The 57671-nt window shown below is 64.5% G+C and carries 43 protein-coding genes (1 of these 43 running past the window's edge); 18 read left to right on the top strand and 25 right to left on the bottom strand.

From position 1 onward, the window contains the following. On the top strand, positions 1–783 hold the 3' portion of the coding sequence (locus Q0996_RS00890) for an ABC transporter permease (protein ID WP_299615039.1). 381 nt of this gene lie to the left of the window's left edge; only the last 783 of its 1164 coding nucleotides appear in the window; its start codon lies off the left edge, out of view; its stop codon occupies positions 781–783. A 60-nt stretch (positions 784–843) separates the two neighbouring features. Continuing rightward, entirely contained in the window at positions 844–1845 is a 1002-nt protein-coding gene (locus tag Q0996_RS00885) for an ABC transporter substrate-binding protein (protein ID WP_299615037.1), read from the top strand. Between the two features lie 176 nt (positions 1846–2021). Here the strand turns inward: Q0996_RS00885 and Q0996_RS00880 are convergent, their stop codons facing one another. The 8 genes from Q0996_RS00880 to hydA all read right to left on the bottom strand — a co-directional run bounded on the left by Q0996_RS00880 (position 2022) and on the right by hydA (position 11443). Further along, on the bottom strand, positions 2022–3257 hold the full coding sequence (locus Q0996_RS00880) for an aminotransferase class V-fold PLP-dependent enzyme (RefSeq protein ID WP_299615035.1): 1236 nt from the start codon (positions 3255–3257) through the stop codon (positions 2022–2024). A gap of 2 nt (positions 3258–3259) precedes the next feature. After that, positions 3260–3934 carry a hypothetical protein gene (locus Q0996_RS00875; RefSeq protein WP_299615033.1) on the bottom strand — a complete coding sequence of 225 codons (675 nt, stop codon included), beginning with the start codon at positions 3932–3934 and terminating at the stop codon, positions 3260–3262. Between the two features lie 8 nt (positions 3935–3942). After that, on the bottom strand, positions 3943–5214 hold the full coding sequence (locus Q0996_RS00870) for an amidohydrolase family protein (RefSeq protein WP_299615031.1): 1272 nt from the start codon (positions 5212–5214) through the stop codon (positions 3943–3945). Positions 5215–5232: 18 nt separating this feature from the next. Further along, on the bottom strand, positions 5233–6174 hold the full coding sequence (locus Q0996_RS00865) for an ABC transporter permease (protein WP_299615029.1): 942 nt from the start codon (positions 6172–6174) through the stop codon (positions 5233–5235). 3 nt (positions 6175–6177) lie between these two features. Then, positions 6178–7227, bottom strand: coding sequence for an ABC transporter permease (locus tag Q0996_RS00860; RefSeq protein WP_299615027.1), 1050 nt, complete (start codon positions 7225–7227; stop codon positions 6178–6180). After that, positions 7217–8788, bottom strand: coding sequence for an ABC transporter ATP-binding protein (locus Q0996_RS00855; RefSeq protein ID WP_299615025.1), 1572 nt, complete (start codon positions 8786–8788; stop codon positions 7217–7219). Before Q0996_RS00855 ends, Q0996_RS00860 begins: the two co-directional genes overlap by 11 nt. 99 nt (positions 8789–8887) lie before the next feature. Further along, positions 8888–9907: a BMP family protein gene (locus tag Q0996_RS00850; protein WP_299615023.1), complete on the bottom strand. Its 1020-nt coding sequence runs from the start codon at positions 9905–9907 to the stop codon at positions 8888–8890. 93 nt (positions 9908–10000) lie between these two features. Further along, complete coding sequence (gene hydA / locus Q0996_RS00845) at positions 10001–11443, bottom strand: dihydropyrimidinase (RefSeq protein ID WP_299615021.1); 1443 nt, start codon at positions 11441–11443, stop codon at positions 10001–10003. A 363-nt stretch (positions 11444–11806) separates the two neighbouring features. Between hydA and Q0996_RS00840 the strand changes: the two genes are divergently transcribed. The 3 genes from Q0996_RS00840 to Q0996_RS00830 all read left to right on the top strand — a co-directional run bounded on the left by Q0996_RS00840 (position 11807) and on the right by Q0996_RS00830 (position 15206). Continuing rightward, a complete protein-coding gene (locus Q0996_RS00840) occupies positions 11807–12670 on the top strand; it encodes a nitrilase-related carbon-nitrogen hydrolase (RefSeq protein WP_299615019.1) in 864 nt (287 codons plus the stop codon). A 63-nt stretch (positions 12671–12733) separates the two neighbouring features. Beyond that, the gene (locus tag Q0996_RS00835; RefSeq protein WP_299615017.1) at positions 12734–13156 is read left to right on the top strand and encodes a DUF4399 domain-containing protein; all 423 of its coding nucleotides are present in this window, start codon (positions 12734–12736) and stop codon (positions 13154–13156) included. 253 nt (positions 13157–13409) lie between these two features. Beyond that, a complete protein-coding gene (locus Q0996_RS00830) occupies positions 13410–15206 on the top strand; it encodes a radical SAM protein (protein WP_299615015.1) in 1797 nt (598 codons plus the stop codon). 54 nt (positions 15207–15260) lie between these two features. Here Q0996_RS00830 and Q0996_RS00825 read toward each other — a convergent pair whose 3' ends face one another. The 10 genes from Q0996_RS00825 to Q0996_RS00780 form a co-directional block, all read right to left on the bottom strand. Beyond that, complete coding sequence (locus tag Q0996_RS00825) at positions 15261–18326, bottom strand: VanZ family protein (RefSeq protein WP_299615013.1); 3066 nt, start codon at positions 18324–18326, stop codon at positions 15261–15263. 348 nt (positions 18327–18674) lie between these two features. Next, positions 18675–19973, bottom strand: coding sequence for an FGGY-family carbohydrate kinase (locus tag Q0996_RS00820; RefSeq protein WP_322096618.1), 1299 nt, complete (start codon positions 19971–19973; stop codon positions 18675–18677). After that, positions 19974–20435, bottom strand: coding sequence for an RpiB/LacA/LacB family sugar-phosphate isomerase (locus tag Q0996_RS00815; RefSeq protein ID WP_299615011.1), 462 nt, complete (start codon positions 20433–20435; stop codon positions 19974–19976). Between the two features lie 23 nt (positions 20436–20458). Beyond that, positions 20459–21517 (bottom strand): glycerol-3-phosphate dehydrogenase, encoded by a 1059-nt coding sequence (locus Q0996_RS00810; RefSeq protein WP_299615008.1) that lies wholly within the window; start codon positions 21515–21517, stop codon positions 20459–20461. Then, entirely contained in the window at positions 21517–22584 is a 1068-nt protein-coding gene (locus Q0996_RS00805; RefSeq protein WP_299615005.1) for an ABC transporter ATP-binding protein, read from the bottom strand. The genes Q0996_RS00810 and Q0996_RS00805 overlap by 1 nt, the downstream gene beginning before the upstream one ends. 28 nt (positions 22585–22612) lie before the next feature. Next, the gene (locus tag Q0996_RS00800; RefSeq protein WP_299615003.1) at positions 22613–23944 is read right to left on the bottom strand and encodes an iron-containing alcohol dehydrogenase; all 1332 of its coding nucleotides are present in this window, start codon (positions 23942–23944) and stop codon (positions 22613–22615) included. Beyond that, entirely contained in the window at positions 23941–25473 is a 1533-nt protein-coding gene (locus Q0996_RS00795; RefSeq protein WP_299615001.1) for an FGGY-family carbohydrate kinase, read from the bottom strand. Before Q0996_RS00795 ends, Q0996_RS00800 begins: the two co-directional genes overlap by 4 nt. A gap of 83 nt (positions 25474–25556) precedes the next feature. Beyond that, a complete protein-coding gene (locus Q0996_RS00790; protein WP_299614999.1) occupies positions 25557–27044 on the bottom strand; it encodes an ABC transporter substrate-binding protein in 1488 nt (495 codons plus the stop codon). A gap of 99 nt (positions 27045–27143) precedes the next feature. Next, complete coding sequence (locus tag Q0996_RS00785) at positions 27144–28019, bottom strand: carbohydrate ABC transporter permease (protein WP_299614997.1); 876 nt, start codon at positions 28017–28019, stop codon at positions 27144–27146. A gap of 3 nt (positions 28020–28022) precedes the next feature. Then, positions 28023–28916: a carbohydrate ABC transporter permease gene (locus tag Q0996_RS00780; RefSeq protein ID WP_299614995.1), complete on the bottom strand. Its 894-nt coding sequence runs from the start codon at positions 28914–28916 to the stop codon at positions 28023–28025. A 256-nt stretch (positions 28917–29172) separates the two neighbouring features. Here Q0996_RS00780 and Q0996_RS00775 point away from each other — a divergent pair, with 256 nt between their 5' ends. From Q0996_RS00775 to Q0996_RS00760, 5 genes are all read left to right on the top strand, one after another. Next, on the top strand, positions 29173–30159 hold the full coding sequence (locus Q0996_RS00775; RefSeq protein ID WP_299614993.1) for a sugar-binding transcriptional regulator: 987 nt from the start codon (positions 29173–29175) through the stop codon (positions 30157–30159). 119 nt (positions 30160–30278) lie between these two features. Beyond that, positions 30279–31079 carry a hypothetical protein gene (locus Q0996_RS00770; protein ID WP_299614991.1) on the top strand — a complete coding sequence of 267 codons (801 nt, stop codon included), beginning with the start codon at positions 30279–30281 and terminating at the stop codon, positions 31077–31079. Positions 31080–31091: 12 nt separating this feature from the next. Next, positions 31092–31268, top strand: a complete 177-nt coding sequence (locus Q0996_RS25520) for a suppressor of fused domain protein (protein ID WP_367575657.1) — start codon at positions 31092–31094, stop codon at positions 31266–31268. A gap of 108 nt (positions 31269–31376) precedes the next feature. Next, positions 31377–32939 (top strand): polyphosphate:AMP phosphotransferase, encoded by a 1563-nt coding sequence (gene pap, locus Q0996_RS00765; RefSeq protein WP_299614989.1) that lies wholly within the window; start codon positions 31377–31379, stop codon positions 32937–32939. A gap of 141 nt (positions 32940–33080) precedes the next feature. After that, entirely contained in the window at positions 33081–37700 is a 4620-nt protein-coding gene (locus Q0996_RS00760) for a hypothetical protein (RefSeq protein WP_299614987.1), read from the top strand. Between the two features lie 20 nt (positions 37701–37720). Here the strand turns inward: Q0996_RS00760 and Q0996_RS00755 are convergent, their stop codons facing one another. The 4 genes from Q0996_RS00755 to Q0996_RS00740 form a co-directional block, all read right to left on the bottom strand. After that, positions 37721–38338, bottom strand: coding sequence for a hypothetical protein (locus Q0996_RS00755; protein WP_299614985.1), 618 nt, complete (start codon positions 38336–38338; stop codon positions 37721–37723). A 304-nt stretch (positions 38339–38642) separates the two neighbouring features. Beyond that, the gene (locus tag Q0996_RS00750; RefSeq protein WP_299614983.1) at positions 38643–39851 is read right to left on the bottom strand and encodes a HAMP domain-containing sensor histidine kinase; all 1209 of its coding nucleotides are present in this window, start codon (positions 39849–39851) and stop codon (positions 38643–38645) included. Between the two features lie 17 nt (positions 39852–39868). After that, a complete protein-coding gene (locus Q0996_RS00745; RefSeq protein WP_299614981.1) occupies positions 39869–40333 on the bottom strand; it encodes a response regulator in 465 nt (154 codons plus the stop codon). Then, positions 40330–42429, bottom strand: coding sequence for an ATP-binding protein (locus Q0996_RS00740; protein ID WP_299614978.1), 2100 nt, complete (start codon positions 42427–42429; stop codon positions 40330–40332). Before Q0996_RS00740 ends, Q0996_RS00745 begins: the two co-directional genes overlap by 4 nt. A gap of 373 nt (positions 42430–42802) precedes the next feature. On the opposite strand from Q0996_RS00740, the gene Q0996_RS00735 reads away from it, so the two are divergent. The 4 genes from Q0996_RS00735 to Q0996_RS00720 all read left to right on the top strand — a co-directional run bounded on the left by Q0996_RS00735 (position 42803) and on the right by Q0996_RS00720 (position 48524). Beyond that, complete coding sequence (locus Q0996_RS00735; protein ID WP_299614976.1) at positions 42803–43903, top strand: hypothetical protein; 1101 nt, start codon at positions 42803–42805, stop codon at positions 43901–43903. Between the two features lie 81 nt (positions 43904–43984). Continuing rightward, positions 43985–46330 (top strand): MFS transporter, encoded by a 2346-nt coding sequence (locus Q0996_RS00730; protein ID WP_299614975.1) that lies wholly within the window; start codon positions 43985–43987, stop codon positions 46328–46330. Between the two features lie 2 nt (positions 46331–46332). After that, complete coding sequence (locus Q0996_RS00725; protein WP_299614973.1) at positions 46333–47514, top strand: ABC transporter substrate-binding protein; 1182 nt, start codon at positions 46333–46335, stop codon at positions 47512–47514. A 206-nt stretch (positions 47515–47720) separates the two neighbouring features. After that, complete coding sequence (locus tag Q0996_RS00720; RefSeq protein WP_299614971.1) at positions 47721–48524, top strand: glycoside hydrolase family 16 protein; 804 nt, start codon at positions 47721–47723, stop codon at positions 48522–48524. Positions 48525–48564: 40 nt separating this feature from the next. Here Q0996_RS00720 and Q0996_RS00715 read toward each other — a convergent pair whose 3' ends face one another. The 3 genes from Q0996_RS00715 to Q0996_RS00705 all read right to left on the bottom strand — a co-directional run bounded on the left by Q0996_RS00715 (position 48565) and on the right by Q0996_RS00705 (position 52451). Beyond that, positions 48565–48990 (bottom strand): response regulator, encoded by a 426-nt coding sequence (locus Q0996_RS00715; RefSeq protein WP_299614969.1) that lies wholly within the window; start codon positions 48988–48990, stop codon positions 48565–48567. Beyond that, positions 48987–50486, bottom strand: a complete 1500-nt coding sequence (locus Q0996_RS00710) for a PAS domain S-box protein (RefSeq protein WP_299614967.1) — start codon at positions 50484–50486, stop codon at positions 48987–48989. The genes Q0996_RS00715 and Q0996_RS00710 overlap by 4 nt, the downstream gene beginning before the upstream one ends. Before the next feature lie 114 nt (positions 50487–50600). Next, entirely contained in the window at positions 50601–52451 is a 1851-nt protein-coding gene (locus Q0996_RS00705) for an acyltransferase family protein (protein ID WP_299614964.1), read from the bottom strand. Between the two features lie 199 nt (positions 52452–52650). On the opposite strand from Q0996_RS00705, the gene Q0996_RS00700 reads away from it, so the two are divergent. The 4 genes from Q0996_RS00700 to Q0996_RS00685 all read left to right on the top strand — a co-directional run bounded on the left by Q0996_RS00700 (position 52651) and on the right by Q0996_RS00685 (position 57458). Further along, positions 52651–53451 carry an SdiA-regulated domain-containing protein gene (locus Q0996_RS00700; protein ID WP_299614962.1) on the top strand — a complete coding sequence of 267 codons (801 nt, stop codon included), beginning with the start codon at positions 52651–52653 and terminating at the stop codon, positions 53449–53451. A 165-nt stretch (positions 53452–53616) separates the two neighbouring features. After that, on the top strand, positions 53617–54837 hold the full coding sequence (gene zigA / locus Q0996_RS00695; protein WP_299614960.1) for a zinc metallochaperone GTPase ZigA: 1221 nt from the start codon (positions 53617–53619) through the stop codon (positions 54835–54837). Next, a complete protein-coding gene (locus Q0996_RS00690) occupies positions 54834–55535 on the top strand; it encodes a DUF1826 domain-containing protein (RefSeq protein WP_299614958.1) in 702 nt (233 codons plus the stop codon). Before zigA ends, Q0996_RS00690 begins: the two co-directional genes overlap by 4 nt. A gap of 204 nt (positions 55536–55739) precedes the next feature. After that, positions 55740–57458, top strand: coding sequence for an adenylate/guanylate cyclase domain-containing protein (locus tag Q0996_RS00685; protein WP_299614956.1), 1719 nt, complete (start codon positions 55740–55742; stop codon positions 57456–57458). The last annotated feature ends 213 nt before the right edge of the window (positions 57459–57671 follow it).

Genomic DNA, 57671 nt, shown 5'->3' with positions numbered 1-57671 from the left:
GAGGCGGCCGGCCGTCGGAACAGCAAGGGCATCGTGGCCCTGCTGGTCCCGGGCCTGTTCGGCGCCTGGCTGATCTATCTCTGGCAGGTGGGCGTCACCGGTTTCGGCGTGCCTTCGGTGCTGCTGCCCTCGCCGGGGCGGATTGCCGCGGTTTTCATGGCCTCCACCGACACCCTGCAGGCCGATTTCTACCAGACTTTCATCAAGTCGGTGCTCTCCGGCTTTCTCTTCGGCTGCGGCAGCGGTTTCCTGGTGGCGATCCTGGTGGACCGGGTGCCTTTCCTGCAGCGCGGCCTGCTGCCATTGGGCAACTTCGTCTCGGCTCTCCCCATCGTCGGCGTCGCGCCCATCATGGTCATGTGGTTCGGCTTCGACTGGCAGTCCAAGGCCGCCGTGGTGGTGGTGATGACCTTTTTCCCCATGCTGGTGAACACCATCACCGGCCTCCACGCGACCCAGGCGATGGAGCGCGACCTCATGCGCTCCTACGGCGCCAGCTATCTGCAGACCCTGGTGCGGGTGCGCCTGCCCAACGCGCTGCCCTTCATTTTCAACGCCCTGAAGATCAACTCCACCCTTGCGCTGATCGGCGCAATCGTGGCCGAATTCTTCGGTACCCCCATTGTGGGCATGGGTTTTCGCATCTCGACGGAGATCGGCCGCATGAACGTGGAGATGGTCTGGGCGACCATCGCCGTGGCCGCCGTCTCGGGCTCGCTGTTCTACGGCCTTCTGGCCTTGGCGGAGCGGGCGACCACCTTCTGGCATCCCTCCTACCGCTGAGGGACGGGACGCCGACAACAAGCTGATAACAAACAGGGTTCAATGAAGAGGAGAGGCAAGATGAAGAAACTAATTTCCCTGGCGGCAGGCGCGGGGCTGCTGCTGACGGCGGGGGCCGCCGGCGCCGCCGACAAGGTGACCCTCCAGTTGAAGTGGGTGACCCAGGCGCAGTTCGCCGGCTATTTCGTCGCCCAGGAAAAGGGCTACTACGAAGACGCGGGACTGGACGTCACCATCAAGCCCGGCGGGCCGGACATCGCCCCGCCGCAGGTGATCGCCGGCGGCGGCGCCGACGTGATCATCGACTGGATGCCCTCGGCCCTCGCGTCGCGCGAGAAGGGCGTGCCCCTGGTCAACATCGCCCAGGTCTTCAAGAAGTCCGGCATGATGCTGACCTGCCGCAAGGACAGCGGCATCAAGACGCCGGCGGACTTCAAGGGCCGCACCCTCGGCGTCTGGTTCTTCGGCAACGAGTATCCCTTCCTCTCCTGGATGGCCAAACTCGGCCTGCCCACCGAGGGCGGCGACAACGGCGTCACGGTGCTGAAGCAGGGCTTCAACGTCGATCCCATCCTGCAGAAGCAGGCGGACTGTGTTTCGACCATGACCTACAACGAGTACTGGCAGATCATCGACGCCGGGCTCACCGCCGACGACCTCATCGTCTACAAGTACGAGGACCAGGGCGTCGCCACTTTGGAGGACGGGCTCTACGTGCTGGAGGCGAACCTCAAGGACCCGGCTTTCGTCGACAAGATGGCCCGCTTCGTCGCCGCCTCCCTGAAGGGCTGGGACTACGCCAAGAACAACATCAACGAGGCCGCTGACATTGTCCTCGAAAACGACGAGACCGGCGCCCAGACCGAAAAGCACCAGCGGCGCATGATGGGCGAGATCGCCAAGCTGCTGGAGGGCTCCGCCAAGGGCCTCGGCTATCTGGAGCCGGCCGACTACGAGCGCACCGTCGACACCCTGCTCGCCAACGCCTCGACCCCGGTGATCACCAAGAAGCCGGAAGGCGCCTGGACCCACGCGGTCTGGGAGAAAGCCAACGGCATGTAGTCGTTGATCCCAAAGTTCTGGGGCAGGTTGGGGGGAGCGCTTCGGCGCTCCCTCTTTTTTGTGGCCGCCATTCATCCTTCGAGACGGGCCTGCGGCCCTCCTCAGGATGAGGTCATAGCCTCTGTCCTCATGCTGAGGACGTCGCGGAGCGGCCGTCTCGAAGCATGGACGCGCGCTTAAAGCGCCCGATCCAGCGCCACGATCAGCCGCTCGATGTCTTCCGGGCTGGTGTAGTGAACGAAGGAGAGGCGCAGCACGCCGGGGTTCGGCGCGACGCCCATGGCCTCCACCAGACGGTAGGCGTAGAAGTTGCTGACGCAGGCGGCGATCTGTTGTTCGCGCAGGCGCGCCACCACCGCGTCCGCCGGCTTGTTCTTGGGATGGATCGCCACCGTGGGTGCCCGGACCGCCGGGTCGCTGGGTCCCAGGATGCGGATGTCGTTGCGCTGGCGCAGATGATCCAGCAACGGGGCCAGAAGGGCCTTTTCCTGGTCCTCCATCAGGGCATGCACGCGGCGGCCGCGCTCCGCCGGCTCGACCGTGCCATCGCCACTGAAGTGGTGGTCATGGAGGGCGTCGAAGTAGTCGGCGATCCCGGCGGAAGCGGCGATCTGGGCGTGGTCCGGGCCAGCCGGCGTCAGCTTCTTCTTGATCCGATCGGCGTTGAAGAAATGCGCCTGGTTCTCCAGGCGCTCGGCCAGGTCGCGCTTCACGGTCATCAAGCCCTGGTGCGGCCCGTAGGTCTTGTAGAGCGAGAAAAGATAAATGTCGGCGCCCAGCGCCGCCACGTCGGGAAATCCATGGGGCGCATAGGAAACGCCGTCCACGGCGACCACGGCGCCGGCGGCATGGGCCTTCGCGGCGATCTCCGCCACCGGGTTTATATGGCCGACGATATTCGAGCAGTGAGGAAAGGCGACGATGCGGGTCTTCTCGCTGAGAAGCGCATCCAGGTCGGCGGGGTCGAGCTGACCGCTCTCCGGGTCCACCTGCCATTCCCGCACCTCCACGCCGAATTCGGCGAGGCGCCGCCAGGCGCCGGAGTTGGCCTCGTGGTCCTGGTTGGTGACGACGATCTCGTCGCCGGCTTTGAGACCGGGACGAAAGGCCTGAGCCAGGACGTAGGTGTTCATGGTGGTGGAAGGACCGAAGTGCAGCTCGTCCTCGGCAACGTTCAGATAGCGGGCCAGGCGGGTCCGCGTCTCGTCCATCTCCGCACCGCCGCGCTCCGAAGCCGGGAAGGGGCCATAGGGCTGCACCTTAGTCTCCCGGTAGAATCGGGTCAGCCGGTCGATGACCGGCGCGCAGGCATAGGACCCGCCGGCATTCTCGAAAAAGGCCCAGTCCTTCAAGGAAGGCTCGGAGAAAGCGGGAAACTGGGAACGGACGAAGGAGAGGTCGAGGGTAGGCATGGCTAATGGTAGCTCTTACGTTGTTCTGAGAAGTAGGCGTCGAATCGCTCCGGAAAGTCTGTCAGTGGCCGGCTCTCTGAGAAGTATTCGTTGTCGTTGGACCCAACTTCAATGAAGCCTACCCGCGTCTCGACATCGAACTCCCCGAGAAAGTGATCGAGAAACAGATAGGCGATCTGTTGGAAGGCGGTCTTTTCGGCATCGTTGTATCCTTCGATGAACAACAACAGGCCTACCAGATCGCCATCCTTGAACATGGCATAGCGGATCTGTTCGGTACTGATCTCCCGGTCATCCAATCGCAGGGCCATAGCAAAGGCGCGCCGGGGGCGGAACTTCACCCAGATCCAGCGCGGCAACGACGGGGCTTCGGCTGCGAGAGCCTCGACCGCGGGGAAGGAGTCCTTGATGCCACCGGCACTGATGACGAACTCGCGCCGGCCATCCTCGAGCACGGGGCTGAACTCGAAGGTCAGGTTCGGGTCCACCGCCGTCATTTGGCGGCTCAGTTCATCGAATATTGCTTCTTGAGCCTGCTCAAAAGAGAACAGGCGTTCCTCGTTCTTTTGGAACCACTTCCAGAAGCGCATCTCTTTGGATGGTCCGAACATGTCCCCCGCCGGGCTTGGGAATGGCAGGCTCACAATCAGGATTGCAAGCAAAGCGCCACGAAGCATGACAGCTCTTACCGCTTCATGAAATCGATGGCTGCGTTGCCCAGGACCTTGAGCTGGGCCTGTCCCGGCGGGGTTTCGGCGACGACGCGGCCGCGGCGGATGACGGCAAGGCGGACGGGGCGCAGGCGCAGGGCCTCCAGCACGTCGCCGGCCTGGAGGATCACCATGTCGGCGTGGCAGCCGGGGGTCAGGCCGTAGCCCTCCAGCCCCAGGGTCCGGGCGCCGTTGGCGGTGACGGCGGCAAAGCAATGCTTCTGCTCCTCAACCCCGGTCATCAGGCCGACGTGAAGGCCCATGTGGGCCACCTCGATCATGTCGTGGCTACCGAGCGGGTACCAGGGGTCCATGACGCAGTCGTGGCCGAAGGAAACGTTGATGCCCTGGGCCAGCAGTTCCTTCACCCGGGTCATGCCGCGGCGCTTGGGGTAGCTATCGTGGCGGCCCTGGATGGTGATGTTGATGAGGGGATTGGCCACCGCGTTCACCCCTGCCTCGGTCATCAGCGGCATCAGCTTGGAGACGTAGTAGTTGTCCATGGAGTGCATGGAGGTGAGGTGGGAGCCGGCGACCCGCCCCTGTAAGCCAAGCCGCTGGGTCTCGTGGGAGAGGCTTTCGATGTGGCGGGAGTTGGGGTCGTCGGTCTCGTCGCAGTGCATGTCCACCATCAGCCCGCGCTCGGCTGCCACCTCGCAGAGCAGGCGCACGGACTCGGCGCCCTCGGCCATGGTGCGCTCGAAGTGGGGGATGCCGCCGACGATGTCGACGCCCTTGTCGAGGGCGCGGGTCAGGTTCTCTTTGGCGCGGGGGTAACGCAGATAGCCGTCCTGGGGAAAGGCAACGAGTTGCAGGTCGATCACGTCCTTCACCGTCTCCCGCACCTCCAGCAGCGCCTCCACGGCCAGCAGGCGGTCGTCGCAGATGTCGACATGGCTGCGGATGGCGAGGGTCCCTTTGGCGACCGACCAGCGGCAAAGCGCCAAGGCGCGCTCCTTCAGGGCCTCCACCGTCAGCTCCGGCTTCAGCTCGCCCCAGAGCGCGATGCCCTCCAGGAGGGTGCCGCTCTCGTTGAGCCGCGGCAGGCCGAGGCTCAAGGTCGCGTCCATGTGGAAGTGGCTGTCGACGAAGGGCGGGCTCACCAGATGGCCCGCGGCGTCGATCTCCTGGCCGGCCTCGGCCTCGATCCCCGGCGCCACCTCGGCGATGACGCCGTCCTGGACAGCGATGTCGCGGCCGGTCTCACCAGTGGGCAGGGTCGCATTGCGGACGATCAGATCGAGCATGCTGCCTCTCTGTGGTCTCTAGCGCTCGCCTTTGCGGAAGGGGACCAGCAGCGCCTTGGGGTAGGCCGCCCGCCGCGACATGACGATCATCGCCAGGATGGAGAGAACATAGGGCATCATCAGATAGAACTGATAGGGGATAAAGGCGGAGGAGGCCTGCTGCACGCGGATCTGCAGGGCCTCGAAGGCGGCGAAGAGCAGCGCGCCGAGGAGGGCCTTGCCGGGCCGCCAGGAGGCGAAGATCACCAGGGCGATGCAGATCCAGCCGCGGCCGTTGATCATGCCGATGTAGAAGGCATCGAAGACGGAGATGGTGAAAAAGGCGCCGCCGATGGCCATCAGGGCGCTGCCCAGCATGACGGCGGCGGTGCGCAGGCGGTGGACGTCGATGCCCTGGGCCTCCACCGCCATGGGGTTCTCCCCCACCATGCGCACCGCCAGGCCGAGGGGCGTGCGGTAGAGGCCGTAGGCGACGGCGGGGACCAGCAGGAAAGCGAGGTAGGTGAGGGGGCTCTGGGTGAACAGCACCTCCCCCAGGAACGGCAGCTCCGACAGGCCCGGGACGGGATAGGGCGCGAAGGGTTCGATCTTCGGCGGGGTGGTCACGTCCGGCAGCATCATGCGAAAGGCGAAGTAGCTGAGGGCCGAGGCCAGCAGCGTGATGCCGATGCCGGTGACATGCTGGGAGAGGCCGAGATAGACGCTGAAGCCGGCGTGCAGCCAGCCGAAGAGGGCCCCGAAGACCGCGGCCACCAGCACCGCCGACCAGAGGTCTCCGCCCTGGTAGACCCACATCCAGGCGGTCATGGCCCCCAGGGTCATGATGCCCTCGATGCCGAGATTGAGCACGCCGGCGCGCTCGCAGATCAGCTCCCCCAGGGTGCCGAAGATCAGCGGCGTGGCCATGCGCACCAGCGCGGCCCAGAAGCCCAGCGAGACGAAGATCTCCAGGATGTCCATTCGCTAGCCCCAGCGCGGCCGGTAGCGGACGAAGAGGACGGAGGCCAGCACCAGCAGCAGCGCCGTGGCCGTCAGCACGTCGGCCAGGTAGTTGGAGATGGACATGGCGCGGCTCATGGCATCGGCGCCGTTGTAAATGGCGGCGACGAAGATGGCCGAGGCGATCACCCCCAGGGGGTGGAGTCCGGCCAGCATGGCAACGGCGATGCCGGTGTAGCCGAAGCCCGGCGAGATATCGAGGGTGAGGTAACCTTTCAGGCCGGCCAGCTCGCAGACCCCGGCCATGCCGGCGAGGCCGCCGGAGAGGAGGGCCGTGCGCAGCACCGTGGCGCCCAGGGGAATGCCGGCGAAGCGGGCCGCCTCCGGATTGTTGCCGACGGCGCGGATCTCGAAGCCCCATTTCGAATAGCGGATGAAGGCCCAGGCGGCGACGGCGAAGACCAGGGCCCAGATCAGGCCGGCGTGGAGGCGGGTGCGAGGAATGAGCGGTGCCAGCACCCCCTCGTCGATGATCGGCGCCGCCTGTGGCCAGCCCATGGCCAGCGGGTCCTTCCAGGGGCCGAAGAGCAGGTAGTTGGCGAACAGCAGCACCACGAAGTTCAGCAGCAGGGTGGTCACCACCTCGTCGACCTTCAGGTGGAGCTTCAGGAAGACCGGCAGCAGCAGGAGCAGACCGCCTGCGACCGCACCGACGAAGAACAGAAGCGGGATCATGAGCACCGGCGGCAGGGTGATCAGACCGGTGCCGAAGTAGGTGACCGCCAGCGCCCCGGCATAGAGCTGGCCCTCTCCGCCGATGTTCCACAGCTTGGCGCGGAAGGCGACGGCGGCGGCCAGCCCGGTGAAGATCAGCGGGGCCGCGCGGGTGAGGGTCTCGCTGAGGGCGAAGACCGAGCCGAAGGCGCCCTTCAGCAGCGCGCCGTAGGCGGCGAAGACCGGCGCGCCGGCCCAGAGGATCAAGAGGGCGCAGAACAGGAAGGAGAGCGCCAGGGCCGCCAGCGGCGCGGCGACGTTCAGCCACAGCGGAACCTGGGTGCGCGGTTCAAACCGCATGGGCCGCTCCGGCGCTTTCGCCGCCCGCCGCGCTGTGGCCAGCCATCATCAGGCCGAGGGTCCGCATGTCCGCGTCCTCCACCGCCATGGGCGCGCTCAGCCGCCCGTGGTAGAGCACCGCCACCCGGTCCGACATCTGCAACAGCTCTTCCAGATCCTCGGAGATCAGCAGGATGCCGGCGCCGGCGGCCCGCGCCTCGAACAGCAGCCGCTGCACCGCGGCCGCGGCACCCACGTCCAGCCCCCGGGTCGGCTGGTTGGCCAGGATGACCCGCGGTTTCTCGCTCAAGACCCGGGCCAGGATCACCTTCTGCATATTGCCGCCGGAGAGGCTGCGGGTCGTCGTGCCGGGCGCCGCCCCGCGGATGTCGAAGGACTCGATCATGCCCTCGGCATTGCGGCGCACCGCCTGGCCCTTCAAGGCGCCGAGATTGGAGAACCGCCGGTCCCCGTAGGCCTCGAGGATCAGGTTCTCCTCTACCGAGAAATCGCCGACGACCCCGCTGGCATGGCGGTCTTCGGGAATGCGGCCCACACCGCGGGCCACCATGGCCGAGGGCGCCGCCGCAATGACGGCTTCCCCCAGGACCTCGAGATTGCCTTCCTCCGGCACGGCAAGCCCGCTGACCAGGTCGGCCAGGGCCGCCTGTCCGTTGCCGGAAACGCCGGCGATGCCGAGGATTTCATTGGCGCGCAGCGCCAGATCGAGCTGTTGCAGAAGCGGCTGACCCTCACCGTTGCGCAGGCTGACGCCGGTCATCGTCAGGACCGGGTCCCCCGGCGCCAGGGGCGCGCGCTGCGGCAACTCCACGGCACGCCCGACCATGGCCTCGGCAAGCTGCTCGCGGGAGGCGTCGGCGATGGGGAAGTCGGCCACCAGCCGGCCCTGCCGCAGCACCGCGACCCGGTCGGCGACGGCCATGACCTCATTCAGCTTGTGGGAGATGAAGATGATGGAGAGTCCCTCGGCCACCATGGCCTTCAGGGTAGCGAAGAAGGTTTCGACCTCCTGCGGCGTCAGTACCGCCGTCGGCTCGTCCAGAATCAGGACGCGGGCGCCGCGGTAGAGCGCTTTCAGGATCTCGACGCGCTGGCGTTCGCCGACGGAAAGGTCGCGCACCAGGCGCTGCGGGTCGACCTTTAGGCCGAAGCGAGCACTCAGGTCGCCGATCCGCTCCCGCGCGGCGCGGCTGTTCTGCTTCGCACCCCAGAGCGGTTCGGTGCCGAGGACGATGTTGTCGAGCACCGTGAGGTTCTCACCGAGGGTGAAGTGCTGATGCACCATGCCGATGCCGGCGGCGATCGCTTCCCGCGGCGAGCCGCCGGCCAGCGGAGCACCGAAGACCGCGATCTCTCCTTCGTCGGCGACGTAGTGGCCGAAGAGGATGTTCATCAGGGTGGTCTTACCGGCGCCGTTCTCGCCCAGCAGCGCCAGGATTTCGCCAGCCTGCAGCTCCAGGGAAATGCCGTCGTTCGCCACCAGGGCGCCGAAGCGCTTGGTGACCGCGTTCAGCCGCAGGACTGCGTCACCGCCTGACGGACTCTTTGCTGCTGCCGGCACCACCGCTCTCCCCCAAGACCGGAACCGTCATCCACGGGTGCAAGGTGAACGGGGCGGCTCCTCGAGACCGCCCCGCCTGTTCACCAGCCCGGAAAGGCTTCAGAACGTCGACTTGGGTTCGTCGTCGTTGGTCTGCACCACGAAGTCCCCGGCCTTGATCTGCTGAGCCAGGCTATCGATCTTGGCCTTGGTTTCAGCCGGGATCTTGTCCTCGAACTCGTAGAAGGGCGAGAGGGAAGCGCCGCCGGCCTTCATCATCGTCCATTCCTTGTAGTCCTCGGCCCTAAAGGTGCCGGCCTTCACCTGGGCGATGGCGTAATCGATGGCCGGCTCCATGTGCCAGAGCGCGGAGGCCACCACCACGTCGGTGCCGTTCTCCAGCTTGTTCATGTCGTTGACGTTGCCGAAGGCGACGATGCCCTTCTCGCGGGCCGCATCGACCACGCCGGCACGCTCGGCATAGAGCACGTCCACCCCGGACTCCACCTGGGCGAAGGCGAACTCCTTGGCCTTCGGCGGGTCGTACCAGGACCCGATGAAGGAGACCTTGAACTCGACATCGGGATTGACCGAACGGGCGCCTTCCATGAAGGCGTGGAACAGGCGGTTCACCTCACCGATGGGATAGCCGCCCACCATGCCGATCTTGTTGGACTTGGTCATGGTGCCGGCGACCACGCCCATGAGGTAGCAGGGCTCGTGGATCCAGTTGTCGAAGACCGAGAAGTTCTTGCCGTGTGGGCCGCCGGGGTCGCCCATGAGAAAAGCGATGTCGGGATAGTCGTCGGCCACCTTGCGGGCCTCGCGGCTGATGCCGAAGGCCTCCCCCACCACCAGGTCGACGCCGCTTTCGGCATATTCGCGCAACACCCGCACGTAATCTGTGTTGGGAACCTTTTCCGAGAAGCTGTAGTCGATGTCGCCGCGCTCCTTGGCCGCGGTGAGGGCGCGGTGCAGGGTGCCGACCCACTTCTGTTGGATCGGGACCGTATAGATCCCGGCCACCTTCAGCTTTTCGGCCTGTGCCTCGCCCGCCGGCAGGCCCAAAGCCGCCGCCGCGACCAGCGCCAGCGCGCCCGCCCGCAGGACGGCGCGGCGGCCGAAAGCGAGCCCCTTCAACAGCCCAATACCTCTCACGTTCTGAGTCCTCATTCCCCAAGCTCCCCTGTCTATTGAATTCGTTCGCCGCGACGCGCGGCCACCCATCCGAAGTTACATGCGGTTCACCGCCGAGGGCGCCTTGGCCTCGCGCTGGCGGTTCACGGCGTCGTAGTAGGGCGCGAAGGTCGGGCGTTCGACATAGCGCCCGGCGCCCCGCTCGGTGCGGACGTCGCCGTCCTGATAGACCACCTTGCCCTGGCTGATGGTGACCGTGTTGATGCCTTTCACGGTCATCCCCTCGAAGATGTTGAAGTCCACGTTCTGGTGATGTGTGTCCTTGGAGATGGTGCGCTCCTTCTCCGGGTCCCAGATCGCAATGTCGGCATCGGCGCCCACGGAGATGGAGCCCTTGCGCGGATAGATGTTGAAGATCTTGGCCGCGTTGGTCGACGTGATGGCGACGAACTCGCTCACCGTGAGCCGGCCTGAGTTGACCCCGTGGTGCCAGAGCACGTGCATGCGGTCTTCCACGCCGCCGGTGCCATTGGGGATCTGGGTGAAGTTGTTGTGGCCCATGCGCTTCTGCGGTGAACAGAAGCAGCAGTGATCGGTGGCGGTGGTCTGAAGCATACCCGCCTGCAGGCCGCGCCACAGCGCCTCCTGATGCTCCTTCGGGCGGAACGGCGGGCTCATGACGTGGGCCGCCGCGTAGTCCCAGTCGGGGTGGCGGTAGACCTCGTCGTTGACCAGCAGATGCCCCGCCAGCACCTCGCCGAAGACCCGCTGGCCCTCATTGCGGGCGCGGGTGATGGCCTGCAGCGATTCGATGCAGGAGTTGTGGACGATGTAGAGCGGCACGTCGAGCACCTGGGCAACGCGGATGGCGCGGTTCGCCGCCTCGCCCTCCACCTCCGGCGGGCGGGAGAGGGGGTGGCCCTCCGGCCCGGTGATGCCGCTCTTCAGGATCTCGTGCTGCAGGTGGTAGACCAGCTCGCCGTTCTCGGCGTGGACGGTGCAGATGGCCCCGAGTTCGCGCGCCCGGGTGAAGGAGTTCACCAGCACCTCGTCGTCGCACATGATGGCGCCCTTGTAGGCCATGAAGTGCTTGAAGGAATTCACCCCGTATTCGGTGGTCAGCGTCTCCATGGCGGCATGGACAGTCTCGTCCCACCAGGTGATGGCGACGTGGAAGGAGTAGTCGCCGGCCGCCTTTTCCGCCCAGCCGCGCCAAGTGTGATAGGCCTCCATGATGTCCTGCTGGGGGCTGGGGATCACGAAGTCGATGATCATCGTCGTGCCGCCCACCATGCCGGCGGTGGTGCCGGAGAAAAAGTCCTCCGAGGCGACGGTGCCCATGAAGGGCAGCTCCATATGGGTGTGGGGGTCGATCCCGCCGGGCATCACGTAGCCGCCGCCGGCGTCGATGACCTCGGCCTCGCCAGAGGCTTCCAGGTTCTCCCCGATGGCGACGATCTTGTCCCCCTCGGTCAGCACATCGGCCCGAAAGGAGTGGTCCGCCGTGACCACGGTGCCGCCTCTGATCAAGATCGCCATGTCGGATGTCCCTCCTGTTGCCACACCCGGGCGGCGCCGTCGGAAGCCGCCCATCGGCTGCCTTTTCTCGCGGCCCTTCGGCCAAGGCAGCTCGTTTTCCCTGTCGGACGCCTGGGCTGAATCCGGCCTCTCCGCCATCTTCAGAAAGCTGTCCGTTTGGTCAATTTTGCACCATGTCGCAGCGCGATGCGAGTCCGCTTTTGACCCGCCAAGCCCTTTTCCTTCCTGGATTAGCCGCCCACAAACAGCTTGCCCGCGACTCCCCGCTTGCTAGACTTCCTGACCAATTGGTCAAACCGTCGATCTGCGGTTGCGGTGCCGGCCAGACTCGTCGGGAAGCAAACAACAGGGGAGCCCAAGGCGATGGCGAACGTGCGTGCTGGCCTCATCCAGATGGCCCTGAAGGCCGATACCGGCGACAGCCCGGAGGCGATCCGCGACAAGATGAACGAGGCGCACCTGCCGCTGATCGACGAGGCGGGGTCCAAGGGCGTGCAGATCCTCTGCCTGCAGGAGGTCTTCAACCAGCCCTACTTCTGCCCCAGCCAGGACGTGAAGTGGTACGGCGCGGCGGAGAAAGTGCCCGACGGCCCGACGGTCAGCCTGATGAAGGAGTATGCCAAAAAACACTCCATGGTCATCGTCGTGCCCATCTACGAGGAGGACATCACCGGCGTCTACTACAACACTGCCGCAGTGATCGACGCCGACGGCAGTTATCTCGGCAAGTACCGCAAGTCCCACATTCCCCAGGTCGCCGGCTTCTACGAGAAGTTCTTCTTCAAGCCCGGCAATTCCGGCTGGCCGATGTTCCAGACCGCTTATTGCAAGCTGGGGGTCTACATCTGCTACGACCGGCATTTCCCGGAGGGCTGGCGCGCCCTGGCGCTCAGCGGGGCGGAGTACATTGTCAATCCCTCGGCCACCGTCGCCGGCCTCAGCCAGTATCTCTGGAAGCTGGAGCAGCCTGCCTCGGCGGTCGCCAACGGCTGCTACATCGGCGCTGTGAACCGCGTCGGCACCGAAGCGCCCTGGAACATCGGCAAGTTTTACGGCTCCAGCTATGTGGTGAACCCGCGCGGCGAATTCCTGGTTGAAGCGGGCGAGGATCAGGATGAACTTGTGGTTGCCGACATGGACATGGAGATGGTGCGCGAGGTCCGCAATCTTTGGCAGTTCTTCCGCGACCGCCGGCCGGAAGCTTACAATTCCCTGACCGCGATCTAGTTATCGAAAGCCAGAGGGCCCCCGTGAGGCCCCAACCGCCGAAACGAAGAGGGAGGGAAAACGATGCGTATCCCCGTATTGGCTGGAGCTTTGATACTCGCCCTGAGCCCCGCATTGGCGGGGGAAACCCCGGCACCTGAGGGCGCCAAGGTCTATTTCATCGGCCTTGAGGACGGCCAGACGGTGAGTTCTCCCGTCACCATTCGGTTCGGCCTTTCCGGCATGGGCGTGGCCCCCGCCGGCGTCGACGACAAGCCCAACACCGGCCATCACCACCTGATCATCAACGAGCGGATCGAGGGGGAGGAGCTGAACGAGCCCATTCCCGCCGACGACCAGCACGTGCACTTCGGCGGCGGCCAGACCGAGACCACCATCGAGCTGCCGCCCGGGACTCACACGCTGCAGCTCGTTCTGGCGGACTGGAGCCACATTCCCCACGATCCGCCGGTAATGTCCGAGCGGATCACCGTGACCGTCAAGTAGCCGCGAGAAAGGCCGCTGGCCAGCCGTACGGCGGATCGGGGGTGTTGAGAGGCCGGCGACTCGGGACTCCCAGATCTGGAGCATCTCCTCAGGATACGGCTTCACAACCTGAGCTTTTCCGACAGAGCCTCAGGAATTGTCGGCTTTGCACGGGATCCGGCCGTCAATGGGCTTGATCCCCCGGCATATCGCTATATTTTGCGGGCAAAATACGGTAATTCTGACTGCTCTGCTTGGTTGTTGGAGAGGCTGAATGAGCGCAAACGGCTGCAAACAGCGTTTCGTCATCGAACTGATCAAGCCGTCGCACTATGACGACGACGGCTACGTGATCCAGTGGGCCAAGGCCTGGGTGCCCTCCAACACGCTGTCCAGCCTTTACGGCATCACCCTGGACGTGATGGAGCGCAAGCTCCTGGGTCCGGACGTCGAGGTCGAACTCAACGCCTACGATGAAACCAACACCATCCTCCCGATCAAGGACATCATCGCCCGGATGACCACGCCCGGGGTGAAGGGTATCGTCTGCCTGGTGGGCGTGCAGTCCAACCAGTTCCCGCGCGCCATGGATCTCGCCAAGCAGTTCCGGGCCAAGGGGCTTCAGGTCGCCATCGGCGGCTTCCATCCCAGCGGCTGTCTGTCCATGCTGCCGGAACTGCCACCGGACCTGCAGGAGGCTTTGGACCTCGGCATCTCGCTCTACGCGGGCGAGGGGGAGGGGCGGCTGCACCTCTTCTATCTGGACGCCCTCAATGAAGAGCTGAAGCCGATCTACAACTACATGAACGACCTGCCGGGGATCGACAACCAGCCGACCCCCTACCTGCCGGAGTCCCTGGTGCGGCGCTACGGCGGCTCAGTCGCCTGTTTCGATGCCGGGCGCGGCTGTCCCTTCCAGTGCAGTTTCTGCACCATCATCAACGTGCAGGGCCGCAAGTCCCGCTTCCGCGAGGCCGACGACGTCGAGCGGCTGGTGCGCGCCAATATCGAGCAGGGCATCAACCGCTTTTTCATCACCGACGACAACTTCGCCCGCAACAAGAACTGGGAGGCGATCTTCGACCGCCTGGGCGATCTGAAGGAAGAGACCGGATTGCCGTTCTCGATCATCATTCAGGTCGACACCCTCTGCCACAAGATCAAGGACTTCGTGCCCAAGGCCAAAAGGGCCGGGGTGGCGCGGGTGTTCATCGGGCTGGAGAACATCAATCCCGACAACCTGATGGCGGCCAAGAAGCGGCAGAACCGGATCACCGAATACCGGCTGATGCTGCAGGAGTGGCGGAATCACCAGATCCTGACCTATGCCGGCTACATCCTGGGCTTCCCGGCCGACACGCCGGAGAAAATCGCCCACGATATCGAGGTCATCAAGCGCGAGCTGCCCATCGACATCCTGGAGTTCTTCTGCCTGACCCCGCTGCCGGGCTCGGAGGACCACAAGAACCTCTACATGAAGGGCGTCCCCATGGACCCCGACATGAACATCTACGATCTGGAGCACGTCTGCACCGGCCATTCGCTGATGACCAAGGACGAGTGGCAGGGCATCTACAACAAGGCCTGGGAGCTCTACTACTCGGACGACCACCTGGAGACCCTGATGAAGCGGATGGTGGTCAGCGGCAACAAGCCGGAGCGCATCTGGGCCCATGCCCTGCAGTTCGCCGGCTGCATCCGCTTCGAGAAGGTGCATCCGCTGCAGGGCGGCTACTTCCGCCGCAAGGTCCGCACCCAGCGCCGCTCCACCCTGCCGCTGGAATCGCCGCTGGTCTTCTACCCCCGGCGGGTCTGGGAGGCGGTTTCGACCTATGGCCCCTTCGCCTGGTATGCCATCAGGCTTTGGTTCAAGTGCCAGCGGATCAAGCGCGATCCCGCCACCAAGTCCTACACCGACCTGGCGCTGACGCCGGTGACCGACCACGGCGAAGACGAGTCCCTGGAGATGTTCGCCCATACCGAGGCCGCCCAGGCCGCGGTCGCCAAAGCGCAGAAAGAGTCTGCCGCGCGCGAGAAGCGGGCGAAGGAACCGGTGGCCGCGGCGGAGTAGCCCCGGAAGCGATCCAGCCTTCGCGACACTGAGGCTCAGGGCGCCTCAGCCTTTCTAACGCAGCTCGAAGCGGATGGGATTGGTGTAGGCCATCAGGTCCGGGCCGCCGTCGACATCGAGGCGAACGCGCGCCCGCACGTAGCAGCTCTTGCCGTCGGCACCGGCGGCTGCCGGCTCGAAAACCGTAATCGCCGCGGCGGCGCCCGGTTCGATCTGTTCGACCGCCAGCATCTCGGTCTCTCCCGTCTTGCAGTTGCCGATAAACTCGGCCTGAAGCGCCTGGCCGTTGCTGCCCGGACCGCGGCGCAGGGACACGCGGGCGAGGATCGAGCTGGCCTGACCGCCGAGATTGACGATGGAACTGGCATAGACGGGGGCGGGCAGGCCGGCCACCTCGGCAGACAGCGACAGCCCGCGCAGGATCTGGCCGTGATCGGCCCAGAAGGTACCGGCCCGAAGCGCCCTGAGGACGGCATCGTAGGTGACCTCGGGCGCGGCGATATGGGTCCGCGCGAAGGCGCAGGGAGCCTTGTCGAGGTTCGCATTGTGATAGTCGGAGCTGGCGATCGCGGCCCAGAGCTGGTGGCCTTCGGAAAGCAGCACATCCCAGGTACCACCGACCTCCGCAACCGCGGGGTCCCAGCGGTCAATGGTCAAATTGTTTCTTCCGTAGCTTCCGATCCGGCGCGCATTCTGGTGCCCGGGCGCGCCGGCAAAGCCGATGAAGACCGGCGCATCGGCGTTCCAGCGCAGGATGTCGTTGTAGTTCTCCTCCCAATCCCGGTCCTTGCGGCTGGGGTGGTTGTAGATCATGACGAGGTTGTGGCCGCGCCGGAGGTAAGAGGCGGCGAGTTCCAGGACCCCATCGTCGGAGGCCTTCGTTCCCGACTCGCGCCGGGCCTTCTTGATCGCGGACTCCGCGGCATCGCGCATCCGCGGCAGGATTTCGTCCTCCATTTGCGGGGTGACGATGATGTTGGCGTGCTCCCGCCCACCATAGGACGGCATGTTGAGCTCCACCCCGCCGAACAGCAGAAAGGCCTGGTGCTTTTTCCGCATATCTCTGAAATCGCGAAGCTGACGCTCGCTCACCGTTCCGGTGGTGTCGGTGCGGACCCGCAACGGCCCGTCGCCGCCGGAATCCGAGTGGTCGGTAATCGCCAGCGCATCACAGCCGCCGTCGCGCGCCAGTGCGACCAGTTCGGCGACCGTCAATCGCCCGTCGGAATACTTGGTGTGGCTGTGATGGTCGAAGATGATACCGGCGTCCCGGCCGGCCCAGGGGACGGCGGAAACGATATGCGGCCCGCGCACGCTGGGCGCCTCTTCGCCCGTGATCAGCAGCCCCATTGTCGCGACGGCGCCCAGCGACAGAACGACGAGGAAGAACATTGGCACGGCCGACCGCATCGCACCCGGACGGGCGCCCACAGCCTGTCGGGCCATGTGGTGGCGGGTCGCAGCGTTCCGCGACGGCCGCCGGCGCGCGGACTCGGCGCGCCCGGCGGCGGGCTCGGGGTCCTGGCTGCCATAGGGGGATTGCTCAATGAACCCGGCAAAAAGGTGGCGGATGGTTCGGGACGTACTGCGACCCTTGTCCTCGGCCAGGATGGTGATCGCCCGGAACTGCCGACGCTCGACGGCGATGGGCCGCCTGGTCCAGACCGACCGCGTCTCGCCTTCGTTGCCGTCCTGCTCGCGCTCCGCAGCCAAGCGCTGCAGGATGCGGTCGCGCAGGGCAGTCAGCGAGCCTGGCGCCTCATCGCCGCCGCTGCCGCCGTCCTCGTCTTTCAGCATCAGGTCGATGATCTGCCGGCAGCCTTCCGAGAACTCGACTCCCCCTTCCCGTGCGAAGCGGTCGAGGAAGCGGGCGGTGGGTCGGCGAAGATTGACACTCACATCGACCAATTCGGCATCCGCTTCGACTGGCCGCTGCGCAAGTTTAGCCGGGGCCGGGCGCGGTTCGGGCGGCGGCTCCGCAACCGGTTCCACGGAAAGCTCCTCCCGGCGTTTGAGCGCCACCATGGTGAACGCGGCGAGGACCAGCAGCAGCGGATCGGTCACCTCCGGCGTGTGGCGGGCGAAATACGTCTGGGCGAACTCGATGAGGGAGATGACGGCGACCCCGATCAAGATGCCGGCGACCTGATTCATCCGCGTCTGCCACAAGAGATAGACCAGGCTTCCGTAAAGGAAGACCTTCTCGCAGATCGCCAGGACGTTGACATACATCGAACCGCCCAACAGGCCTTGAAACGGCAGCCAATTGAAGGTCATCGGCTGGGCGTTCATGGTGAAGGGCGCCAGCCCCGCGGCCACCAACATGACGCAGAGCAGCGCCGACAGGCCCGCCGCCTGCCAGGACGCGGTCTGCAGCAGACCCCACCACAGCGCCAACGCCAGAACCGCCCCGGCCACGTTCGACGCATGGACGACATTGGCGACGATCAGGACCTCAAGCGTGAAGGAGACGAGAATCAGGACCGGCAGGTAGTTGTCCCAGTTCGCGCCCCGTCGCATGCGCTGCATCAAGGCGGCGATCACCAACCAGGCGACGGTGTCGTGAAAGGTCTTCACAATGTCGATCTGCGGTTCCAGAAACAGGGGTTTCAGGCTGTCCTTGATCAGCGCGAAGTCGAGGGAGGGGACAAAGGGGACGAGGCGATAGATCAGCCAGCTGCCGATCAGCAGCGCCGGAATGAGGGTGCCGCGCTCCACCCGAAAGGCAGATTGCAGGATCAGTCTGTGGGTCGCCGCCCCGAGCAGCAGTCCAACAACGATACCGACGAAATTCCAGCCGACATCCTGCAAACTCTCGTTACGGGACGGCAGATAGATCTGGGCGATCTGAACGGCCAGGGCCAGGATCGTGCCGGCGAGACAGACGTTCCAGGCCCGTCCCAGCAGGGAGGCGCCGTCCCTGGCCGAGACGATCCCAAGAAACCCGAAGGGGATGAAAAGAACTGCGTTGCCCAGGATGTCGCCGCGCAGAGCCGCATGACAGCACGACGCCAGGAACCTCTGGATCGTGCGGGGATCCAGGGTCTGGGCTTCGAAATTGAAGGGGTAAAGCGACCCGTAGACGATCACCGCCGCGAAGCCCAGCCAGAGCTTGTTCATCGCTTGCCTGTTCCAGCGGCCGCCACTGTCTCACGTCGTCTCAGCGGCTCTCTTCGAAGACGGTGTGAATGGATCGACTGCACCAAAGCTCGCACCACAGGGTTTCTTGCCTCTGACCGGCGGGACCAGACGGACCCTCAGCAGGCGCAGCCGCAGGCCCGGCGGCCAGGCTGAAACACCAGCGACGCCAGGGGGTTGTCCGGATACGCGACCACCTCACGGCCATCGGATTCCACGGATTGGAGACTAGAGCACTGCGATTCCAGAATCTATCCATTGAAGCGCCGGCAAAGCGTGTAGCGCGACGTGGTTAACATTCGGAAAACCTGCCTTGGCGGCACGCTGTGCCTAGGCCGCGCCCTTACCCTCGTAACCCAGGCGGGCGAGCCGCGCCGAGCCGTAGGCAGCCTCCGTATTGGCCGCCACCGTCACGGGGACACCCAAGGTTCGCTCGCGGATACGGGTCCAGGCCGGATTTCTGGCGCCGCCGCCGACGGTGAGCACGTGAGAGACCGGGGTTGCGCCCAACGCGGCCAGGCGGTCGAAAGCCGCCTTCTCGATCCCGGCAATGCCTTCCAGTAGGCCTTGCAGAAAGGTCGCCGCGTCGTTCGGCCGCGGGGACAGGCGCGCCGCCATCTGGGGGTCGGCGACAGGAAAGCGCTCACCCGGCGCCGGCAGCGGGTAATAGTCGAGACCCGTCGGCACCTCGGGTTTGAGCGCGGGGGTTAAACGCTCGATCTCCTCGGCCGAGAAGTGCGCGGCGATGGCCGCGCCCCCGCTGTTGCTGGCGCCTCCGGCAAGCCAATGGCCGAGCAGCCGGTGGCTGTAGACCCCGTAGGCCGGCGCGAAGACCGGGTCCTTGGAGACCAGCTTGATGGTCAGGGTGCTGCCCAGGGAGGTGACGGCGGTCCCCGGAATAAAGCTTCCGGCTGCCAGAAAGGCGGCATTGCCGTCCGTGGTGCCGTGCACGACCAGACAATCCGCCGGCAGGCCATAGCGGGCCGCGACCTCGGCCGCAAGCGGGCCGAGAGGCGCACCCGGCGGCGCGACCCGCGGCAGGATCGAGGCATCGAAATCAAGATCCTTCAGCCATGACGGCCATTTTCTTTCAATGAGATCGAAGCCGAGTTTGAGACAATTGTTGAAATCGCTGGCACCCAACACCCCGGTCAGCTTGGCGGCGATCCAGTCCGCCTGGTGGAGGGCGTAGGCGGCTTTCGACGGGTCCACCTCGTCGAGCAGTGCCAGCAGCCGGGCGAGGGCGCCACCGGTGCCCCGCGCCATGCTGTCCGCCGGTGCAATGCGGTCGATCCGCGCGCCGGCTTCCACGGCACCCTGGTCGTTGTACATGCGCGCCGGCGCGAGCGGTTCCCCGTCCTCGTCGCAGAGCAGGATAGTGCCGGAGGTTCCATCGACGCAGAGGGCCACCACCGTCTCCAGGGCCGCCTCCTCGCGCAGGCTGAGCAGGAGATGCTCGATAGCCTCCCACCACAGCCGGGCGTCCTGGCGCACCGCGTTGCCGTCGCGGTCCGGGGTGGGGAGGGGTTGCTGGACCTGGGCGACGATCTGGTCCTGGGCGTCGGTTAGGACGGCGCGGACGCCGCTTGTGCCCAGGTCGATCCCGATATAGCAGGGGCTGGGCAGCACCTAACGGTCGAGCGCCTCGAGCTTGGCGACCTTCGGTGCCGAACGGCCGCCCTGGAATTCGTTCTCCAGATAGATGTCGGTCAGCATCCGGGCCACGGACGTGCCGATGATCTGGGCGCCGAAGGTGATGACCTGGGCGTTGTTGGAGGCGATGGCGCGCTCGGCGGTATAGGGATCCATGACGCAGACCGCCCGCACGCCGGGCACCTTGTTGGCGGCGATGGCCATGCCGGCGCCGGTGCCGCAGACCAGAATGCCCCGCTCGAACTCGCCGGCGGCCAGACGGCGGGCCAGGTCGGCGCCGATGTCGGGATAGTCGACCGGGGCCTCATCCTCCACCCCGATGTCGACGACCGTCAGACCACGGCCTTCGAGATGCGCTTTGAGGTCGTTCTTCAGGCCAAGGCCGAGGTGGTCGCAGCCGAGGCCAACGGTCTTGGCATGGATGTCGGATTCGCTCATGGATCTGCGTCTCCCTGGACTCACTATACGAAGGCAATGGACTCGAAATCGAGGGCCAGCGGGCGACCGTCCCGGATGGCGGCGATCAGGGCCCGGGTCATCGGGTAGTCGCCGGGCGCCAGCCGCCCCGCGGCGAAGGCATTCTCCAGCGGTCCGGCCAGTGCCAGGGCCGTGTCGGCGCCCTCCAGCGTCTCGCCCGACAGAGGGCCGGTCAGGGCGGCGTCGAGGGCCATCCCTTCGCCGAGGAGGAAGCCGAGGCGGCTGTTGCGCCCGCCGCCGGCGGTGACGTGGAGATCGCCGAGGCCGGCCAGCCCGTAGGCGGTTTCCGGCCGGCCGCCGAACCAGCCGGTCAGCCCCGCCATCTCCCTCACCGCCTGGCTGAAAGCCGCCGAGGCCGGGTTCAGAGCGCGCGGCTTGTGGGGCTGCGGGTTGTGCTCGGGGTGGCGGGTCCACATGGCGCTGACGGCGATGGCCAGGAGGTTCTTCAAGGCGGCACAGACCTCCACGCCCTCCAGGTCGTCGCTGAGCGACACACGATAATATGGTGTCTGCAAGAGCCCTTTCAGCGTCTCAAGCAGCGCCGGGTCTGCGCCGGCATAGACCACCGCCGTCGGCTGCCGGTCGGCCAGTTCCTTGGCGATGCAGGGTCCGCCGATCCCCGCGACCATGCGCTCGCTCAGCCCCTGGCCCGCCAGGGCGGCGGCGATCTCTGCCGCAAAGCTGCGCAGGCCGCCATCCCAGGGCTGCAGTCCCTTGGTGAGCAGGGCGATGGGCCGCGGCTCCAGCATCCGTTTGCGCAGCGTTTCGATGGCCCAGCCGACGCCGGGGCTCGAGACGCCCAGGAGCACCACCTCGGCGGCGCGCAGGGCCTCGGGGTCAAGCTCTTCGATGCCGATCGCTGTGATCTGCGCCGGCAGCGGCGCCTTCAGTTTGGGGTGGGCAGCGCTGTCGACCTTCAGCGCCTTGATGATCTCTTCATCCAGATGGGTTCCGACCAAGGTGACTCGATGCCCGTTGTCGGCGGCGGGCACCGTCATGGCGCTGCCCATCACACCGGCGCCGAGGATCAGCAGATTGGCCATCAATCGATCCGCCGCTCGCTCGCCGCGTCGAAGAAATGCAGGGTCGCGGGATCGATGCTGAGGCCGCAGACCTCGCCGGGCCGGGCTTTGACCCGCCCTTGGGAGACGGCGCGGATCTCATGGCCGTCGAGGCTGAGCAGCAGGTGCGATTCCGCACCGGTACTCTCCACCAGAATGACTTCGGCCTTCACCGGTCCGTCGGCACTCACCGAGAGATCGACCGGCCGCACGCCGCAGATCACCGCCTGACCCGGCGCGGCGGCGCTGTGCTGGGGCAGGGGCAGGGTCATGCCAGCCGCGCGGAACACCGGCGCCCCGCCATCGCCCTGGACCTCACCATGCAGGAAATTGATCGATGGCGAGCCGATGAAGTCGGCCACGAAGCAGTTGGCCGGCCGGTCGTAGATTTCCTCCGGCGTGCCGAGCTGTTCGATATTGCCGTCGCGCATGACGACGATCTCGTCGGCCATGGTCATGGCCTCGATCTGGTCGTGGGTCACATAGATCGTCGTGGTCTGCAGGCGGTCGTGCAGCCGGCGGATCTCATAGCGCATCTGGCCGCGCAGCTTGGCATCCAGGTTCGATAGCGGCTCGTCGAAGAGGAAAACCTGGGGATGCCGCACCAGGGCGCGGCCCATGGCCACGCGCTGGCGCTGGCCACCGGAGAGTTCCTTAGGGTAGCGCCCCAGATAGGGCGTGAGGTTCAGCAGCTCCGCCGCCCAGGCCACCTGCTGCTTGATCTCGTCTTTCGAGTGGCCGCGCACCTGGAGAGAAAAGGCAATGTTGTCGTAGACCTTCAGGGTCGGATAGAGGGCGTAGTTCTGAAACACCATGGCGATGTCGCGGTTGCGCGGATGGACCTCGTTCATCCGTTCGCCGCCGATACGGATTTCCCCTTCGACAATAGTCTCCAGGCCGGCGGTCATGCGCAGCAGCGTGGTCTTGCCGCAGCCGGAGGGACCCAGCAGGACCACGAACTTCTGATCGCTGATGGTGAAGGAGATGTCGGCCATCACGCGCACCGCGCCGAAGCTCTTCCCGACGTTCTCGTATTCGACCGATGCCATCTGCCGTCTTTCGAAGTCCCGGTACGGTTCAGCAGTGGCCGGCGACGAAAGCGTCGAGCCGGCCGCTGTCGTCCGCGAGATCGAGGGCGGTGAAGCGGTCCCGCGTAAAGCGGCCGTCGCTGACGATCTGACGGTAGAAGCCCGGATCGAGGCCCAGGTCAGCGGCGGTCTGCTGACAGCCGGCGGCCGTCATCGCCGCCTGCAGGCGCTCGAAGGGCAGCATCACGGCGCGCAGGGGGGCAGCGAAGCCCTCCCAATCCTCGGCGAAACGCGCATTCAGCCGGTCGGCGGTGGCGCCGTCGATAGCCTTCTTGCCGGCCTGTTCCGCCATCATCGCGGCAACCTCCGGGCCGTAGCGTTGGGCCAGCCGCTCATGGGGAATGACCGTCGGGCAGATCTCCGGCGGGCTGTCGGACCCGAGGATCTGGTTTTGCAGGGCCGAAAGGGTAAGCGTCGTCACCCCCACCTGTTCCCCATGAGAGGTGCCCGGGTGGGCCTGACCGGCAAACATGTCGATACAATGGGAGATCATATGCTCCGCCATGCTGCCGGAATGTGTGGTGCCGGTAAAGATCGTCCCCAGGCCCATGATCGTGGAGATCCGGGTTAACATCGCCAGCGACTCGATGTTGCCGGACGTCAGATCCGCGGCATGGTCCAGCAGGCCGTCTTCGTCATAGGCCAGCAGGATATAGGGGGAGCGGCTGTAGGTGGTGTCGAACAGCATGTGCGACATCAGCCAGTCGACCTGGGCCGTGGTGCGGCAGATGACATCGGCGAAGGCCGCGCGCACCAGGCGCTGCGGACAGCCGGCCATCACTTCCAGGTCGAAAAACACCCCGCGCGCGGAATGGCAGGTGATCGACTTCTTGAGCCCCGAGGAGGCCACCGAAGCCGTCGGCGTCGTGTAGGCGTTCATCGGCGAGGTCGGAAAGACGGAATACTCGCGCCCGTCCTGAAAGGTTGCGTACTTCACGCTGTCGCTCACGGTGCCGGAGCCGACGGCGATCAGCGCCTCATAACCCCGGGTCTCCACCATCAGCTCGGCCACGCCCTCCTCGCTGCAGCGCGGCTGCTTCCAGATGAACTCGTCGACGGTGCCCAGCGCCTTCAGGGCCTGGAAGATCCGGGCGCCGAGAACGTCGCGGGTGTTCTCGTCGCAGACCACCAGCAGGGAGCGTTCGGGATGCAGGCGCCCGATCAGATCGGCCTCATGCCCGTCGAGGGTGGATTCGATCACGATGGACTCGATGGGCAGGCGCAGGGGGGCCTTGGTGGTCGGGTCGATCCACTCCCCGGCGACCAACTGGTCGATGACCCCGCCATAGGATACCGCTGTTGCCGAATAGCTCGTCGTCATGCCTCAGTCCTCTTGGATGCGAAGGCGACGAGCTTGCGGCTGGTCGCGGCGGTGGCGTCATAGAGCCCGCGGTAGATCTCGAGCAATTCGCGATAGTCCTCCCAGGTCGCCGGATCGGGCTGCACCGCCGTCGTGGCGCCGGCCATGGCCTCAGCCGCCTCGACGATGGAGCCGTACCAGCCGGCGCCATGGGCGGCGATCATCCCGGCGCCCAGGGCCGAGGCCTCAACGGTGTCGGAAATCAGCACCGCCTTGCCGGAGGCGTCGGCCAGCATCTGGCGCCAGAGTGGGCTCGCCGCCCCGCCGCCGATGGCCAGGTACTCCTTGATCTCCAGACCGGCGTTGCGCTCCAGCAACTCGCCGCGCATCACCTGATCCAGGGTCATCCCCTCGATCAGGGCGCGGTAGACATGGGCCGGGCCGTGACCGCCGCCGAAGCCGATCAGGCAGCCACGGGCCGCCGAATCCCAGTGGGGGTCCATGACGCCGGACCAGTAGGGCAGAGCCATCAGACCCTCCGAACCACGGGGAACGGCGTTCGCCGCCTCCTCAAGGCATTTGAAGATTGCCGGATCCTCGCGGCCGCCGGGCGTGAACTGGTCGACGAACCAGTTGATCAGAAAGGCGCCGGAGCGCAGGCAGTTTTCCAGGATATAGCCCTCACCCTGGGCGGCGATCTCGGTCCGCCAGGCCCGGTCGTAGGCATAGACCGGCAACCAGACGCCGGAGACCACAGCGGTCCCGAGGTTGATGTAGGCCCGGTCAGAAGCGGTGCAGTTGGTGCCCAGGCCCGCAAGCTGCCCATCGCCCCCCGCAGCGAAGATCGGGGTACCGGCGCGCAGCCCCGTCGCGGCGGCGGCCTCGCCGCTGACCTCGCCCAGGCAGTCTCCCGGCGGGTAGACCCTGGGCATCTGCGCCACATCGAGCCCAAGCGCCGCCAGGATCTCCTCGGACCATTGCTTGCGTTGCAGGTCGAAAAGCCCCATGGGGTCGGCGGAGATCCAGCCGGTCTTGAGCTGGCCGCAGAGGCGATGCACCAGAAAGGTCTGAACATCGGCGAAACAGGCGGTCCGCGCGAAGCTCTCCGCCTCGTGGCGCTTCATCCAGAGATAGCTGTAGACGCAGGGCGTGATATCGGGGTAGCGGCCGGTGATGCGGTGGATCGTCTCCGCGCCAAGTTCGGCACTCAGATCCTCGACTTCCTGGCGCGCGCGTTCGTCGAGCCAGACGATGGCCGGGCGGATCGACCGCCCAGTATCATCCAGAAAGGCCACGGTCTCGCGCTGGTTGGAAATGGCCAGGGCCGCCACGCGCCCGGCGTCGACCTGGGAAAACAATTCCTTGAGGGCGGTCACGCAGGCGCGCCACCAGTCCTCCGGCTCCTGTTCGAAATGAAACAATTTTGGGTTCGACAGGCTGAGCGGTGCGCGCCCCTCGGCCTCGGCCCGGCCCTCCCGAGTCCAGGCGATTGCCTTGGTGCTCTGGGTCGAGGAATCGATCCCCACGACAAGATCGCGCGCAGATACCATGACGCCTTGCTAGACCCGCCTGCTGAATGGCCAAAAAAAGGGGGTGGACCGCGGAACCCCGCGGCCCACCGCCGCACCCTACCTCAACCCGAAACGATCTTATCGACCTTCTCGGCAATGGAATCCATCGCTGCCTTCGGGCTGTCGTACTCCCCGGCAAAGAAGCGGCCAAGTTCAACAGGGATAGTGTCGTTGGAAAGCTCTGCCCATTCCGGCAGGTCCGGCTCGGAGCCCATGTAGTTGTCGATGGTCTCGCGCACCACGTCCAGGTGGCGGGTGGTGCCCGGGATGCCGTGCTTGGCGTTGGCCTTCACGCGGGCATCGTCGTAGACGCTGGTACGCGTCGGCCCGGTACCGCCGCCCAGGGTGGTGATGAAGACCTGGGTATCCGCCGAGGTCGCCCACTGGGCGAAGAGCCAGGCGGCGTCCTCGCTCTTGGAATACTTGGAAACGGCCAGCGAAGACCCGCCCTGGTGGCCGACGCCCGGGATCTCACCGAAGCCGGTTTCCTTCACGGTTCGAAGCGCCTTGGGCGCCGGCGGAATGGCGGCTTCCATGAGGCCGGAGACCTGTGAGGCATCCGGATTGTCCCAAGAGGGGAAGAACTCACCCCAACTCAGCACCTGGCCGGCGATGCCCTGGCCGACGGACTGGCCCTGGCCGTCCCAAGTCCAGGAGGTCACACCCGGGGGCATGTTCTCCTTCAGCTTCACCCAGTAGTCCATGGCGGCGAGGCCGGCATCGTCGTTGCCGGAGAACTTGCGGTCCGGCCCGAAGATGGAGCCGCCGTGGCCCCAGAGCCAGGCCGTCCAGTCGCATTCCAGGCTGTAGTGGCCGGACTTCATCTGCCCGGTGGTGCCGTAGATCGCCGGGCCCTTGGCCTTCTGGATCGCCTGTGCATTGGCCAGGAACTCGTCCAGGGTCGTGGCCACCTTGAGGCCCAACTCGTCGTAGATGTCCTTGCGGTACATGTAGATGAAGATCGGAATGTCGTAAGGCACGCCGACCATGATGTCTTCGTACATGGAGATGCCGTCGACCAGCGGGCCCAGGAAGTCGTCGAAGTTGTAGTTCGGCATCGCCAGGGCGCTGTTGGCGGCATACTTCTCGCGCGGGTCGATGACGTCGCCCGAGAAGCTGGCCATCCAACTCTGGTCGAGATAGTAGAGGTCGTAGGTGCCGAGGCCCGAGGCGACGTCCAGGGTCAGCTTCTGCAGCACCTGCTCCAGCGGCAAGACCTCGATCTCGACATTGATGCCGGTGGCCTCTTCGAAGAACGGCTTCAGGTGCTCGTTGATGGCGTTGGACGGCGGCGTCGATTCCGTTGCCAGACGGATGGTCTGCCCGGCAAAGGGCTTCGCCACGTCCTTCAGCCAGGCCATCATCTCGGCGTCTGGGACGATGTCGGCAGCCAGGGCGCTGTTGAAGTTTCCGCGCCGGAACCCGAAGGGCATGGTGGTGGACAGGCCCAGCGCCCCGGCGCCGAGCCCCAGCTTGCCCGCGGCGCGCAGGAAACGGCGCCGCGACACCTCACCCCGGACGTAACGGTCCGTGATCGAGGCAAGGTACAATTTCCGATCAGACTCTCTCATTGCGTTTCCTCCCTCATTGTCGGGCCCGGCCGGGCCCCTTTTCAGATCGCGGACGGCGGTGGCACATCGCGGTCCGCCTCACTGTTTCACCGATCCAAGTGTGAGCCCGCGCACGAGGTTTTTCTGCACGAGCAGGATGAAGACGAAGGCCGGCAGGATCGCTGCCGTGCCCAGCGCGGCCATATTGCCCCAGGCGGTGCCCGTCGACGTGACGAAGGTCGAGGAGACCACCGGCACCGTTTTCAGCCCCGTCTGGGTCAAGGTCAGGACGAAAAGAAACTCCGTCCAGGAGAAGATGAAGCAGAGCACCGCGGTGGCTGCGATCCCGCCGACCGCCATGGGCAGCACAAGCTTCCTGAAGATCAGAAAGCGCGAGGCGCCGTCGATCAGCGCGGCTTCGTCAATCTCCTTGGGAATGTCGTCGAAGAAGCTCTTCAGCAAGAGCACCGCCAGCGGCATGTTCATCAGGGCATGGATCAGGATCACCCCCTGGTAGGTGTCCAGCAGTCCGAAATCGCGATAGATGAAGAACATGGGAATGGCCACGGCTACCGGCGGCATCATCCTTGTCGAAAGGATCCAGAACACGAAGTGGTGCTGGCCGCGAAAGCGCATGCGTGAGAGCGCGTAGGCCGCCAGGGTGGCGATGACGATGGCCAGAACCGTCGAGCAGACCGCGATGACGATGGAGTCCCAGAGCCGCGGGGTCATGTAGAAGTCGCCGCCGCCCGGCAGCACCGCCAACCCCTCTTCGAAGCCCAGGGAAATCCCGAAGACCTCCTCGTAGGACTTGGCGCTGGTCTCGAAGGAAAAGACCTTGGGCGGGATGGAGAAGATCTCCCGGTCCAGCTTGATGGACAGCGTGACCCAGTAGTAGATCGGGAAGACGAACAGCATGACCACCGCCCAGGCGGCGAAGGCGCGCAGCAGTCGTTGAGTGCGGCTGAGGACCATGGCCTACCACCGCACCTTGAAGATCGCGACGAAGAGGTTGGCGGCCACCAAAATGACGATCAGCGCAAAGAGGCTGAGGGTGGCGCCATAGCCCCACTTGATGAAGCTGAAGGTCTGCTGCCAGGCATAGAGACTGAGGGTATAGGTCGAAGTGCCGGGACCGCCCGAGGTCATGACGAAGACGTAGTCGAACATGCGGAACAGATCGATGCCGCGGATCAGCACGGCGATGGCGATGACCTTGCCCATCATCGGCAGGGTGATGCGGCGAAAGATCTGCCAGGAATTGGCGCCGTCGATCATCGCGGACTCGAAGGGGTCGCGGGGCAGGGAGCGCAGACCGGCGACGAAGATCAGCACCATAAAGGGCGTCCACTGCCAGACGTCTGCCAGGATGACGCCCCAGAGCGCCAGTGACGGCGTTGCCAGAATGGGCGTGGCCTGGGTGAGTATGCCCAGGGACTGCAGCATCCAGGTGATGAGGCCGAACTGTGCGTCCTGCATCAGCAGGAACATCATTCCGGTGATCGCCGGCGGGATGACCAGGGTGAGGGTCAGCAGCCCGCGCAGGAAACCGAAGCCCGGATCGTCGGAATCGATGAGCAGGGCGATGGCCATGCCGAGGACAAGCTGAATGGTCAGGCAGACGCCCGTATAGAACAGCGTGACGTAGAACGCGCTCCACATGCGTGGATCGGCGAAAAGCTGCGCCCAGTTGTCGAAGCCGACGGGAACGATCTCTCGCTTGCGCGGCGCGAACTCGTGGAAGGAGAGGTAGATATTGTAGAAGAGGGGGTAGACCGCGAAGACCACCAGGATGACGATCAGCGGTAGCAGCCAGGGCAGAGGGTGGTCGGACACCATGAAGCGCGGCGCCCGGAGTGCCCGCGTCACCATGCGGACCTCGCCGGTCTTTGCTCGGTTCTTTGTGGCTCGCCCGGCGAAACAGCCGTTCGCGCGCGCCTTTGTCCCGAATTCACCAGGACCCTCCCCAATCACGGTGCCAAGCCTCTGCACCGAACTTCGGTCCGGCAGGATTGCGCCGCCGCCCGCTTGCTTTTGTCGTTGAGATCAGGGTCGCATAACATTTTTTTCCGTGCAATATCATTTGTTCATGGTATTGCTCAAAGGACGGGCAGATAAGGACGTCCTTATGGTGCGGGCCAATCCCGATATCACGCGGCTCGGCGAAGAGGGGCATCGCGAAGGCTGGCCGGAGCAGCTCGCGGTGCGCATCTGCTGGCACTACTACATGCTGGGCCGGACCCAGCAGGAGATCGCCGAGACCCTGGGCATCAACCGCGTGCGTGTGAACCGCCTGCTGGCGGAAGCCCGGCGGCGCGGCGTGGTGCGGGTCACCATCCACTCCAAGCTGGCGGAGAACGTCGCCCTCGAACAGCGCCTCGCCGAGACCTTTGGGCTGGACTTGGTGGAGGTGGTGATCGGCGATGTCGCCGACGAGTCCCAGCTTGCGGAGGTCATCGGGCGGGCCGCCGCCGCGCCGCTGAGTGCGCTCTACGAGGACGGGATGACCATCGGCATCGCCTGGGGCGTCACCTTGAAGGCGATGGTCCAGGCGACCGAAGACAAGCCGCTGCGCGAGGCCGCCGTGGTCTCCATGCTCGGCTCGCTCACCCGGCGCTCCTCGGTGGATGCCTTCGAAGCGACCACCGATCTCGCCGCCCGCCTGCAGGCGGAATGCTACTACCTGCCCGGTCCCATCGTCTGCGACAGCGAGGACAGCCGCAACACGATCCTGCAGCAACCGATGATGCGGGAGGTCTATCTGAAGACCCAGGCGGCCGACCTGGCGCTGGTCAGCGTCGGCGGCCTGGATTCCAGCACCATCCGGCGCATGGGCTTCGTCTCGGACGCGGAGTTCCGGGAGGTCTCGGAGGCCGGCGCCATCGGCAACTTCCTCGGCTACTACATCGATGCCGAGGCGGAGATCCTGGATCACCCCATCAACCGGCGGGTCCTGGGCTTTCCCCCCGGCGACTTCATCAAGATCCCGCGCCGGGTGATGGTTTCAGGCGGCGCCACCAAGGTTCCGGTGCTCCACGCCTTGCTGAAGCGCCGTTACTTCACCGACTTGGTGATCGATGCCGACACCGCCAGGGCCCTGCTGGAGCTGTCCTGAGGCGCCTCAAACTGATCGCACGGCAGGCAGCCGATCACTGCGCCAGCAGCAATTCAATCGGAAGTAGTTTCTCCGATCCGGTGCTGCTAGGCTCCCCATAGATAGCGTAGGGGAGGAGCATGCGCCGATCGCTTCCGGTTGTGGGCGCCATGATTTGGCTGGCCGCCTGTCAACAAAGCCTCGAACCACAGACCTCCTCTTTTGCTGATTTGCGGCCAATCGAAGGCCAGATCGTTCTCGGTAGCGCTTCGGTGGGTGGAGCCATACGCCGCGAGATCTGGAAGCAACGCGCTTACTCGCGCTATGGCGACCAGCTCCAGATTACGACCGCGACAGAGGCCCGGATTTCTGTATCACGGAAAGGCGGAACGGTCTTCATGCAGGTAGCGTTCACGGAGGCGGATGTCGACTTCGACAACATGCCAGGGGGCGAGGACACCTACTATGTGGATGTTCGGAACCTGAAAGGAACGTCCCTCGACATTGAATACAACGCGCATACCGGCGCGACTCTCGTCTCACTAGAGCAGCATGGAGTCCCATATGAACTCGTGGGCCATCGTACCCACGAACTTGGGAAGCAGCTTGCCCGGGAGCACTTCGGTGGGCTTATCGTCCGGCAGGGAAGAAAGCTACCCAGGCTCTTCATTGGAACCTTCTCCGTGCCCGGAGAACCGGAAATCGACCTATTTGTAAGCGGCACAGTTCGAGGGGAGACCATGCTGGACGGCCGCAGGATTGTCGTCGTCATGGTGGACGACGTGGCGACACTGTTCGGCAACACCGTGGAGGTGGCGGGTCACCTCTATCTGGATCTGGCGAGTGGCCTTTCCATCAGCTCCGACTTTGTTGTTTCCGGCATTCGGTATGGCGGCGGCTCCAATGAATTCGACATAAGGCGCGACCTAGCGATCAAGTGATCGGATGAAGCAATCAAGGCCCCCGGTGAGCGAAAGCAACCGCGCAATACGGTTACCTGGCTTCTGATGGTCCCCATTGCGGGGGCCGAGTATCGTTTCGCCGAACGGAAGGGCCCGGACGCCCTCGAGGCGGCCCTCAAGCTCAAACAGGTCGATATCTTTAACATCCAGCGACCGTCGATCTTCTGAATGAGTGGCCGCCGAACTGCCGAAATTCTGTGCTAAGCTGTTGCCGACAAATGGGCGATCGGCTCCCTCTGGTGTCCGGAGCCCCACCAACTTAAGTGGATTCTGGCGATGTTTGAAACCGCCGAGCTCGGCAGGACACTCTCCAAGAAGGACTTCAAAAAGGCGGTTCCCGCCTTGCGGCAGGAACTGCTGGAGCTGCAGAACGAGCTGCATAACAACGGACACTTTCAAGTCGTCCTGGTCTTTGCCGGCGTCGACGGGGGCGGGAAGGGAGAGACCGTCGGCCTGCTCAACGCCTGGATGGACGCCCGCTGGCTGATCACCCGGGCCTACGACGAGGCAACCCGCGACGAGAACGAACGGCCGGAATACTGGAAATACTGGCGCGATCTGCCGCCGCGTGGGCAGATCGGAATGTTCCTGAGCGCCTGGTACTCGCAGCCCGTCCTCGACTTCGTCTACGAGACCAGCGGCGAGGCCACGTTTCTCAGACGGTTGAACCGCATCGTCCGCTTCGAGCGGGCGCTGGCGCGCGATGGGGCGCTGGTCCTGAAGTTCTGGATGCATCTCAGCCGTGAAGCCCAGGAGCAGCGGCTCAAGAACCTCGAAAACGACCCGCTGACCAAAGCCCGGGTGACGGAGCGCGATTGGGAGAACTGGCAGAACTACGACCGCTTTATCGGCGCGGCCGAGCAGGTCATCTCCCGCACCAACAGAGGGGTCGCCCCCTGGACCGTGGTCGAAGGCACGGATGCCAACTACCGCTCCGTCACGGTCACCACCCTTCTGCGCGACGCCCTGGAGCGCAAGCTGAAGGACATCGCGGTACAGAACGGCGCCGGTGCGGTGGCGCCGAAGCCGAAGAAGAAGGCCAAGAGCGCCAAGTCAAAAGCCGCTGCCAAGACGAAAGCAGTGGGCAATAGCGGCTATCGGGCGGCTCGGTCGATCACCGTGCTGAGCGAGCTCGACATGGCGAAGTCCGTCGATAAGACGACGTACAGGGACCAGCTCCTGGAACTGCAGGCAAGGTTGCACCGCCTGCACATCAGGGCCAAGGCCCAGAAGGTCTCCAGTATCCTCGTGTTCGAGGGGCCGGACGCCGCCGGCAAGGGCGGAGCTATCAGGCGCGTGAACGAGGCCCTCGATGCACGCAACTACCAGGTCCACGGGATCGCCGCGCCGACGGACGAGGAGAAGGCACAACACTACCTCTGGCGGTTCTGGCGGCGCCTGTCCCCCGCCGGCCAGATCACGATCTTCGACCGTTCCTGGTACGGACGGGTTCTGGTGGAGCGCATCGAGGGCTTTGCCAGTGAAGACGAGTGGCGGCGATCTTTTGGCGAGATCGACGACTTCGAACAGCAACTGATCGAGCACGGAACCGTCTTGATGAAGTACTGGATCCATATCACCAAGGACGAACAACTGGCGCGCTTCAAGCTCCGTGAGAAGACTCCCTACAAGCGCTGGAAACTGACAGACGAGGACTGGCGCAACCGCGACAAGTGGGAGGACTACGAGCAGGCGGTCAACGACATGGTCCAGTACACCAGCACCTCAACCGCGCCCTGGACGCTGGTGGAGGGCAACGACAAGCGCTTCGCGCGCCTCAAGGTGGTCAAGACCTTCAGCGACCGTCTGGCCGCGGCCCTGGGTGAGACCAACGATTGACACGCGGCTGACCGCGGCACCCCGAAATCGGGGCGTGCCGCTGGCAAGGCTTGCTCTATACTTTGCGCAGAGAGCGGAGTCCTCCAGCAAGAAAGAGCCAGCCGTTCCATGAGCAGAGCCATATGGCGAGGTACGCGTCCGATGTTCAGAACGCTTGCCGGCCTGGTGATTGCGTTCTGCCTCCTGGCAGTGGCGGGTGCCGGCAACGGCCTCGCCCAGACGTCCGCGGCCTCCCCGCTTTGCCACAGCCCCGGCGGAGTCACCGTCCTTACCTGGGACGAGGATGAGCCAGGCCTCAGCGATGTGCAGCAAGCCGCCAACGCGGCGGCGCGACGTGCGGCGCGCCAGCTTGGCCGCGGGCTCGGCCCGGCGCGGATCTGCAATGTACCGCCAACCCTCGGCTCGCCGCCGGAGCAGGTGCTCGTAGCCGCGCTCGCCGCGATTGCCGAAACATCGGAGCCGGGCGCCCTTGCATGGTTCGATCCGGCCGTTCCCGGCCTGGTCCATACCGCTGCCCTGGGTGGCTCGCTCGAACCCTGGCTGGGGCCGCCCCTGATCGTCCTGCGGACCGTCGATCTCGAAGGGACAGCGGCGGCGCAAGGCGCCGAGGCCCTGACCGAGGAACTCCATCAGGGTCTGCTCCTGTCTCACGGGCTGACGGCGTTCATGGCCGGGGACGGGTTTCGCGCAAAGCAGATCCTGGAGGCCGCGAGCCCGAAGGCGAGGCTGGCGCATATCTGGCAGCAGGCGGTCCTTCGCTGGACCCGCCAGGGCGTGCCCGACCTGCAGCTCGAAGGCAGCGTCGTGCGGCGGCTGTGGTCGAGCTATGCCACAGCCGACCCGTCGGTGGCGCTCTTCGAATCCATCACGCCCTCCAGTCCCCCGGAAGAAATCTGGATCGGGCTGCTCGATGGTTTCGTCGGCGCCTTCGGTCAACCGCTCGACGAAGACCGGGCGCTCCCGGTCACCGGGCCCCTGGTGATGCTGGGACGCCTTGTCCACGACCACGAGCAGCGCCGGGCGCCACATCAGCGCCGTGACTCGGCAGCCCTTTCCGAAGCAGCGGCACAGGCATTCTTCAGAGGCGATCAGGGTTGGTCCAGACGCGTGAACCGCGCGGTGGCGCCGGACCTGGCGGTGCGGCGCGGGGAGTTTGCGCTCGCCATCCACAGCCTCGTCATCGAGTGGCAGAGGCTCGCCGAACAGCTCCATCTCCGCGACCAAAGCCCCTTCGGCTTCCTGACAGACGATGGCGATGCCACGGCCATCGCTTGCCAGGCACCCTCGGCGCAGGATCGCCGTGATCACCTTGCCCAGGCCGGCGAAGCCTTCGAGCGTGCCGGAAACGGGGGCCTGCGCCTGGTGACGGAGGCCTTGGATGCCTGGCTGAACGGTTCGCAAGGACCGGGTTCGCTGACCCGTGACGGCAGCGCCTGGCTGACCAACTTTCCCAATCTCTTCAACATGCGTCAGCCGATCGCACAGCCCGCCGCCCTGAACGCCGTGAGAGAGCGCGGGCGGGAACTGCGGCTGGACCGTCCGCGGGCACGCAGCGGCATTGAACAGCTCTGGACCCTCGACCGTCTGCTCGGTGGCGAGATCTTCGATCAACATGAGCGCGAAGACGTTCGGCTGATCCTCGGTCAGTTCGATCTTCGGCCTGTCGGCCGGTCCCGGGTCCTCTATTGGCTGCTGGAGCAGAACCTCGAGACCTTCGCCGTCGACCGCCAGTTCTTTGAACGATACACAGAGCGCCTCTACCAATTCATCGAGCCTGGAGGCAGCCATCAGGCTCACCGTTCCTTGCAAGAGCAGTCGGCAGACCTGGTCCTCGCCGCCGCAGTCGACGATTTCTACGGCGCCCTGACGCACTATCACAAAGGGGACCTGAGCGGCGCGGTAACGGCGCTACAGCGCAGCGACCTCGCGGCCTTCTGGCCGACACTGCTCGACATACCGCAGCCGAACCCCGGCGCGTTGAAAGACCCCCGCGACCGGCCGCTTCCTTCGGTGGGCCTCGAGATCGCGACCTTGAACATCGCGGCCCAGATCGCCGTCCTTGTCCTCACCAACCAAGCCGATGGGATCGCCCCGCTGGTCAGCGAGATTGCGGTCCTCGTCTCGGAGATCGCTGCTCCCGGAATCGTCAGGGAAGGCGGCTACGCGCTGTTCCTCCGCGACGCCGTGCGCGCGTTGATCGACTATGCGCTGCTCAACGAAGAATGGATCGAGCCGTCGGACAACCGAACGGCGGAGAGCGCCCTGGCCGACGGCATGGCCGCAATGCAGCGTTGGAGGACGGTGCCGGCCAGCGGTGCCGGAGCCGAAGCGGACTGGCGCGGCCGGGCCGCAAGCCAGTTGATTCAGGCCGCGCTGATGGATGTCTACTGGCTGCTCGACGGCGGGCGCGACGAGGCGCTGATCGCCGATGCCAACGCTTCGGCTCTGGCCGCCTTCAGTGACTTCTCCCGGCACGCCCCGGCCGGCCGGCCGCTGTTCGCCCTGCTCGCCGGACTCCAGGCGCAGCTTGGCGATATCGCCACTGACAATGGCCAGCCGCGGTTTCTCTCCGGTGCGCGGCAGTTTGCCGCTCTTCGCCGGGCCGGGATAGTGATGCGCGATCTTGTGCCGGTCGACGATCCGGCGGTGTGGCTGGACTCCAACCGCCGCTGGCCTTTGATCCTGATCGATATCGCCTCCAAGGTCCTGTCCTCCCTGCCGAGCGACGCGGCGAGCCTTGAGGATGCCTTCGGCCGCGCCTTCGATCCCGGGTCCCCGGCCCAGGAACGGCTCGACCTGATCCGCGAGACGGCGCTGACCGGGCGCGCGCAGGGGCCGGCCGCCCTGGTCGCCGCCTTTCAACTCGTGGCGCCCGGCACGCTTTCGGGTGAGGCCACGACGTCGATCGACGAGTTCGATGTCTCCGCGTTCGGCGCGGCCCTCCTGGACGCGCTTTCCGGTCCCGCGGACTTCGTCGCCTATGCCTCTGCGGGCCCGCCAGAGCCCAACCGAACACAGAACGAAGCCGACCGGTCTTTGCACGATCGCTTTGTGCAAGCCGTTTGGGCGGCATCCACGGCCTCGCGCAACGGCGCGCACGACGCCGCTGCGGCGTGGCTGGAGAGAGCCGAGACGCTCTGCCCCCCGTTGTCCGTTCCGCTGCGCATGGCACGCGCGGTGACCGCGGCGCGGCGCTCCGCATGGGACGAGGCGGCTGAACATACCTCATCCTACGCCGAGGGCTTGCTTGGCGAGGCAGTCCCTGTGCCTACGATCCGCTTCTCCTGGTCGCAGAGCATTGGCCACTTGGTGGTGGACTTCTCGCTGGGCTTCGACCTCGACCAGGTCTATGCCACCAGACCCCGTGGAGAGATCACCTTCGGAATCGGCGCGTCGGTCACGCCGGAAACCGTTACCCATGCCGGCTGGGCGATGCGCCGATCCCCCGGGGAAAACGTAACGGCGGTCGCCCTTCACAACGCCTTCGTCTTCGAGATCCTCACCGCCGTTCATCGCAACCGGCCGGATGAATTCGACAGGGTCCTCGGAAAGCTCGAGGCCCTGGCGTTCGGTGCGCCGGGCTGGTCGCTGGTAGGCGAAGGCTTAAGCCCTGACGCGCGGCACGTCATCCGTCCATGGAGTCTGGAGGACTCCCACGACTGGCCCGCTCAGCTCTATGTCGTCGCAACGATCGCTGAGCTTCGCGGCCATACGGCGATGGCCCGCCGGCTCTTCGATGTCGTCGATCAGGCGCTGAGATGGGCCGACCCGCCGGGTGCGGCCGGCGGCAACGGCGATGAGGCCCGGTCCTTCACCAAGGCGGCGGTCGACGAGCATCTAAGGTGCGACGACCTGGACAAACCCATGACGGACGCTGAGCGGCAGCAGAGCCTTTGGCCCGCGGTTCAGGCGCTGGGCCGGCTCGCCTGTCAGCGTGCCTTTGAGAAGGCCGGGCTGGCACCCGATCCGAGCGACCGGACGCGCGCCCTTACCGAGGCGCACGAAGCCGATCCCATCCTCATTCCCGCATGGGTTCTGAGCCTTGACCGGCTGCGCCGCGATGGTGATGAGGCCGGACTGCAGACGCTTTCCGACATTCCGGGTGCGCTCAAGGCGGCTGCGCTCGCCGAAATGGGAAGCGGCAGCCCGACAGCGCCGATGGCCGATCTGATGGCGGCCGGTTTGAGCTGCGAGGCTTTTGCCATCGGCATCGAGGCGAGGGGAGGCCTGCCGGTCGCCCCGGAGGAGATGCAACGGCGCTGCCCGGGTGGCCCGACCCAGGCGGATGCCGCGATTCTGGCAGGGCTGCTGGCCGACCAACAAAGAGACCAGCCTGCTGCGCTCGGCCTCTGGCGCCTGGGGTTTGCGGTCGGCGCCCGCAACGGTTATCTGCCGGCCTCCTGGCATAGGGGCGAGGATCTCATTGTGAAGGCTGCCTCGGCATTGATTCCAGACTGGGCTGACGGTCGCCTGGCCGCCGCTTACCTGAGCGACCTGGAGGAGGCGGCTTGGCGCCGCGGCCACAGGGAAATCTCGTTCAGCCTCGCCATCTACAGGGCCCTGACCGAAGCCGCCTTCGATCTTCCGGCCAGCAGATCCCCGTCATTGCTGCTCGACCAGCTGGGATTCGGCCCCGGCACCCGCTCTTCCGATCCGAAGGTACAGGCCTTGATCGATGTCAGCGGCGCCGGCAACCCTGAATCCGCAAGGACCATCGCCCGGACCTACCTCGCCAGCATCGGTGTGCGGATCCAGCCCTGACGTGGACGTGGGGCAGGCGCTCACTCGGATTCGCCACCGCAATCGTAGAGCACCGCCAGCAGGTCCAGTTGGCCCGGCAGGGGCTTGGCATGGCCCTTGAGGTCGGCAGCCTCGACCAGACCCAGAAGGTCGCGGATGGACGCGATATCGCCGCAGCTCTCCAGGTCATGGTCGGCAAGCCGCTCGGCAACGCCGGCGCCGATGGCGGCCTTCAGCGCCGCCGGCCTGTCGTCCGGCTTCAGCTCCCGGGCCAGGGCAACAACGTCCACTGCCGGCCAGTGCGGGCTCGTGGAGAGCCAGGCGGCCAGCCGATCTTCGCTCAGCGGTGTAAGGTGCAGGGCCGTGTCGGTCGCCGGGGCCGTCTGGGACCCGAGAACCAGGGCCTCCAGGGCCGGGGCGCTCTGCATGGTGACAAGAAGGCCGTCCTCGGTTTCAAAGGCCGCGCCGTCACCGGCCGGGGCACGGTCCAGCCGAACCCGATAGAGCCCGTCTTCGAGGGCTGAAACGGCTTCATACCGTGGGCAGTCCGAGCACCCGGCAACCAGATCCACCGCCGTCGTCCACCAGTGGCTCAGGTTCTGGTGCAGCGACGTCAGCCCGCCTATGGTCGCCATCAGAACCAAGGCGGCCGCAATCAACGGGCGCCTCTTGAGCTGCGCCGACCACTGGACAAAGCGCGCGGCTGGCCCCTGTTTCTTGCCCTCGACGGCCAATTCCATTCCTCTCGCAGCGGCTGCCGGGCTCGGAGCCGATGGACTCCGAGCTTTCCATCCCACGCTACGAAGCGCGGCTTGAAACTTCAACAGCACAGCGTCCGGGAAGCACCGTCAGGCTCTTCGCCCAAAGGCGCGCGCGATCCACCGTTCTGGCGGATCATCTCTGTGGAGAAATCTGGAGCTTTTCGCTTGCCTGCGCGCGGTCATCCGCGGCGAAATGGAACTGCTACGCCAGCACGGCGCGGCTGGGCATGCGCTGGGCGCTGTAGCCGGGATCCTCGGTTTCGCTCAGAGTGCGGCTCCCGGGCAGATGAACTCGCACGACCGTGCCCTGGTGCTCGGCACTCTCGATCGTCAACTCGCCGCCGTGCAGCTCGACCAGCCGCTTCACGATGGGCAGGCCCAGCCCGATGCCCTCCCAGCGCCGCGTCATGGCATTGCCGACCTGTTCGAAAGGCTCGAGAATCCGGGCGATCGCCTCCTCGGGGATGCCGACGCCGTCGTCAGCGACGGAGAAGGTGAGGCCGCCGTCTTCCCGCGGTGTCGCCTTGACCGAAACACTACCGCCGGCATCGGTGAACTTCACCGCGTTGGACAGCAGGTTGAGGATAATCTGCTTCATGGCGCGCGCATCGCCGAAGAACCTCTCGGCCGAGGGATCGACGGACATGTGAAGGGCCACGCCAGACGCCTCGGCCCTCGGCGCCACCATCGAAAGGGAGGAGCGGATGGTGGCCTTCAGATCGAACTCCTCCTCGATCAAGACCATCTTACCGGCCTCGATCTTGGAGATGTCGAGAATGCTGACGATCAGGTTGAGCAGGTGCTCGCCGCTCTGGCGGATTTCGCAGATGTACTCGATGTAGGTCTCGTTGCCGATCGGCCCCTTCAGCTCCCGCAGCATGATTTCGCTGAAGCCGATGATGGCGTTGAGCGGTGTGCGCAGCTCATGGCTCATGTTGGCGATGAACTCGGACTTCGCCCGGTTTGCCGCTTCTGCCGCATCCTTCGCCGAGGCCAGCTCTGCGCGCGAGCGGGCGGAGCGGATCGCATACCGGATGGAGCGGTCCAGCAGGCTGGCCGAAAGGTGTCCCTTTTCAAGATAGTCAGAGGCGCCGGCTTCCATCGCCGCGTAGTCCAACTCGTCCGAGCCTGCGCCGGTCAACAGGATCATCGGCGTATTGCTGCCGGCGGCCACAGCATCGGCCACGATCTCGGTACCGGTTTGTCCGCGAACATAGTAGTCGAGCAGAGCAACGTGATAGCGGTCCTCGCAGAGAGCCGTGAAGCCGGCCGTCGGGCTTCTCTCCCAGACCAGCTCGTAACGGACCTGAGAGTCCCTTTGATTGATCTCGCTAAACAGCTCGCGCGTCAGCAAGACGTCATCCTCATCGTCGTCGATGAGCAGTACTCTGATGGTCCGTTCGTCTTGCATGGTCGCGGCGGCCCGGCTTAGGTCTCTGCCATCACTTCGGCCGGCGGCAGCTCGACGATCTGGATCCAATAGCTGGTGAGGACCCTCACCAAATCGACCAGACCCTCAAATGTGACCGGCTTGGTGATGAAGGAATTCACCCCGGTATCGTAGGTCCGCAAGATATCCTCTTCGGCCTTGGAGGTCGTCAGCACGACGATGGGAATCTGCTTGAGGTTCGGATCCTTCTTGATCTCGACCAGCGCTTCGCGCCCGTCCATGCGCGGCATGTTGAGATCGAGCAGAATGATACCGGGCCGGGGCGAGACTTCGGGATTGGCATACTCGCCTTCGTGCCGAAGGTACTCCAGCAGTTCGATTCCGTCCTTCACGAAGTAGAGCTTGTTGCCAAGCTTGCTCTCCAGGAAGGCGTCCTCGATCAACAGACGATCATCGGGATCGTCGTCGGCAACGAGGATCGTGATGGGCTTGCCCGAAGTCATGATGCTTTGCGCTCCTCTTCCTCGCGTCTCACTGTCTCTCCCTTACGGGCGACCGGAAGCTTGACCGTAAAGGTCGTGCCCTCACCAACCACGCTATCCACCGTGATCGAACCGTCGTGTCGTTCGATGATCTTGCGGCAGGTCGCAAGGCCGATGCCGGTGCCTTCAAATTCCTGGTTACCATGCAGACGTTGGAAAATGCTGAAGATGCGCTCCGCATAGCGCATCTCAAATCCGATGCCGTTGTCGACGAACTGGATCTCGCAGCAAGGCCGCGCCTCGTCACCGGTGACGGCGCTGCTGATCTTCACTTTGGGGGCAACACCGTCCCGGTGATACTTGAGGGCATTGCTGACGATGTTCTGGAAGAGCTGGCGCATCTGAACCGTATCGGCATCGATGGTCGGCAGGGACTCCACCTCCACCGTTCCGCGGGTTTCCTCGAGACGGACCTGGAGGTCGGACATGACCTCCTTGGCGATCTGATTGAGATCGCAGGGCTCAAAGGGCCTGCCTTTTGTGGTCACGCGGGAATAGGTCAGCAGATCGTTGATCAACAGCCGCATCCGGCCCGCGGCACTCTGCATGCGCTCCAGGTACATCTGGCCCTGGTCGTCGAGCTGCCCGGTGCAGCGCGTGGCCAGGCGGTCGCCGAAGGCCTCGATCTTGCGCAGCGGTTCCTGCAGATCGTGCGACGCCACCGAAGCGAAGTCCTGAAGCTCGCGGTTCGACCGCGCCAGCGCCGTCTCGCGCTCCTTCAGTTCGGTGATCTCGGTATAGAGAATGACGGTTTCGCCGCCTTCGCCTTTGTGGGTCTGAACCAGCAGCCAGGCCTTGTCGGAGAGGTTGCGCTCCTCGACGTTTGAGTGGACTTCGTCGTCGAAGTCGTCGTCCTCATCCGGCGCTGTAATGCCCAGCCTGCGTTCGGCCTCGTGGAAGTCGGCGAGGCTGGTCCCCGGCTGTAGCTGTTCGGCGAGCTGCGGGTAATAGCTGCGCAGCTTGGCGTTGGCGATCACCAGACTGTCCTGAGCATCGAAAAGGACAAAGCCCTGATTGAGGCTCTCAACGATCGCCTGCCGGGTTCTCACCTCGGCGGCCGCCGCTTCCATCTCGGCTTCCTTGATGCGGGTCGCATCGAGAATGACACCGTTCCAGACCACGGTGCCGTCGGCCTGCTTCAGCGGCTTGGCAATCGCGTGGGTGTACTTGGTGCTGCCGTCGCGCGAGACGATGGTGGCCTCGACGTCCCAGATCTCCAGCCGCCGAGACGCCTCGAGAAGGCGGTCGCGAAAGCCCTCGCGGTAGCCCTCGCCATGACAGTCGAACAGAGCGTTGGGATCCTCCAGGATTTCCCGGGCGGGAACACCGAACAGATCCTCCGCAGAATCGCTGATGTAGGTGTAGCGAATCTGACCATCGGGGGTCACGATCCGCTGATAGACGACGCCAGGCACGGCGTCGCTGAGCACGTCGAAGCGGCTGTCGGCAACCTTCTTGGCCTGCCGGCTGAGGCGGTGAATCACCGCATGGCTTGCCAGGTCCGCCAGGAACTCCACAACCTGCCAGTCCTTGCTGGCAGCGGTAAAGGGCTCTTCGAAATAGAAGGTCAAGGATCCGATGATGAGGCCGTCCTCGTCAGGAACGGGAAGCGCCCAGGCCGCGCGGATACCGGCCCCCAGAAGAGAGCTGCGAAGCTCGTCGCCCAGAGTCTTGGACGGTTGCTGCAGATCGGTCACCAGGACCACCTGGCCCTGGGTGATGCAATGTGCGCCCAGGCTCTTGCACTCTTCTATGGGGCGATGCGCACCGTGTCGGACAATCTCGTTGGACAGGCCCTGTTGCGCCAGGTGGTAAACCAGCCCGGACCGCGGGCTGCGGATTTCGATGCCGCAACCACAAGGTGACAGCTGGTTGGTGGCCGTCGCGAAGATCGGCGCGCAGGTTTCGTCGGTCGATGCCTTGCTGGTGATGTGGCCAAGGACTTCGCTCTGACAGCGCAACAGCCTCAGCAGCAGGTCGTTCTCGAAGCGACTGTCGCTGTCGCTGCTCTGTGTCGCATGCGGATGATAGCCAACGTCGTCCGGCGCTTCGTCCATGTCGCTGGCCGGCCCGGAGTCCCTTGGCTGCGCCCTGATTTCACCCATATCGCGACTGGCCCACAGGTTGTTTGACGAAAGAAGTATTTCGTACGTTTAAGCAATAGTAATTAAGCATTCCTTTATTCCGAGGCCCGAAGTGCCATAAGCGCTACGCGGCATTTTTCATGGAATTTTAACTACCGGAAATTAACGTCTGGCGGCCTGTAGAAATGTTTACGGGGGCTGACGGGATTCCATGGACGTGAACTATCAAGCGCTTGAGCAGGAACCTGCGTTTCGAGTTCGCTGGCTTGATTCCCGTGATCATCCACCCCGGCGCCAGGGGCGGAGCGGTCAACTGGAGCGTCAAATCGAGTGCTTTAAGAGCCGGATGAACATCGCCGTGATCTACGGCGGCGACAAGTGCATCCCCGGCAACGTCATCTACGAGACCCCCAATACCCGTCCCTGGAAAAGCTACGAGGCAGTGGCCCGCGACATCGCCGGCGCCTTGGAGCGGGTAGGATTCCGTTCCGTCCACGTGCTGCCCGACGACATGAGCCTGGGCGACGAGTTGCGCAAGCGGGCCATTCACTTCGCCTGGCTGAATACCGGCGGCATCCAGGGATATAATCCCATGGCCCATGGTCCGGCGATGCTGGAAATGTTCGGCGTCCCCTATGTCGGCCATGACCCGCTGACCACCAGCATCCTGGACAACAAACCGCTGTTCAAGCGGGAGGCCGAATCGCTGGGCCTCAAGACCTCGCCCTTCATCACCTGGCACCTGGCACGCGGGCCCTTCGAGCCCGAGCGGAACACGCACTTCAAGAACGTGTTCGCCGGCTATGACGGGCCTCTTGTCGTCAAACCCGCCTCTGGCCGGGCTTCGCTTCACGTGCATGTCGTCGACGACTGGAAAGACACCTCGGCCGTGGTCGAGCAGGTTTTCCACGCGACCCAGAACCACGTGATCATCGAACGGTTTCTGCCGGGCCGGGAATTCTGCGTCGCGATCGGCGGCCCGGTGACCGCGCGTAACCGCGAGCTTCAGGTCGGTTGCAAGCCCTTCGCCTTTTCCCCGACGGAACGGGTTCTGGAGAGCGATGAGCGCATCTTCACCTCCATGGACCAGAAGCCGATTTCGACCAGTCGGCTGCGGCTGCTGACGCGGGATACCGAGCCGGAGCTCATTGCGAGGCTCGAAGAGATCGCGCTTGAAGTCTATCTCGGCCTCAATCTGGAGACCCTGACCCGCCTTGACCTGCGCATGGCCGAGGACGGCGAGCTCTATATCCTGGAGGCCAACCCTAAACCGGACCTCAAAATGCCGAAAGGCGACAAGATCAGCCTTGTCTGTGCCGGCCTTGCCGAGCACGGCATGGACTACGACGACCTGGTCTTATCCCTGCTTGCAGACAGGATCGATCTGCTTTTCTGCCAACGGCGCGGAACGGTTCATCATCTGCAAACCTTATTCGAGCAACAATAGTCAGGGTTTTGCGCAGCGGACCGAGTTTGGATAATGAAGCAGCGATCCTCCTGGCATAGCGCCGCCTTGGATGGCCTGACGATGGCAATCGTCACGGGGCTGTCCTTGCTGCTGCTGATTTACGTGGGGACCGGTGAGGCAAAGCGGACCTTTACCCAGTTTCAGATCGAGAAGCTCGCGGCTCTGGGCAGAAGCCTGCAGAGCAACATGGAGCATTTCCTGCGCCCGGGCCTGCCGCTGAAGCAGTTTGTCGGCTTTCGGACCAGCGCCGTTTCGTTGCTGACCTCCGATAACACCCTGGCCTCGGTTGCGGCTTTCGATGCCAGCGGACAGATCGTCTTCGAGGCGGGCAGGGAGCCGGCAGAACTGCTGCTGGGCATGGAGCCCATTGCCCAAGACAAGACCCTGCCGTTCAGCGCTTGGCAAAACGACACCACGCTGCAGGTCATTCTTCCCCTGCGCAACCGCTTTGAGAACGTCGGCAGCCTGACCCTCAGCATGCCTCTGGCCGTTGTCGAGGAGCGCGTTGCCGAGAGTTTCAAGCCGGTTTTGCTGGCATCGGCCGTTGCGGCGGTCGGCTTCGGCATCTTTGTGGCCATGCAGGCCTCACAGCTTGCCGGCCGGCGCCGAAGATGGATGCAGGTCGTCTATGGCCTGATTTTCACCAGTATCTCCGCCATAGTCATCGTGACGTTGGTTTCTTTGTATTCCGACGGCGCGCGGGCCAAGACCAAGGGCCTGGCCGATTCCCTCGGCCAACGAATCGACAACGTCTTGGAGCTCAACCTCAATATTCTGGAGGTGCAGGGGCTTGAGAAGGTCTTTGCCGACTTCAAGGAACTCAACTCGGACATCCGCTCCGCCGGGCTGGTGATCGACGGCAAGGTCGCCATTCATACCAACAGCGCCTCCATCGGACGGCCGTGGCGAAGTAACAGCAACGACTACGAGTACCTGCTGGATGTCGGCACATCGGCAGGCCGCTCCGTCCAGGTCGCCGTGTCGGTGCCCGGCGATATCGTCGTGCGACAGACCATACGCAGCGTGAAGAACTTCGCCGCTCTGTTCCTGGCATCCGCCTTCATGGCCGGCGTGTTTCTGCAGTTCGCCGGCTCGGTACAGATGGCGAAACGCCCCAGGGACGCTTTGGACGCGGTTCCGGACGCGACCGAGGACCAGCGAGCCCTCTTGCTGGTCAAACCGGTGTTCTTCGTCGCCGTGCTCTCGGAACACCTCACCTACGCCTTCCTGCCGCAGTTCATCCAGGCTGCCGCCTTGAATGCGGGGCTGTCCGAGGCCGCCGCATCGCTGGGCTTTACCAGTTACTTCATCGCCTTCGCGTCGAGTCTGATACCTGCGGGATTCTTTGCCCAGCGGCGGCACGGCGCGCGACCGCTCATGTATCTGGGCCTGGTCTTCTCGGCTGCGGGCCTTTCGATTCTCGCGCTCTACCCGACCTTCGAAGCGGTGATTCTCGCCCGCATTCTCTCCGGCCTCGGGCAGGGTATGCTGTTTATCGGGGTGCAATCCTACATCCTGGCGACAGCCGCGCGCTCGGAGCGGACCCAGGGCAATGCGATCATCGTGTTCGGCTTCCAGGGCGGCATGATCTCTGGCATGGCCATCGGCTCGCTGCTGGTCACACAGCTCGGTCCCCAGGGTGTGTTCCTGATCGGCAGTTCCGTTGCTTTTGTGATGATGCTCTACACCCTGGTCGTCGTGCCGCCGGTGAAAATGAACGCGGCCACCGCCGCCAAGGCGCGGAGCATCCTGACGGACATCGCCGACGTGGTTCGCAGCTTTGAGTTCCTGCGCACCATCATGCTGATCGGCATCCCCGCCAAGGCGGTGCTTACCGGCGTCATCATCTTCGCCTTGCCGCTGCTGATGCAGGCGGCCGAATACCGCCAGGAAGACATCGGCCAGGTGCTGATGATCTACGCGGTCGCGGTGGTCATCTCCAGTGCCTATATCTCACGCACCGTCGACCGCTCGGGGCAGACCAATTCGGTCCTCGTGATCGGCGCCCTGCTGTCCGGGCTGGGTATGGTGGTCATCGGCCTCACCGCAAACACCGACCACGGCCTGCTGACCAGCAGCTCCATGGTTTCGACCCTGATGCTGGTGTTGGGCGCCGCGACGGTCGGTGCCGCCCATGGATTCATCAATGCGCCGGTCGTGACCCATGTGGTGAACTCCAAGCTGTCACGCCAGATCGGCGAGGCCTCGACCTCCGCCGCCTACCGCTTCCTGGAGCGCATCGGACACGTGGCCGGCCCTCTGGTCGTCGGTCAGCTCTTCGCCTTCTATGGCCAAAGCCCCACGATCATTCTGCAAATCGGTATCGGTGTGGCGGTTCTCGGGCTGCTTTTTGCGATCCGCCCCACTCCCTACAACGATCTCGCCAGCGAGAGAGAGGAAAGCTGACAATGACCCAGACGCATATGCTTCACCGCATCTTCGTCGCCTGCTCAATTGTGGTCTGCCTGATGCTTCTGGCGGGTTCGCCTGCCAGGGCGGCCGAGCCGGGCTACAGCAGTTGGTTCCGCTATGAAGCGACCCTGGGGGCCCAGTGGGACTTCACCGCGGTCGAGGGCGACGAGAACCAGGTCCGCATCACCCGGATCGACGGCTCGGGCCCGGCGCGCAAGGTCTTCGTGCTCTATCCCAAGCCTTCGTCGGCCTACGACGTCGCCATCTCCAAGATCCTGACGGTCTTCGCCAACAAGGGCGTCAATGCCGAGTTCACCGTCTACAACTACGGGGGTGACGAAAAGCAGGGCGAGCAGGCCATTGCGATGGCCGAGAAGAACGGCAGCGAACTGATCTTTTCCATGGGCTCGCGCTCGACCGCCTATCTCTGGAACAACTACAAGGGCGGCGAAATCCCGGTGGTTTCCGTCTGTTCCAAGGACCCGGTGCTGCTCGGCCAGATGGACTCCTACGATCACGGCTCCGGCACCAATTTCGCCTTCACCTCGCTGAACATGCCGGTCGAAGTCCAGATGGCCTACATCGTGGACTTCATGCCCGACCTGAGGAACTTCGCCATCCTGGTCGACAGCCAGAACGTCAGCGCCGTCGAGACCCAGGCCAATCCCATGGCCGAACTGGCCCGGGAGAAGGGCATCAACGTGGTGATGCTGTCCGTTGACGATCCGAAGAACGCGGCCGCCGAACTGGACACGCTGGTCCCCTCCGCCGTGGCGACCATGCGCAAGTCGGACCCGCTTCTGGAGCGCAGCATCTTCTGGATCACCGGCAGCACCGCCGTGTTCCGTGAGATCGAGACCATCAATGCCAATGCCGACCGGGTTCCGGTCCTCAGCGTGGTTCCCGAGGTGGTTGCCGAGGGCCCGGACAGCGCCGTAATGTCCATCGGCATCAGCTTTGAGAGCAACGCCCACCTGGCGAGCCTCTACGGCTACAGCGTGCTTCAGGGCACGGCCAAGGTGAGCGACCTGCGGGTCGGCATCGTCTCCCCGCCGGACATCGCCATCAACTTCCTGAAGGTGCGGGAAATCGGCCTCGATATCCCTTTCAACTTCATCGAGAGCGCGACCTTCATCTACGGCTACGACGGTCAGGCCGTGCGCAGCACTGGCGGCTGAACCGCCTGAAGTCTCGGTTTCTGGGGGAGCGCTTCTTACCAGGGGCGCTCCCCCAGTCCTTTTCGGTTCCCCGATCCGATTGTTTCCGCGTTCCATAGGGCACGGAGGAGCCTGCGCCCAAAAAAGGACAGAGGCCGCCGCGGTGCCCACGGGCTTAGGCTGTCGGCTCCGCGCAGCGTCGCAGGATCGGAGAAGGGCGGAGCAGGATGGTACTCTCCCGTGGCCCGGGCATCCCGGCCGGCGCGCTCGCGGCTCTTTTTCTCGTGAACCTTCTGGCGCTCCCGGATCGCGCACCGGCGGAGCCGGCCCGCACCGGGGCCTCCTTCGTCGAGGAGTTCGACCGGCTTAACGAGAAACGCTGGTACATCTCCGATGGCTGGGCCAACGGCACCTATCAGAACTGCCTTTGGTCCGCCGACCAGGTCAGCGTGGGTGAGGGCACACTGCGCCTGTCGTTCGCTGAGCGGCCGAGTGGGGAGCGGCGCTATGCCTGCGCCGAAGTTCAGAGCAGGCAGCGCTTCGGCCACGGGGTCTATGAGGCCCGCATGAAGGCTGTCGCCGGCTCCGGCTTCAACACGGCCTTCTTCACCTACATCGGTCCGGTCCACAAGCAGCCCTGGCACGAGATCGACTTCGAGATCCTGGGCAAGGATACCTCCCGGGTACAGCTCAATCACTTCGTCGACGGAAAGGGCCGCAACGAAACGCTGGCGACGCTTCCCGGCGACGCGGAGGCCGCGTTTCACGACTATGCCTTCGTCTGGGAGAAGAACCGCCTGCGCTTTTTCGTGAACGGGCAACTGGTCCACACGGTGACCGATCCGCAGAAGCTGCCGGCCCGGCCCATGAAGATCCTCTTCAGCCTCTGGGCAAGCGAGACCATGCCGCAATGGCTCGGAGGCTTCAGCGACCCGGGCAAACCCGTTTCCGCGGTCGTCGCCCGGGTGTCCTACACGGCCCCCGGCGATCCCTGCCAGTACCCGGACTCGCTGGTCTGCAGACTCGACTGACGGCGGTGCCGATCAGATCGGCGCGGCGACGGTGCCGCGCTCAGACCCGATAGTAGCGTTCGACCATGTTCTTGACGTCCGCCTCGGTGAGCGGCTTGACGATGTAGTCCTTGACGAAGCCATAGGAGTAGGCCTCCTTCTTGTCTTCGGCGTGGTTGGAGGACGAGAACATCAGAACCACCATGTAGTCCGGGCAGTCCTCATCCGCGCCCAGGCTGTTGCGGATCGATTCCAGAACCTCGAAGCCGGTCATGCGGGGCATGTTGATGTCGAGCAGCACCAGGATCGGCGGCGGTGCGACGCCGATCTCCTCGGCGCGGCGCCGTTCGTCCGTGATGACCTCGAGAAACTCGTCGCCGGCCTGGAACTCCACCACTTTGGAGTCGATACCCGACTGCTTGACGACGCGGTTAACGATATAGCGGTCGACCTCTTCGTCATCGACGACCACGATGGGAACCTTCATTGTGCCACCTCCAGGATCTGGTCCGTCGCCGGGCGTACACCGTCTTCGTGCTGCCGCGGCAGCACGACCGTGAAGATCGAGCCTTCGTCAGAGCTTTCGACTGTGACATCCCCGCCCAAACGCAGTACGTTCTTCTTGACCAGCGCCAGGCCGACGCCGTTGCCAGGCTCGCTGCTGTCGGCGATCCGCTTGAAGAGCTGAAAGACCGTTCCCTGGTACTGTTCCGGGATCCCGACGCCATTGTCCCGCACCGCCAGGTGAAAACGGCCGCCCTGGTCCCAGGTCTCGACCCTGATCTCGTGCTCGGCTTTCTTCGGATCGCGATATTTGATGGCATTGCTCAGGAGGTTTTCCAGCACGATGTGAAAGCGTGCCGGAACCGTTCGCAGGGGATCGACGTGGTCGAACCGGGTCGAGAAGCGGATCTCGGTCTCCACGCCGCTCTGCAGAATCTGCCAGACCGTGGCGACCTCGTCGCAAACCGAGAGCCCGGCCCAGCCGTCGTCCTGTCTGTCCGACTTCGCCAGGGTCAGCATGTCTTCGATGCGCCCGGCCAGACGGCTGCCCAGATCGCGCGCGCGCTTCAGGTTAAACTGCGCCTCTTCGTGGTCGCCGGAGTCCAGGTCGCCCGTGATCAGGTCCAGGAGCCCGACCATCGAGGACAGCGGCGACTTCAGGTCGTGGGAGGCGCTGTAGGCGAACTCAGAGAGTTCGCGGTTCAGGCGTTCAAGCTCCTCGTTCTTCCGACGGATCGACTCTTCGATCAGCTTGCGTTCGCTGATGTCGATCACGGTTGCCATGATCAACCGTCCGTCGATGCCGTCGATGGGCGTCAGGCCGATTTCCACCGGGAACTCTGTGCCATCCTTCCGGCGCCCGAACAGATCGCGCCCCACGCCCATGTCACGCCGGTCGCGCGTGTTCTGGTAGCTGACCCGGAAGACGGTGTGCTTGCGGCGGTAGCGTTCCGGCACCAGAACCTCGATGGCTTGGCCGAGCAGCTCTTTCGGCTCATAGCCGAACATCATACCGGTCTGCTCGTTGACGAGTTCGATCTTGCCGTGGTCGTTGATCATGACCATGGCGCTGGAGGCGGCATCGAGGGCGCGGCGAATTCTCGTCTCGCCGGCCTTGCGTTCGCGGATGTCGAGCACCGAGACCATGACCAGCGTGGTGCCGTCCGACTGGATCGGATCGAGGCCGATCTCCACGGGAATCTTCTCGCCGTCCTTGCGCACGCCGAACAGATCGCGGCCGGTGCCCATGTCGCGGCTGGTCGGCACCTCAAAGAACGCCTGACGAAGCTCGGGATGAGCGTCCCGTATCTCCTCCGGCACCAGCAGGTCGACCGATTGGCCCCAAAGAGCCTGCTCGTGGTACCCGAACAGGCTGTCGAAGCGCCGGTTCGTCAGCACGATGACGCCATCCTGCGCGACCAGCATCAAAGGGGTCGGGCAAGCCTCGACAGCGATCCTGTATTCTTCCTTGATTTCCATGAACTAAACATAACTGTTAGATGTTATGTATAGCACCGATTCGGCGTAAAAAAACGCTTAACCGCAACCGCAGGGATTGGCCCTCCGGTCTCCACGCTCAACTGAAGGCCACGCTCATGGCGTCAGGGGAAAGAAGGCGGCCACCGCCTTGCCGCTGCCGTAGACCGAGAAGTGCTCGGCGTCCTCGTAGAGGAAGCGGCCGCGTTCCCGATAGGGACAGAGCCTGCCTTCGCAGAGCACACGCAGCGGATCGATGAAGTTGGCCGATCCGGCAAGGGCCTTCAGTTCGGCGTTGATAGCCGGGTCGAAAAAGACCGTCCAGCGGTCCACCCCGGCAGCCGCGCGGTTTCCCTTGCTGTGGGCGATGACCTGCACGTCGGCGGAGAACTGCGGCGACTGCCCGATGACATGAACCTTCACATCCAGCGGCGCGAGCTTCGACAGGGTGCTCTGCAGTTCACCCAGCCCGCGACTCTGCAGGTCGGTCCAGCGCGCACCGAGGACCACCGCGTCGATGTCCAGATCCTCGACGAGCGTCAGGGCATGGGCGTTGAAGGCCGTGCAGCGCGGGCGCGCATGGGAGTAGTAGGAGAGGATCGGCGGGCAGCCGGCCGCCGTGTACTGCACGACCTGCGCGCCGTTCAGCGCAGCGTTGGCCATGATGCCCGGAACGTAGTGGGCGGCATGGGAGTCGCCCCAAAGCAGCACCTTCGGCCCGCTGCCTTCGGTGATGGTGCAGGCTTCGGCGTCCCAGCGGCGGTGATCCGGGTTGTTGGCGAGGAAGCAGGTGCCCTGATTCCAGTGCTGATGCCCGGCGATGGTCTGCTCCTTGAAGTCCGTCATGCGGTGGGGAAACCCCTCGGCGGCGATTCCGACTGCACCGACCACCGCAAAGACAGCGATGGTCGCGACCCCGCCGGCCAGGAGCCGCGGCTGGGTGATCGCCGGGTGAGGGCGCCGGAAGGGCTGTTCGACGTAACGCCAGGAGAGGGCGGCCAGGATGAAGCTGGCGGCGAGCATCGCCAGGGTCTGGGCCACCGTCGGGTGGTCCAGCGACTGATAGCGCAGGAAAGAGACGATGGGCCAGTGCACGAGATAGAGCGAATAGGAGATCAGCCCGATGGCGACCAGCGGGCGGAGTGACAGCAGGGTGGTTGCCAGGGGCCGCGTCGCCGACATGCCGGCATAGATCAGCAGCGCGCTGCCGAGGCAGGGGTAAAGCGCGTTCAGCCCGGGGAAGGGAGTGGTCTCATCGAAGGTGAACACGGCAATACCGATCAACACCAGACCCGCCCCGCCGATACCCTCCGCCAGCCAGCGGCTCTGCACCCGCGGGACTCGGCCGAGGGCGAGGGCGGCCCCCAGCAGCAGCTCCCAGGCACGGGTCGGCAGGATGAAGAAGTTCGCCGTCGGCGCCGTTGTCGCGGCATAGGCGCTCAAGGCCAGGCTCGCCAGGATCGCGGGTGAGAGAACCAGCAGCCAGCGCTTTCCAAGAAACCGGTAGATGACGAGCATCGCGATCGGCATGAAGAGGTAGAACTGTTCTTCCACCGACAGCGACCAGGTGTGCAGCAGGGGCCGGAACACCGCATCTGCGGCGAAGTAGCCAGACTCCTTCCAGAAGTAGATGTTGGAGAGAAAGACCGAGGCCGCCAGCAGGCTCTTGGAGAAGTCCAGAAAGAAGGAGGGCAGGAGCAGCAGGTAAGCGAAGACGGCGGTAACGGCGACGGTGACGAAGAGGGCCGGGAAGATGCGCCGCACGCGCCGCGCGTAGAAGCGCCAGACCGAGAACTGATCCTTTTCCAGATCGTCCAGCAAACTGAGGGCGATGACATAGCCGGAGATGACGAAGAACACGTCGACCCCGACGAAGCCGCCGGAAAAGCCCGCCACCCCGGCGTGGAACAGCATCACCGGCAGCACCGCAACGGCCCTGAGACCATCCACGTCAGGGCGGTATTTCATCGGCTCCTCAGGCGATTGGCGGCATTCCCCGGGGCTGATCCTACGCACCGCCGCCGTAAACCTGCTGTGAAGAAGGGGTGACTTCAGCGCCGCCGGACCAAGCGCAAGGAAAGGGCGCATCTACCGCCGTAGATTGGTCCAATTTACGCTATACTCAACTGATGAGTGAGCCAGCTTCGAAAGAACCCAGGAGAGTCCGATGAGCTTCAGTCTGACGTTTCTCGCGCGTTACAGCATCAAGGACAAAGACGCCGGCCTGCTGGAGCCCTCGGGGCTTGTGCTCGCCCATGATCGCAACGGCTTCTGGACCGTCAGCGACGACACCAGGAAGGTCTTCAAGCTGGATCTGAAGGGCCGGGTCGACCGCGGCGATATCTTCGAGATCCCGAAGAAGGGGATGGAAGGCATCACCCTGGATCCGGCGGGCGCGTTCCTGCTGACCGTGCGGGAAGAGAGCAACGAAATCTTCAAGCTGGAAGTCGCCGGCGGCGATGTCGCCCAGCGGAAGAAGCTCGCCAAAATGGCGGGCTTTGACGGCCCGCTGAAATCCTACTTCGACAGCGCCGAAGAGAATAAGGGCCTCGAAGGCATCACCTGGAACGCCCACGACAACACCATCTTCGTCGTCAAGGAAGGCAAGCCCGGCGTGTTGATCGAGGTGTCGTCGGATCTCCGGCGTATCCTTGGCTACAGGCTACTGAACGAGGACAACGGCTTCCGCGACAACGCTTTGCCGGTCCATGAGATCGACTACTCGGGCCTCTGCTACGACAGCGCGCGCAAAGCGATCTGGATCGTCAGCGACAAGGCGCGGCGGCTGTTCCTCTACGACTGGGTCGCCAACCGGGTCATCGACAGCGCCCCCCTCGGTTACAGCATCGACGGCGACTACAAGGAGGTTGAAAAGGCCGAAGGCGTCGCCGTCGACCCGGCCGCCAACCGCCTCTACGTGGTCAGCGACGAGGAGGCGCGGCTCTATGTGTTCGATCTGCGGGGCTAGCCAGAGGGCTTCCGAGACTCTTTAGCGGCCAAGGCGAGACAAAAAGCGAGCTGCGCAGGCGAGCATAGTTGCGCCGCAAGCTTGTAACGTTATATTATTACAGTTCTGGCGAACGCGCATTCCCGCCCGTGCCACAAATTATTATAGAACAAAGGGTTACACATCATGACGGTTGCCCGTTCCCTCCCGGTCACTGTGCTTTCAGGCTTCCTTGGGGCCGGCAAAACGACCTTGATGAACCACATCCTGAACAACCGGGAGGGCAAGCGCGTCGCGGTCATCGTCAACGACATGAGCGAGGTGAACATCGACGCCGACCTCATCCGGGACGGCGGCGCCGATCTGAGCCGCACGGAAGAGACGCTCGTCGAAATGACCAACGGCTGTATCTGCTGCACCTTGCGCGATGACCTTCTCAAGGAAGTCCGGCGTCTCGCGCAGGACGGCCGTTTCGACTACCTGTTGATCGAATCGACCGGCATTTCCGAGCCGCTGCCCGTCGCGGCCACCTTCAGTTTCCGGACGGAAGACGGCGAGAGTCTCGAGGACGTCTCGCGCCTCGATACCATGGTGACCGTGGTCGATGCCGCGAACCTCCTGCGCGATTACGCCTCGACCGATTTCCTCAGGGATCGGGGCGAGGTACTCGGCGAGGAGGACGACCGCACACTCGTCAACCTGCTCGTCGATCAGATCGAATTCGCCGATGTCGTCATCCTGAACAAGATCGACGCCGCGGCTCCGGAACAGCTCGACGCCGCGCGCAAGATCATCCGATCGCTGAACGCCGATGCGGAGCTGATCGAAACCAGCATGTCGCGTGTGCCGCTGGACAAGGTTCTGAACACCGGCCGCTTCGACCACGACAAGGCCCAGGAACATCCGCTGTGGTTCAAGGAGCTTTATGACTTCGCGGAGCATAAGCCCGAGACCGAGGAGTATGGCGTGCGCAGTTTCGTGTATAGGGCCCGCCGCCCTTTTCATCCCGAGAAGTTCCACGCCTTCTTAAACGCCTCCTGGCCAGGCGTCATTCGTGCCAAAGGGCATTTCTGGCTCGCTACCCGCCCGGACTGGGTCGGCGAGTTGAGCCAGGCCGGCGCGCTGGTGCGTCACGAGGCCATGGGGATCTGGTGGTCCAGCGTGCCGAAGGAGCGCTGGCCGGACCATCCGGATTGGCGACGGCACATTGCCGATGCCTGGGATCCGGTCTACGGAGACCGCCGCCAGGAAATCGTCTTTATCGGCACCGACATGGACGAGGCCGCTGTCCGGCGCCGGCTCGATGCCTGCCTTGTCGGCGACGACAACGCCATGAGCATGGAGCCTGCTGTCTGGAGCAGGCTAAAGGACCCCTTTCCGGTCTGGAAGCGGGCCGAACCGGCATGACCGGCCTGCTGAGATCGAAAGGCGAGGCGGCCGAGGGGTCTCCCGCCCCGCTTTCTGCAGGCATTGGGACCTGCGATGAGGCGGAGGGTCTCGCCGCCATCCACAAGCCCGGCATCGAGCTCGTGATCTGGCGGCGGGCGCTCCCCTCATGCCTGCAGACCTGGCTCGAAGACATGGATGCTTCACGTCTGCCTGGTCTTCGGCTTCTCGTTCGGCCCGGCACCTTTCGACATGCGGTGGAACCGCATTTGGACGACTGCGGCATGCCTCCGGGGAACATGCGAGACCTGCTGGTTGCGGACGTCGAAGAGCTTGTCCAGGCGTTCTCGGGAATCACCGGGAGCGATCTGGTTGATGTGCGGCTGGAGCGCGTCCGCGACGATGCCTGTTGGAAATTCCACCGCGACTGTGTCGATGCGCGATTGCTGACGACCTACCGCGGTCCCTCGACCGAGTGGGTGCATCCGCTTCACGCCGAACGCGCCCTGCACGAGCAAACCGCATACGACGGACCGTTGGAGCGCCTGCGGATTCACGACGTGGCCGTCTTCAAGGGAAGTTGCGCCGGACCCGGCAGCGGAATCGTCCATCGCTCACCGCCCATTGCGGGCTCCGGCCAAACGCGATTGCTGCTCTGCCTCAATAAACCATCATCGGCATCGCCGGAGCCGTGGGGGCCGGACCCAGGCCGTACATAGCAGAGCTGACGTCTGCTACGACAGCGAGCGCAGAGCGATCCCGTTGCGGACCCAACGGAGGTCCGCTGGCTGGCGGCCCTATCCGGAATCGCACCTCGGGCGCTTTCTGGAAACCTCTGCAGGCATTTGGTAATCTTCCTCTACCGTGGGAGGGGTTGCCATGAAGTTTCGCCTCTTGAGTCAACCGATCGCTGTGGAGGCGCCGTGATCGACAGGCATATCGCCGCGATCATGTTTGCCGACATCGTCGATTCATCGGGTGCCATGGCGCGCGATGAAGAAGGCGCGGTGTCGAGCTTCATCGATTGGCTGGACACGGTAAGGGCGCGCGTCATTGCCCAAGGCGGTCGCGTGTTCAATACGGCCGGCGATGCCATCCTTGCCGAATTTCCCAGTGCCATCAACGCCTTGCGCGCCGCCATGGAAGCGCGTAGCGGTCTTCCTTCCGGCGATCTGTTCCGCTTCGCTTTGCACGTCGATGACGTCATGATTGTCGAGGACGATCTGCGCGGCGATGGTGTGAATATTGCCGCCCGCTTGCAATCGGCCGCCGAGCCAGGCGACATCGTCGTGACCAGCGACCTTTACCAGCACGTTCGCCGCAAATCGCCCTGCACCTTCGACGATCTCGGAGAGGTCGCGTTCAAGGGCATTGAAGAGCCGCTGCGAATCTTGAAGGTGAGGGCGCCCATCGACCGTCACCGCTTTCAGGTGAGCCCGACACGCGAAGCTGAAGTTACCGCGCCCGAGATCCATCCCAGTTCCGTCGCCGTCATGCCCTTCAAGGTCGCATCCTCGGCCGATGGCGACCAGGAGTTCCTTGCCGAAGGACTAACCGATGATCTCACATTGGAACTGAGCCGCCTGAAATCGATCTTTGTGAGTTCGAGAACGGCGGCTGCGTCCTCAGCACCCGGCGACCCGGTGGAACTGGGCCGGGTGCTTGGCGTTCGGTATCTGGTTTCGGGTTCGATCCGCAAGGCGGGTGACCGTATTCGCGTGAACATCACATTGTCGCATACAGACGACGGGACCGTGGTCTGGTCGGACCGCATTCAGCGTCCGTTCGATGAGATCATGGATGTGCTCGACGAGATCACCGCGCGCATCGCGGCGACCGTTTCGGGACGGATCGAGCAACAGACCATTGCCCGCGCCCGCTTGAAACGGCCAAACGACATGACCGCGTATGAACACTATCTGCGCGGCGTCGACCACCACCGGCTCGGGGGCGTCACCGACGATCACATTCACAAAGCCATTCAATGGTTTGAAAAGGCCCAGCAAGTCGACCCGAACTATGGCCGTCCTTACGCTATGCAGGTTTGCGCCTGGTCTTACCTGCAGGATTTCGATATCGCTGTGGCCGAGAAGAAGCTGGCAAGAGCCCTTTCGCTGGACCCCACCGATCCGGAGGCAAACCGGATCATGGGGATCGTTCAGATCAAGTTGAACGGGGACTACGCGGCCAGCCGGCAGTACCATGAGCGCGCCTTGGAACTGGCGCCCAATGACGCCTATCTCATGGGTCGCTGCGCGGCCTTTTATCTCTTCGCCGGAGAGAGCGACAAGGCGCTGGCGCTCCTGGAACAGGCCGAAACGCTCGATCCCTTTCTGCCCGTCTGGGTTATGGAGGAACGGGTTGCCGCCAACTACGCCCTCGGGCGGTATGAGGACGTGCTGAGCGCGGCGCGGGAGCTTCCATTCCAGACACGCCGCACCAGGGTCTATGTTGCTGCAAGCCTTGTCGCACTCGGCGATTTAGCCGAGGCGCAGGAAGAAATCCGCCGGGGTCTGACCGAAGACCCAAGTCTCTCCGCGGATTACATACGCAGCCAGGAACTTTATCAGGACCAAACCCTTCTCGATGCGCTGATTTCGCGCGCCGCCAAGGCCGGCCTCCCCCATGGCGAGGGCAGCTAGGCCATTCGAATGAGCAACGAGAGCACCTTAGAGCCCGGCCCGAAATGAATGGTCTGATTGCGATCGCTTACCAAAGGCGTCGGCTCCGCATGGCGCTTTAGGGCCTGTTGAGATTCATTTCGCCGTAGTGGTCCGAGCGCATTTGGCCCGCGGTTAGGAGCGACGAGGAAGGACATGCCAGAGCATATTCGACGAGGAGCGACGCGGCCGCGG

The sequence above is a fragment of the Pelagibius sp. genome (genome assembly GCF_028289705.1).
In the GTDB taxonomy this organism is placed as follows: domain Bacteria; phylum Pseudomonadota; class Alphaproteobacteria; order Kiloniellales; family Kiloniellaceae; genus Pelagibius.
Note: the sequence above shows the minus strand (reverse complement) of the source record. Positions and strands in the feature narration are given on the sequence as shown.

Excerpts from the sequence above, each read along its gene's own strand:
- Q0996_RS00840 (WP_299615019.1), top strand. The coding sequence starts at position 11,807 with ATGGCGAACGTGCGTGCTGGCCTCATCCAGATGGCCCTGAAGGCCGAT.
- Q0996_RS00875 (WP_299615033.1), bottom strand. The coding sequence starts at position 3,934 with ATGCTTCGTGGCGCTTTGCTTGCAATCCTGATTGTGAGCCTGCCATTC.
- Q0996_RS00745 (WP_299614981.1), bottom strand. The coding sequence starts at position 40,333 with ATGACTTCGGGCAAGCCCATCACGATCCTCGTTGCCGACGACGATCCC.
- Q0996_RS00870 (WP_299615031.1), bottom strand. The coding sequence starts at position 5,214 with ATGCTCGATCTGATCGTCCGCAATGCGACCCTGCCCACTGGTGAGACC.
- Q0996_RS00885 (WP_299615037.1), top strand. The coding sequence starts at position 844 with ATGAAGAAACTAATTTCCCTGGCGGCAGGCGCGGGGCTGCTGCTGACG.
- Q0996_RS00835 (WP_299615017.1), top strand. The coding sequence starts at position 12,734 with ATGCGTATCCCCGTATTGGCTGGAGCTTTGATACTCGCCCTGAGCCCC.
- Q0996_RS00710 (WP_299614967.1), bottom strand. The coding sequence starts at position 50,486 with ATGGAAATCAAGGAAGAATACAGGATCGCTGTCGAGGCTTGCCCGACC.
- Q0996_RS00735 (WP_299614976.1), top strand. The coding sequence starts at position 42,803 with ATGAACATCGCCGTGATCTACGGCGGCGACAAGTGCATCCCCGGCAAC.
- Q0996_RS00815 (WP_299615011.1), bottom strand. The coding sequence starts at position 20,435 with ATGAGCGAATCCGACATCCATGCCAAGACCGTTGGCCTCGGCTGCGAC.
- Q0996_RS00770 (WP_299614991.1), top strand. The coding sequence starts at position 30,279 with ATGCGCCGATCGCTTCCGGTTGTGGGCGCCATGATTTGGCTGGCCGCC.
- Q0996_RS00760 (WP_299614987.1), top strand. The coding sequence starts at position 33,081 with ATGTTCAGAACGCTTGCCGGCCTGGTGATTGCGTTCTGCCTCCTGGCA.
- Q0996_RS00730 (WP_299614975.1), top strand. The coding sequence starts at position 43,985 with ATGGCAATCGTCACGGGGCTGTCCTTGCTGCTGCTGATTTACGTGGGG.
- Q0996_RS00830 (WP_299615015.1), top strand. The coding sequence starts at position 13,410 with ATGAGCGCAAACGGCTGCAAACAGCGTTTCGTCATCGAACTGATCAAG.
- Q0996_RS00785 (WP_299614997.1), bottom strand. The coding sequence starts at position 28,019 with ATGGTCCTCAGCCGCACTCAACGACTGCTGCGCGCCTTCGCCGCCTGG.
- Q0996_RS00700 (WP_299614962.1), top strand. The coding sequence starts at position 52,651 with ATGAGCTTCAGTCTGACGTTTCTCGCGCGTTACAGCATCAAGGACAAA.
- Q0996_RS00800 (WP_299615003.1), bottom strand. The coding sequence starts at position 23,944 with ATGACGACGAGCTATTCGGCAACAGCGGTATCCTATGGCGGGGTCATC.
- Q0996_RS00705 (WP_299614964.1), bottom strand. The coding sequence starts at position 52,451 with ATGAAATACCGCCCTGACGTGGATGGTCTCAGGGCCGTTGCGGTGCTG.
- Q0996_RS00860 (WP_299615027.1), bottom strand. The coding sequence starts at position 7,227 with ATGCGGTTTGAACCGCGCACCCAGGTTCCGCTGTGGCTGAACGTCGCC.
- Q0996_RS00795 (WP_299615001.1), bottom strand. The coding sequence starts at position 25,473 with ATGGTATCTGCGCGCGATCTTGTCGTGGGGATCGATTCCTCGACCCAG.
- Q0996_RS00690 (WP_299614958.1), top strand. The coding sequence starts at position 54,834 with ATGACCGGCCTGCTGAGATCGAAAGGCGAGGCGGCCGAGGGGTCTCCC.
- Q0996_RS00775 (WP_299614993.1), top strand. The coding sequence starts at position 29,173 with ATGGTGCGGGCCAATCCCGATATCACGCGGCTCGGCGAAGAGGGGCAT.
- Q0996_RS00805 (WP_299615005.1), bottom strand. The coding sequence starts at position 22,584 with ATGGCATCGGTCGAATACGAGAACGTCGGGAAGAGCTTCGGCGCGGTG.
- Q0996_RS00725 (WP_299614973.1), top strand. The coding sequence starts at position 46,333 with ATGACCCAGACGCATATGCTTCACCGCATCTTCGTCGCCTGCTCAATT.
- pap (WP_299614989.1), top strand. The coding sequence starts at position 31,377 with ATGTTTGAAACCGCCGAGCTCGGCAGGACACTCTCCAAGAAGGACTTC.
- Q0996_RS00740 (WP_299614978.1), bottom strand. The coding sequence starts at position 42,429 with ATGGACGAAGCGCCGGACGACGTTGGCTATCATCCGCATGCGACACAG.
- Q0996_RS00865 (WP_299615029.1), bottom strand. The coding sequence starts at position 6,174 with ATGGACATCCTGGAGATCTTCGTCTCGCTGGGCTTCTGGGCCGCGCTG.
- zigA (WP_299614960.1), top strand. The coding sequence starts at position 53,617 with ATGACGGTTGCCCGTTCCCTCCCGGTCACTGTGCTTTCAGGCTTCCTT.
- Q0996_RS00720 (WP_299614971.1), top strand. The coding sequence starts at position 47,721 with ATGGTACTCTCCCGTGGCCCGGGCATCCCGGCCGGCGCGCTCGCGGCT.
- Q0996_RS00810 (WP_299615008.1), bottom strand. The coding sequence starts at position 21,517 with ATGGCCAATCTGCTGATCCTCGGCGCCGGTGTGATGGGCAGCGCCATG.
- Q0996_RS00780 (WP_299614995.1), bottom strand. The coding sequence starts at position 28,916 with ATGGTGACGCGGGCACTCCGGGCGCCGCGCTTCATGGTGTCCGACCAC.
- hydA (WP_299615021.1), bottom strand. The coding sequence starts at position 11,443 with ATGGCGATCTTGATCAGAGGCGGCACCGTGGTCACGGCGGACCACTCC.
- Q0996_RS00715 (WP_299614969.1), bottom strand. The coding sequence starts at position 48,990 with ATGAAGGTTCCCATCGTGGTCGTCGATGACGAAGAGGTCGACCGCTAT.
- Q0996_RS00880 (WP_299615035.1), bottom strand. The coding sequence starts at position 3,257 with ATGCCTACCCTCGACCTCTCCTTCGTCCGTTCCCAGTTTCCCGCTTTC.
- Q0996_RS00750 (WP_299614983.1), bottom strand. The coding sequence starts at position 39,851 with ATGCAAGACGAACGGACCATCAGAGTACTGCTCATCGACGACGATGAG.
- Q0996_RS00825 (WP_299615013.1), bottom strand. The coding sequence starts at position 18,326 with ATGAACAAGCTCTGGCTGGGCTTCGCGGCGGTGATCGTCTACGGGTCG.